Genomic DNA, 57671 nt, shown 5'->3' with positions numbered 1-57671 from the left:
CCGAATGAAAAATTATGAAGAAACTAAAAATGATTCTTCTATAAAAATGAATTTTCCAACACCAGCTCAATATAAGGAAGAATTTCCGTTTTTGAAGGAAGTAGATAGCCTGGCTCTAGCGAATGCACAACTTAATTTAGATAAGGCATATAAGAATTTTTTTAGAGATAAATCCGTTGGGTTTCCTCGATTCAAAAGTAAGAAGAATCCTGTACAAAGCTATACTACTAACAACCAAAAAGGAACAGTAGCTTTGATTGATAATAAATTCATCAAAGTTCCTAAGTTGAAGTCTTTAGTCAAGATTAAACTCCATAGACAACCTAAAGGAATTATCAAATCTGCCACAATCTCACGTCATCCAAGTGGTAATTACCATATTTCTTTGTTGTGTAAAGAAGAAATAGTTGAACTTCCTAAAAACGATTCTTCTATTGGAATTGATCTTGGTATAACTGATTTTGCCATTCTTTCTGACGGTCAAAAGATTGATAATAATAAGTTCACGTCAAAAATGGAAAAGAAACTAAAACGTGAACAACGTAAGTTGTCAAGACGTGCATTATTAGCTAAAAAGAAAGGTGTCAATCTCTTTGAAGCCAAAAACTATCAAAAACAAAAACGAAAAGTAGCGCGGCTACATGAAAAAGTAATGAATCAGCGCAACGACTTTCTAAACAAGTTAAGTACAGAGATTATCAAAAATCACGATACTATCTGTATTGAAGACTTAAATGCAAAAGGTATGTTACGCAATCATAAATTAGCTAAAAGTATTTCTGATGTATCGTGGTCTAGTTTTGTAACTAAACTACAATACAAAGCTGACTGGTATGGATGTGAAATCATCAAAGTAGATAAATGGTTCCCATCTAGTCAACTCTGTTCGGATTGTGGTCATCAAGATGGCAAGAAAACGCTCGAAATACGAGAATGGACTTGTCCGGTTTGTCATGCTCATCATGACCGTGATATAAACGCAAGCATCAATATTCTGATCGAAGGTCTCCGAATAAAACAATTAGCTTAGATAAAATCAAGAACCGTAGGAACTACGGGGATAGCTTGGCAAATAAGAGACACCGCTGTTAGTAAAGAAATACACTATCAAGTATGCTCTATTCCCAAGAAGCTCCCACTTCAAGCGTTAAAAACCGGTAGGTTTAGCTAAGTGGTGAGTAGTTCACAATGAGATCTAACCAAATTCTAGTACTCCTACCGTTCCCTTCACGAAAAGGATGAGCGATGTTCATCTCTACATATTTTTTGATGATTTCTTCAAAAGTAGACTGTGGCATTTGGTCAATATGCTTTAGAGAATACTCCAAATACATGACCGGCGCAAACCGAAAATTTACCTTTGCACTATTTACTGAGCGAATTTCCCCAGCAAAACCATCGATTTCAGAAAACAAATAGTCATGGATTTCACTTAACCCTTTGAACGTTCCAATTTCTAATTCATCTATTCTTCCAGAATCATATAATTTTTTTGCTTTTTGCTTACTGATTTTTTCTTCCGCTTTTGCCAACTCGACTTGACTGGTCAAGCCTAACTTATTTTCTGAAATCATTGAATCCCCTCTTAACTTTTTGTCATAGTTTTTAGAAACACAGATAAATCTATTATAACAAATTTATAGGCATGGCAAAAACAAGAAAAAGCGAGGGAAATAAGCAACAAGGATACTAGTTGTCTTGTACCTACTAAATTCGCACAAAAGGTCGTTCGAAGATCTCCACTTCAAAAAAAGCGAGAAACCCAAAAATATAAAAAAATTTTCGAGTTTGCTCGCTTATTTATCGGTGCTTAACACTTCTATTACAACCATTGGACAAGATATTCAAGTAAATACCTTGTCCACAGGTTTTATATTTTTTTATAAAAAATACTTACGCTTCGATTTCTGTTACCATTCCTGAACCGACAGTTCGACCACCTTCACGAATAGAGAAAGTCGTTCCTTGTTCGATTGCCACTGGATGGATCAACTCTACCTCGATGGTTACGTTGTCTCCAGGCATGACCATTTCTGTTCCTTCTGGCAACACGATCGTACCTGTTACATCTGTTGTGCGGAAATAAAATTGTGGGCGGTAGTTATTGAAGAATGGTGTATGACGTCCGCCTTCTTCTTTCGTCAATACATAAACTTCCGCTTTGAATTTTGTATGTGGTGTGATTGAACCAGGTTTCGCAATTACTTGTCCACGTTCAATATCTTCTCTTTGGATACCACGTAACAAGATTCCTACGTTATCTCCAGCTTCGCCATAATCTAACGTTTTACGGAACATCTCTACCCCTGTCACAACCGCTTTTTTCGTTTCAGGTTTGATTCCGATGATCTCGATTTCATCACCGACACGAACAGCTCCACGGTCGATACGACCAGATGCTACCGTTCCGCGACCAGTGATTGAGAAAACATCTTCAACTGGTAAAAGCAATGGTTTGTCGGTATCACGTTCTGGTGTTGGGATATAGTCATCCACTGTTTCCATCAATTCATTGATCGCAGCTTCTGCTTCTGGGTCACCTTGCAATGCTTTCAATGCAGAGCCTTTGATGACAGGTGTGTCATCACCTGGGAAACCATATTCATTCAGTAATTCACGAACTTCCATTTCTACAAGATCGATCAATTCTTCATCATCGACCAAATCAACTTTATTCAAAAATACAATCAAATATTTTACACCAACTTGACGTGATAAAAGGATATGCTCGCGAGTTTGAGGCATTGGTCCATCTGTCGCAGAAACAACTAAGATCGCACCATCCATTTGAGCGGCGCCTGTGATCATGTTCTTCACATAATCCGCATGTCCTGGTGCATCGATATGTGCATAGTGACGTTTATCAGTTTCATATTCTACGTGTGCCGTGTTGATGGTGATCCCACGTTCACGTTCTTCTGGAGCTGCATCAATGCTTGCATAATCTTGAGGATTTGCTAAGCCTTTTTTCCCTAATACTGTCGTGATTGCAGCAGTCAATGTGGTCTTCCCATGGTCAACGTGCCCAATGGTTCCGATGTTTACGTGTGGTTTACTTCTATCAAAATGTTCTTTTGCCATAATTAACAAACCTCCTAAATAGTCTTATGCACTGAATGATTTCAGCTCATCGTCCATAACAGTTTTTTTAGTATAAACTCAAAAAAACAACTACACTTACTTTTTGTAAGTTATGAACAAACCCTATTATACGTCAAAATTGGTCAAAGTCAATTAAAGTGTTTCGATATACTATTTCAATAAAAAGTGTGTAGGATATTAGTCTTCACGCATATTCTAAAAGGGAATATACAGCGGGGACAGAAGTAAACTCTTCGGAAATAAGACGGCAGCCACAAAAATTTGAAGAACATTTTACGTGGCTGCCGTCTTATTTATCGAGGCTAAATACTTCTGTGCCGACCTCTGTCATATCGCTATTGTTATTATTGTCAGTGTTCATTTTCTATTAGTAATGGTCATACTCTCAACTTTGTAAAGTATCGGTTTCCATATCGAATTCTAATTGTTTTGCTGCATTCAACTGATCACTGTAGTAACTTGCAAGTTCTTCTGCAGAAGCTTGTGTCAAATTGTTAAATGAGAAAGTCGCATATCTCCCATGATTTTCTTTACATATCGAATTGATTCGAAGTCCAGTTTTCTCATCCATAAATAAATAAGCTTTCCCAGGTGTAAAAGTAGGAGTAACTAATTTTTTGGAACGAAGTCTAAATCCGTTATAACTCATTTGATACATCTCAAATGATTGGGATAGATAACTTAGTTGTTTCTTTGTTACAATGCTCAATGCTTCACTGTCGCTTTCAATTGTTCGATTTTTACCAATCAAAATCGCATAGAATAATCCATAGAGGTTATACACTGACCATAGAAGTGTCACAATATAGCCTGTTTCATATCCTTCTCCTCGATAAAGTCGGTACAATGCAACGATAGAGGCGAAAGCGATCCAACCAAATAGTAACATGTGAGGAAAAACTGTTCGCCAATCAAATGATTGACTGTCAACAAGTTCCTTTTTTGTCACTTTGAATTTTTTTTCCGAATGAAAGAACTCTTTGATCAATGCTCTAGTATGGATCGGCGCGACAAAACAATCATAGATATGCGAAGTAGTAAGATTCCTGATTTTAGGAACATACAACCGAAACGAAAGAGAAATCATGACAAACGGTGGTAAAAAGAACAATAATAACTGATTGTTGTTACTTCGAACAATAAATATATCAAAGACCATAAAAAGAGTTGGTGCTAATAAAAAAATGATTTTTTGAAATGAAGTAAACCAGTACAAATAAGAATTATAGTAACACAATTTTTGCATACGAGATAACCCTTTAAATTTACGTGGTTTAAAATGGTCAAATATTTGCTTTGTACCTTGGGCCCAACGTGTCCGTTGAGAGGACAGCTCTCGAGCTGTATAAGGCGTGATTCCCAAAGCATAAGCTTTATTTATGAAAATCGTTTCATAACCAGCATTTTGCAATAACATCCCTGTTGCCATATCTTCAGTAATGCTTTTTGTTGGGACGCCACCTATCTCCTCTAAAGCACTGCGTCGAATGATAGCGTTGGTCCCGATATGGATCAACGCATTTTCACGTGAAAGAGCTGGTTCTAAAAAACGCATAAATAATTCCTGTTCATTGTAAAATGATTTTCTCAATAATTGGAAGGGATCTTTATTATAAAAAGTTTGAGGATATTGAATTAACGCAACCTTTGGATTTCTAAAATAATCGATAGCCTCGTAAATAATATTTTTCTTAACGATGAAATCAGCATCTAAAAGCAAAATCAAGTCGCTACTTGTTTGTGAAAGTGCATAGTTGATATTTCCTGCCTTTGCGTTCTCGTTACCTTCTCTTGTCAGATAACCAATATGGTATTTTTCTGCAAGTTCTTTCAATTCCTCACGATGACCATCATCACAAATATATATTTTCTTATTTGGATAACGTAACGCTTTGACAGCCAAAGCAGTCGCGATCACTAATTTATTATCCTCATTATACGTACATATAAACGCTGCTACACTTGGTTGAAATGGCTCCTCATCGTAATGAACTCTCACGGACTCTTTCGACAACTTATTAGAAAACAAGTAAATAAAAAAAACATACACAAATAAACCAATAAATTCTGCCACATATAAAATAAGACCGAAAGTTAATGATATCACGCCATCATTTGGGATCGTGTAGAAAAGACGCCAGATCAAGTATACAACCAAAAATGCTAAAGTTAATTTGGAAAAGAATGGTTTTATCTTATTGTTTCTTTTTGCTAACACATAAAGTCCAAAAATTATACCAAACAAACCAACTAAATAATACAGTTCCATTTTAATACCACCTTTCATAACATTATTATATAATTTGTGTTTTTTTAAGCAAAGCAACTAGCTCTCCTAAAATTCGATTATCGTAAGCTCAACTTTGAAAAATGTTCTCACAGAAAAATTAAGTATTTTATACATAAAACGGCGAATATGCCATTATTATATATAAATACGATAAATTTTGGACTTTCGATAGACGAATAATAGATTTTGTTGAATAATAGTATCCGAGGTGAAAAAAATGATAAAAAAATTGATAGCATTATTGATTGTATTGGGAATTTTCCTAGGAGGAAGCTTTATCGCTTATGATTATTTCTATGGCGGTGAAACTTATTATACAAAAATCACCACTAACGGAGAAAAAGAAGTTGACTCAGCAGACAATGACATGGACGTTTCTATTTATGTATACGACCAAAATGCTTACAACGCACAAGGAGAAGAAAAAGCAGTCACTTTACGTGAAGCGAGAGAACGCCCTTTAAAAATGAATGCTTATTTAAAACTAAAAGTCAATTCACGTAAAGGCGTCATCAGTTGGGAAGAAGTAACAGCTTCTCAAGTGCCGGACAAAGCGTTAGATCAATTAGATTAATGAACTAGTTTACAAAAAACAACACAAAAAAGGCAGTCAACACCCACAAGACTTGAAAAACGATCTCCGTGGATATTGACTGCTTTTTTACTATTCACTTTTATTTCGTTTCTTTGATTCATCTAAAAGAAACTATAGACGATTCAATACTTCATCCACATTTTTGATCATGACAGAGATCGTGCCATCAGGATTATTGACAAATTCAATCAGATCCGGGTTACGATAAACGTCTACTGGTACAATCAATTCAATGCCATTTGATAAACGGAATTTTTGCTTTCCGAATTTTTTCTCTGAAATTTCTTGTACTTCTTTCACTGGTGGTGCTTCTGGAATAAAGCCTTGTTCTTTGACTTCTTCTTGGAATGCTAACTTGGCAGTGATATTTTCTTTGAATACTTTCTCCGCGATCATTTCATGATCCAATCTACCTTTTTCTTCGATCGTATCATACACAGCTTCTTTTAAGTCCGCCATGATATCGAACTCTTCTGCTTCAAACTTCTTGCCTAGCTGTTTCGCCACTTTTTTTATCACTTTGACGTTGTCTTCCAAAGAAGGTGCCGGGACGCTCTCAATCACTTTTCCCGAAAAGTACCATTCTTTTTTACCAGAGAACTCATAGCGTTTTTCAATCAACTCATACGTCAGATCTGTCAGATTGACTGCTAATGCTTCATCTGCTTTTTGAGATTTTGAGCCAAGAATCGCTCGGTTCAAAACCAAACGGTTGTCAATACCGGCTTCATCTGCTTCCACATAGTGGGTATAAGCATCACGATAATTCACTTTCAATAAAGCTAAATACATCACAGTGTCTACTTCATACAAGACAACGAAAACATCTGCACTAGGTGCTTCCTCACTTTCTGCATAGATGTCAAACCACCGTTGGACTAAACGCTCACTTTCTTCGACAAAATTTTCTTGACACTGTTTCAAGTTTTGAGAAAATAGGCTTTCTTCAGTGAGTTGCCCTGTTTTAGTTTGTGCAGAAGAGATTTTTTGGATCTTCTTTTGTAGAAAGTCCCTGATAAAATCTTTCGTAAGATCTAGTTCTTGTTGTGAAAATACAGGAGATCCTGTTTCTCGATCAATAATATGCAAAATTGCTTTTTTTAAATAGATATCCATCGTTTCATTCCTTTCTGCTCTAGTTTACGGAAAATCAAACAAAAATACCAGCGACAAAATGGGACGAACAAAAAAATATTTTATAACAAACAAAATACATTTCTTTTTTTAGAAAATAAGCTACACTTAAAGTGTACTAAAATCAAAGGAGCTGAAAGTATGAATTCACTAACATCTACTTATCGTTTATCAAATGGCTATGAAATCCCTGTTGTCGGTTTCGGTACTTGGCAAACCCCTGACGGAGACGTTGCTGTTTCCTCAGTTAAAGAAGCATTAGCTGCCGGTTATCGTCATATTGATACCGCTCAAGGGTACAAAAACGAAGAAAGTGTCGGACAAGCAATCAAAGAAAGTGGTGTTCCAAGAGAAGAGATTTTCTTAACGACTAAACTTTGGAACGAAAACCATAGCTACGATCTAGCAATGTCCTCTTTCGAAGAGTCTTTAAAAAAATTACAAACAGACTATGTGGATCTTTTCTTGATCCATTGGCCTAATCCAGTTTCTTTCCGCGAAAATTGGCAAGAAGCGAATGCCGAAACATGGCGTGCGTTTGAAGAGTTATACGAAGCTGGCAAAATCAAAGCCATTGGTGTCAGCAACTTCTTACCACATCACTTAGATGAACTTGCAAAAACAGCAAAAATCATGCCAATGGTCAATCAAGTATTTCTTGCTCCTGGCGAATTGCAACCACCTGTAGTTGAGTACGCGAAAAAACATGATATGGTCCTTGAAGCATATAGCCCTCTTGGCACTGGTAAAATCTTCGACGTCACAGAAATGCAAGAGATTGCCGAAACACACAACAAGAGCGTTGCCCAAGTAGCGCTACGTTGGTCATTACAACATGGTTTCTTACCATTACCAAAATCTGTTACACCAAGCAGAATCAAGGAGAATACTGAATTATTTGATTTTGAGCTATCAGAAGAAGAAATGAAGACGATCGACCAATTAGATGGTGTCGTTGGCAAAGCAAAAGATCCAGATACTACACAATTTTAAAGGTAAAGGATAGTGATATTCTATGAACCCCGTGGACCGCTTAAATCGTTTATCTGAAAAAGTGACGCAGACATTTGATCCAGATTTCATCTTTTTGATCCGCCCAGAAAAAATCCAGCATTTTCCTGCTCGAAATTGGTCAAGAGATGAAAAAATTGCGGAAATAAAAAAACGCTTGGATCATTCATTGATGACGATGCAATGGCAAGGACATGAGGTCATCTATTCACCTGAACTAGTCACCTTTGCCTTATTGCCAAAAAAATAACTAGATTAGGGGAGCATTAGTCAATGGACTTTTGCTCCCCTTTTTGAGAGGTCGGGACAGAAGTATCTAGCCTTATTTCCGAGGAGGTGACTTCTATTCCCGCCGTTTATTCGGTTTTAGAATATGTAAAAAGTCGAATATCCCACTTAATTTTTTGTTTTTCCATCGAAGTAATAAAAGTTTTTTCTTGATAAACCTTTTCATTTGCTCGTTTTTTTCTTATAATCGAAAGGGTATGAATGAAGGAGAGTATTTATGAAGAAAAAACAAAAACAAAAATTATTAAAACAATTCCGTCCTTCTTTAGATGGAATTCGCACGCAATTATTCCGTTCATTGGAAGAAGAAAGTTTACGCCGTTATGGTCTACCATTGCAAGTCATGCTTGATCCTAAAAACCGTCAAGTCTTAATCATTGGCTTAGCAGGACAAGCAAATGAAGATACACGCATCAATGTACCAATCGACGATAACTTTACTGCTGTCTTGAAACGTATTCGTTCTGGTGAAGCAACGATTTTTGAACGTTTCCGTGACAACCTATTGATTGAGATCGTTTCTTACTGGAATGATCAACGCATGAAAAAAGATCAACCAACGGCTCAACCTGTGGCGACACCAGTCACTAATGACGCGTCCGTAAAAGAAACACCAACAAAAGAAATTGAAAAAGTTGAGACAACTTCTCAATCAGTCAATGAAGACGCAACAACTGACAAGAAAACAAGTGCTGAAAAAGCAGCGACAGATTCTTTGAGTTTCGATGCTTTTGCAAAACAAGTAGCAGAATATCCGAAGTTCACTGCTGAAAAATTAGCAGATGCTGTAGTGATCAATGAAACAGTCAAAGACGACACACGAAAATTAGCAGAGATCTCTATGTCTGCTATCAATGAATTTACGATCGAAAAAGCTTTAGAACGTAAATACAAAGTGAAATTGACATTAGTGCCATTGATCGAACAATTTGCCGCTACACCGATCAACGAAAGATAAACGCAAGCAAATAGATTGCGTGATGATTTTTACCTAAAAAAGCAGCTGAAATGACGATCATCGTTCATTTCAACTGCTTTTTTTATCATTTATAAATGTAAAAAAGAGAAGATCGATTGTTCCTATTGTTGCGCTGCGTTCTTCCCTGTTGTTTCTAATTGCTCTTGCACCAACTGCATCACTCTCATCCGTTCCTCATCTGGTATCTTCTCATAGTAGATACCTGCTTCTCCCAAGATGCCATCACCAATATATTGTTCACCTTTCAACTGATGATTCGTGATATTGGATAATGCCGAATGGTATTCATTCATCATTCCGAGCATTTCATCTAAAGACATGTCCGTTGTCCCATTTTCACCGACTACCTCTAAAAGCTGGCGATAATTGAATAAACTTTTCACAGATAAGAACTCATTGACTAAAATATTGACGACTTCCCTTTGCCTTTTCTGTCGCCCATAGTCATCCTCAGGATCTTCTGCTCGCATGCGCGCATACTGTAATCCTTCCCAACCATTTAATTCTAGCGTTCCTTCTGGATAATGGATATCTTCTGCTGTAAATTCAAACGCATTGTTTACAGTGATTCCTCCCACAGCATCGATCAACGCTTCTAATCCATCCATATTCAACGATACATAGTGATGAATCGGTATATCAAGATATTGTTCAACCGTATCCACCATCATGTCGATACCACCGTAAGAATGAGCATGGTTGATTTTATCAACCAGTCCATCCATATTGGCAATTTCTACGAAAGAATCTCGAGGAATACTTGTGATCGTCGTTGTTTTCTTTTGATTATTCAATGTCACCAACATGATCGTATTTGCACGATAGTCCGTTTTTCTAATTGAATTATTGGCGATACCTAAAACTAAAATGCTGACTGGCGTATCCTTTTCCCGCTGAACGGTTTCTCTTTGTAGCGGTTGTTGCATCGAAGTCACGGTCTGTCTGGCATCGTAGTAAAAGCGAACACCATATGCAACTGCAGAACCTACTAATAGGAAAAGAAATGCCATAATAGACAATAAAACTTTTTGTTTTCTAGTGAATATTCGTTTTTGTTGGTGCTTTTTTCTTACTGTTTTTTCAGTGATAAAAGAGAAAAACAGACTATAACATAAGAAAACAACTGAAAAACTCAGTAAAAAACCTGCTAAGATATCGCTAGGATAATGTACTCTCAAATAAATTCTAGAACTAGCAATCAATAATGGATAAAGAGCCCCCACCCATACTAGTTTATTTACCCTTTTCTCACGATAAATAATGTACATGGTGATCAAAAATACTAAGAATAGCGTCATAGACAAAATCGAATGACCACTTGGAAAAGAGTAAGAAGATCTAGGAATCAATTGCTCCACATCAGGTCGTGTCCGCTGGATAGCTTGTTTCATCACGTAGCCAATCAAACTAACTGTCAAAACCATTAAGACTTGCCAAATGGCTAATTTATGGTACTGTTTCCGCCAACTAAAAATTGCCAGCAACCCTGTGAAAAATAAAGTAGGAATAATCGTTGCTAGTTTTGCAAAATAACTAAAAAATGTTGTTAATACTGGGAATTCGATTAATCGCTCCTGTTGATAAATGGCTAAATCGAGTTGGTTGAATAAGGTGTTTTCTGTCATAACTAGTGTGGTCAAAGTCGTCAATAAGACGAATGATACGAATGCTACCACCAATGTTCCTTTTGGCATCTGTTTCATAATAACTTCCCTTCTACTTCTCATTCATACTTTTTAAATCCTAAAATAATGCCTAAACCACAGCCAATAACCAAGAGGGAAGTTCCTCCTTGACTTAAAAATGGTAAAGGAATCCCTGTTAATGGGAGTAGACCGATCGCAGCTCCAATATTTTCAAACACTTGAAATAACAAACCAAATACGAAGACAATCGCAAAATATACATTCCCTTTATTATTTGTTTCGATTGCACTATAAATGATTTGGTAAAAAAGATAAAAATATAAAAAGAGCACAGAAACACTTCCTAAAAAGCCAAATGTTTCAGCAATCACCGTAAATACCATATCCGATTCGCGAACAGGAACGTAAATTGGATTGATTGCTTCAGATCTTCCACTAAACCCACCTACCCCGATGGAAAGCAAACTTTGTGATTGTTGATACCCAATCGATTGGCTATAAGCAAATGGATCAACCCATGCGCGTACTCGATCTAACTGATAAGTCTTAAAATTCAGACGATATAAAATCTGGTGTCCGTATTCAGTAAAAACTAAAGCAATCAAAATGGCCCCGAGAATAACTAGAATCGCAGTCATTGTCGTCATGATCTTCCAATGGACCCCAGCGATCATGAATAATGCCCCCAAGCATATGACAAAAACCAAACTTGTTCCAAAATCTTTTTGCATGTACATCAATAAAAAGGTCGGCACGCTAACGAGTAGAATCTTACCCACATAAAGTAAATCCGATTTGACAGTCCGTTGCTTTACATTTTGTTCATAGATCAATGTCAGATAAACGATGACTAAAATAAAGGTCAATTTTACTAGTTCAGATGGTTGGAAAGAAAAACCACCGATCCTAAGCCAACGTTTTGTTCCTGTGATTTGAAACATCGCAGGATCATAAAAACGATGTAGTAATGCCATCACTACTAGAGAAAACCCATAAAAATAAGGGGAGTATTTCAAAAAAACAACTGTTTTCACACGTTGGGTGACTAACAACAGCCCTAAGGACATCAGACAAAAGACGATTTGTTTGAAAACGACACCTCTGACTGGGATTTGGTCATATACCGCTGCCCCATATTGCACAGCGACACTTAATAGATAAAATAGAAAAATCGGTAAAAACAATGCGTAGTTGAATTCGTTAAATTTAAATTTCATTTTGCTTACCTCGTGAGGACAGTTTCAGGCAAACGCCCAAAAGCATGGATAAAATCAAATAGCTTGATCCTCCATAACTAATAAAAGGAAGCGGAATACCTGTCATTGGGATCATGCCACTGATACTTGCAATATTGATGCTTGTCTGTAGCAATAACAGCATCCCTGTTCCCAAATAAATCAACCCGATTTGTTGGTTTGGCTCATTCGCACTCAAGACAAATAAGCGCAAAATAATCGAAAACAACATTGCTAGAATCAGCAATCCTACGATCAGCCCTAACTCTTCTAAAATAATCGAAAAAATAAAATCAGTCTCAGCTACTGGTAAATAGCCCTTTTTGGTAATACTATTTCCCAGACCTAATCCAAAAAGCCCACCGTTGTACATTGCATAATAAGATTGGCTCATCTGAAATCCTTTTCCATAAGGATCTAAAAAAGGATTAAAGGCAATACTCAAGCGATCATAAGTATGGGCAAAAATACTTGGTAATAGATCATTTTGCCCTAGTAAATAAATGATGCCTCCAAGGAGCAAAAGGAGACTGAACAGTCCTGCAAAAAACAATAAAATATAGCGAACTGGTAATTGAACAGTCGTGATCATGATTGCAGCTAAGATGATCAACAAGATCGCACCAGCTACTTTTGGTTGGAATAAAATCAGCAGAGAACATAAAGCGATGATAAAAAAGGGCTTTTTTAATTCATTCAATGATTGCTTGGGTTTTCTAAAATAATAAGCTAAATAAAAAATCATCCCGACATTGACAATTTCAGCAGGTTGAAATTGAAAACCTGCAATGGAGATCCATCGTTGCGCGCCACTGATATTGACACCAATCCCAGGTACCTTAGTCAAGATCAGCCCCACAATACCGATCCCCATCATTATTTTTACAATTCGATGGTTGAGTATGAATGCAGGTTTCACTCGGTAAATGAAAAAAATCATTGCCCAACTAAGCACTACAAATACCATTTGTCGAACTAAAAGTTGATTCGTACTTTGATCGAATGACATCAAACGAAACGTACTCGCACTATAGATCATCAATAATCCTATTACACTGATTAACAGATATGGTACGAGCAAATACAAATCTATTTTTCTTATGTCTTTTACACCCATCCTATATTTCTCCTTTGTGTTACAGCGGAGATACGTCACTTACCCATCTTGAATAAAAAAAGCCAAACGAAAAAAACGATTGGCTTTTCAGTCTCATCGTGTGAGTTTTGACACTAAACAACGTAAAGATTTCTCTTAGCTATCTTATGAAGAGCCTTAATCCGACAATTCCTGTTTTACACATTGGCGTCTTTCGACGTTTCTGCGCAATAGCCTATGTTTGTTTAGGAGTCTCGCCTAACAAGTTATTCTATTTGAGGAAAAGTATACCTGTTAGATTATTTATTCACAAGAGAACCTCAAATAAGCTTAAAAAACTTTAGCTTTTTTTAATGTTATATAAATTATTTTTAAAATTTAATAATATACGTTCTATAATTTTTAGTTCAGAGTATGTAAAAAAACGTAACAGAAAACCTTTAATCTACAAGGTCTGTTACGTTTTATTTAATATTATACAACTTCACAAAAAAATGAAAATAGCCAAAAAGACGTGATAACCATTTATGAAAAAAATAAATTTTAGATTATAGGTCCTTCATACTTAGCATAGGTATTTTTTTATGTGTTTCGAGAGAAACGTTATAATAATGAAAATTATTTGTCACCTTTCCTCAGCTACTACGACTATTTCGCAAATTATTCCTAGTTTTTGCTCTCCTGGATAGCTGCTAAGGCAGCTAGTGCGCTTTGTTGGTTGATCGTTCCTGATTCCCTAAGCTTTGCGGCAACTCTCTCGATTTCGTCCCCTTTGGCACCAACTGTGATTGCCAATGCTCTCGCTTGTAAGGACATATGTCCTTTTTGAATACCGTCACTAACAAGTGCACGCAGTGCCGCAAGGTTTTGTGCTAAACCAACAGCTGCAATCACTTGTGCCAATTCTTGTGCAGAATCAATTGCTAACATATCTAAAGAAGCTTTCGCTTTCGGTAAGACGCGGGAAGCGCCCCCTACTGTCGCAACAGCTAAAGGAACCGTCAATTTCCCTACCAAATGATTTTCCTTGATTTGCCAGTCAGTCAACCCTTGGTAACTACCATTTCGAGCAGCATAGGCATGAATAGCCGCTGCGGCTGCTCGTGTATCATTTCCTGTAGCTAAGATGACCGCTTCGATACCATTCATGATTCCTTTGTTGTGGGTCGTTGCCCGATAAGGATCCAACTTTGCGTATTCACTCGCTTGACGAATCTTTTCAGCAATCAGCTGACCCGTTTCTTTGTCCTTTGCCAATCGCTCAAAAGGAATCATACAAGTCGCGATCGCTAAAGATTCCGTCGCCAGATTACTTAAGATACTGAACAAGATTTCTTCTTCAGGGAACCATTCTTTGATACGAACCGCAACTCCCTCCAAAATCGAGTTGATGATATTCGCACCCATCGCATCTTTGACATCCACTAAAAAATCAAGTGAAAGATAGGCATGCTCGCTCCCCATAAATTCTCGAGTAGAAATTTCTCGAACGCCTCCACCACGCTTGACGATCGAAGGATAACTTTCGTTTGCACAAGTGACCAATTCTGGTTTTCTTGCTTCAATGACTTCTTTGATTTTTCGATAATCACAACGACCGGTCAAGACGATTTGCCCACGCATCAATCGTTGTGGTATCTGAACGCTGATATCGCCACATATTTTTGCGCCATTGCTCGCTGCAGCAATTACTGAAGGTTCTTCCGTTGCCATAGGAATCCATTTTTTTTGACCGTTCACTTGAAAATTCAATGCGACACCTAATGGGATCTCTACTTGGCTGATTTGATTTTCAATCAAATGGTTGGCGATATCTTCTGTTAAAACAGATTCTTTAAAACCTGTTGCTTCTGCTTGAGAAACCACTTTTTCTTGAACTAATCGCTGTCTACGTTGTTCTGGCGTTAGTTCATAAAACTTTTTTTTTTCGTTATCACCAGTTCCTTGCAAATTTGCTTCCAAAAGAACAGCTAATCCGAGGCCGCCACCAATACATAATGAAGCTACGCCGTATCGTTGGTGCTGCCTTCTTAACGCATAGCCTAAAGTAGTCAAGATACGAGCGCCACTAGCACCAATCGGATGGCCTAACGCAATCGCACCACCATAAATATTGACTTTCTCTGATGGGAGATTCAATTCACGATTCACAACGATCGATGACGCAGCAAACGCTTCGTTGATTTCAAATAAATCGATGTCATCCAAGGAAAGCCCAGTTTTCTCCATCAATGTATGAATTGCTTTGATTGGAGCTACCCCCATGATACTTGGATCGATCCCAACTTCAGAGACTCCTTTGATCGTAGCTAAATACGGTAAGTCATGAGCAATCGCATAGTCTTTAGACGCTAAGATCAGTACAGAGGCACCATCGTTCAAAGGTGAAGCATTTCCAGCAGTAACTGTGCCGTCCTCCGCAAAAACCGTCCGTAAGGTGCTTAATTTTTCTAATGTACTATTTCCTCGCACGGCTTCATCTGTTGCAAAAACTTCTTCATTACGTGAAATTGGAATGATTTCTTCCTTGAAGATCCCTGACTCGCTGGCTTTTGCTGCTTTTTCTTGTGAAGCCAATGCATATTGATCTTGCTCTGCCCTCGTCACAGCAAATTGTTTTGCCACATTTTCTGCTGTCAGTCCCATATGAGTGTTGGAAAATGCATCGGTTAATCCATCATTGACCATACTTGAGATTTCTTCGATTTTCTCGTTTTCTGGATCGCTCACTTGGATCATCGGCGCTCTAGTCATACTTTCCACACCACCGGCTATGATCAGATCCGCTTCGCCTAGTTGGATTTGTTGACGCGCAAGGATCACTGATTTCATCCCAGATCCACAGACTTCATTGATTGTCATTGCCGGAACACTAACGGGGATTCCGCTATTGATCGCAATCTGCCGTGCAACATTTTGCCCATTCCCTGCTTGAAGCACATTTCCAAAAATGACTTGATTGATTGCTTCTTTGTTTATCCCTGTTCGTTCAAGGATTTCTGTTGTAATGAATGTTCCCAACTCAACAGCAGAATAACTGCTTAAGCTACCACGATACTTTCCAATCGGTGTTCGTGCAGCATCTATAATAACGACTTCCTTCAAGTTAAGCCACCCGTTGCCAAAGTCTATAAATTTACTCATCCACGTATTATAAAAAACGCGACGGATTTATAGATGTTACAATCTTTTGCGCAAACGGATTCCCTCCTTATTTCTCTTGTATTTGCGAAAAACATCACGCTGTAACCGACGAGACATTCTTCAAAACGTTTGTCTATATCAAATGGATAGAACAATCTGAATGGTTTCGTAAAAATTAAAATACACTTCTTATTAAATTGTATAAAAGATGGACAGTTGATTATTTTCTAACTGTCAAGTATCTCCTACAAAAATATACCATTCTTTACCGGAAATACAAATATAACATACACCTTTTAAAAAAAGCGCTATATTTTTTTACAAATCCTTAAAAATTAGCTTTTTTGTATTTCTTTTAGCGATTTTGTGATACTTTAATAAAGTAAGTTTTTTATCATGAGTAAAGAGGTGTTGAAATGAAAATAGGGATTGATCGTCTTTCCTTTTTTATTCCTAATTTATTTTTAGATATGACTGAATTAGCAAACAGACGTGGAGATGATCCTGCCAAATACCATATCGGGATCGGTCAAGATCAGATGGCTGTCAATCAAGTTTATGAAGACATCGTCACGCTAGGGGCAAATGCAGCGAGTAAAATCGTCACAGAAGAAGATCGTGAGAAAATCGATATGGTCATTGTAGGTACCGAATCAGGCATCGACCAATCAAAGGCAAGTGCTGTGATCATCCATCATTTGTTAAAAGTTCAACCTTTTGCTCGTTCATTCGAAGTAAAAGAAGCTTGTTACGGGGGAACAGCAGCTTTGCATATGGCAAAAGAATATGTCAAAAATCATCCAGATCGTAAAGTCTTAGTGATTGCGAGCGATATCGCCCGCTATGGTTTAGCAAGTGGTGGTGAAGTGACGCAAGGTGTAGGTGCGGTCGCTATGATGATCACACAAAACCCTCGGATTCTGTCTCTTGAAGACCACAGTGTCTTTTTAACAGAAGATATTTATGATTTTTGGCGTCCAAGCTATAGCCAATATCCTGTAGTAGATGGACCATTGTCCAACTCTACCTATATTGAGTCTTTCCAAAAAGTCTGGAATAGATATAAAGAAACAACAGGTCGAACACTTGCAGATTATGACGCACTTACCTTCCATATCCCTTACACAAAAATGGGAAAAAAAGCGTTGCAAAGTGTGATCGAAGAAACAGATGAAGCAACGCAAGAACGTTTGATGGCACGTTATGAAGAAGGCATCACCTATAGTCGACGAATTGGAAATCTATACACTGGTTCACTTTATTTAGGGTTGATTTCTCTGTTAGAAAACTCTCAAGCATTGAAATCGGGTGACCGTATCGGATTATTCAGCTATGGTTCTGGTGCTGTGAGTGAGTTTTTCACTGGGTATTTAGAAGAAGACTATCAAAATTTCTTGTTCAAAGAAGAGAATCAAGCGATGTTAGATAACCGTGAAGCATTGACGGTTGATCAATATGAAGAAATCTTCAATGAAACATTACCTGGACATGGTGAAACAGCTGAATATCATTCAGATCTACCTTATTCGATCTATAAAGTTGAAAATGATATTCGTTTTTACAAAGAAAAATAATCAATGCAAAAAACTGACCTCGATCGTTGACTAATAAATAGTCAATAATCGATAGGTCAGTTTATTTGTACTCCGAATTGTCTCACTGTTTTTAAATAATTCTTGGAGAGCTGACTGGAAACGTGGATCATCTTGCATTTCTTCATAGTAAGCCTGCAAAAATGAAGCCGTGACTTCTTCCTGTGAATCATAAGTGAATTCCTGTCTCTTATAAGGAAGATGTTCCTTTGACAAATACTTCTCAAATTGGTCCATTATAACCGGCGATGTGTGAGGATCAGATACCTCGATTCCTAAACGCCTTTCAAGAGGTACGAAGACATTATCTTCTGAGGCGACTACTCTTAGAATCAAACATGCTTTCGTCGCTTTGCTACGCAATTTTTCCAGTTGTTCACAAGTAACCAAGGCAGGATTTGCCGCTGAAAAAACAAGGTCATAAGTCTTCTCTTCATGTAAAAAATTAGTAAAATCTTGCAAAATGAATTTGCAGTTAATTAGCCCCAGTACTTGTGCTTCATGTTCAGCATACACAAGCATTTCTTCTGAAAAATCAATCAACTCGTATTGTTCTATTTCTTTTGCTAACGGCAGATAACGCCCTGCGCCACCGGCAACATCTGCGAATGATCCAGCTGGTAATAAATCCTCGCTTCTTAGATAAGCAACGACATCCTCTACGATCGTCGTACTGGATTCTTTTTGTGATTCGTAATAGTCTTTCGCAAAGGTATTCCATTCTTCTTTGTCCATTTGGATAATTTTCCTTTCGTTTTCACTTTTCGGAATAAATTTTTTATGAGAGAAACGATGAGCTTTATTTCTTAGTATAAATCAAAATCCACGAAAATCGAAGAAACGATTCTCGTGGATTTCTTTTTGATTCGAAAGGCTTAAAACTATCACATTTTATTGTTATTCGTAAGTGATAGATGAACTATTTTGTCTTTAATGATTATTTGTTTCCTTGTACACGTACCAAAATCATTTTAGTGATTTCCATCAATACAACCGTTACAAGCGCGATTCCAATACAAGTGAAGACTTCAGTCAACCCAAACGCTGCTGGGATCGAGAAGACTTCTTTTAGTCCTGGGATCATCGCAATACAGTAAAGCGCACTACATACAGCAACTGCTAATAGGACACTGCGGTTTGAGAAGAAACCAGCTTGGATCGCTGTTTGGGTATTTGAACGAGCTGGGAATGTTTGCAATGTACGACACCAAATCAACGTTGTGAAGGACATCGCCACGCCAAATTCAGCTGAATGTTGCATTCCTAACCATTGAGCAAAAATAACCGCAATACCGATCAATACGCCACGATATGTTACAGAGATCAATGTTTTGTCCGTAAAGATACCTGAATTTGGATCTCTTGGTGGACGTTTCATTGTCGCTGGCTCTGCTTTTTCAGTTCCTAACGCGATTGCTGGTAATGAGTCGTTAACTAAGTTGATGAACAATAATTGTAAGGCTGTAAATGGATTTGACCAATCTGCAACCAAGGCAAAGATGATCGCGATGATCGCGCCTAAGTTTCCTGAGAACAAGTAAGAGATGGCTTTTTTGATATTATCAAAGACATTACGTCCTACTTCCACTGCGCTAACGATCGATGCGAAATTATCATCTGTCAGAACCATTGCTGCAGCATCTTTGGCTACGTCAGTACCTGTACCCATTGCAATACCAATATCTGCTTGTTTCAAGGCTGGAGCATCATTTACTCCGTCACCCGTCATCGCAGAGATATGACCTTTTGTTTGCCAAGCACGCACGATACGGATTTTATTTTCCGGAGATACACGCGCATAAACCGTTACTTTTTCCAATACTTCATTCAATTGATCTTCTGATAGCTCATCTAATTCTGTACCAGTCAAGGCTTGATCACCTTCAGCAAAAATACCGATTTCTTTTGCAATAGCAACCGCAGTTGTTTTGTGGTCACCAGTGATCATGATCGTTTTGATCCCAGCACTTTTTGCTTCTTTGACTGCTTGAGTTACTTCATCTCTTGGCGGATCGATCATTGCCATGATCCCAACCAAGATTAAATCATCTTCATCATCAAATGATAATTCTAGGCTATTGATTGGACGATAAGCAAAGGCTAATACACGCAATGCGCGTTTTGAGAATGCTTCGTTTTGTTCTTGGAATTTTTTTCTTAACTCATCTGTCATTGGCACGACTTCACCATTTACCAATGCTTTTGTACTGCGACCAAACACGATATCTGGTCCACCTTTGACAAATAAGAATTGTTGATTGTCGATTTCATGTGCTGTTGACATCAATTTTCGATCCGAGTCAAACGGTAATTCTGCTTGTCTTGGATACGTTTGGCGGATCTCGCGATAAGGTTGGTTCATTTTTTCACTGAAGTCAACAAACGCTACTTCTGTTGGATCACCTAGTTTGGAACCATCTTCACTGATTGACGCATCATTTGCCAAGACACTGATCTCAATTAAACGACGCTCATCGACAGACCAGTTTTTTGGATCATTTGAAAAATCACCAGTTGCCCCATTAGCTAAATAATAGTCAACAACAGTCATTTTGTTTTGTGTCAATGTACCAGTTTTATCCGTACAAATGATACTCGTTGAGCCTAACGTTTCTACGGCTGGTAGTTTACGGATGATTGCATGTCGTTTGGCCATTTTATTGGTTCCAAGTGACAAGACGATCGTCACGATCGACTGCAATGCTTCAGGGATCGCTGCTACGGCAACCGCAACTGCAAACATGATGGCACTAACGATATCTGCCGTCATATCTCCTGTTCCGCCACCCATATAGATACGGAATAATTGGATTCCTAAAATCACCAATGATAAGCCTAAAATGGCTAAACTTAACTTCTTACTGAATTTATCTAATCCACGTTGTAATGGTGTCACTTGTTCTGTTGTTGATTCTAATAAACCAGCAACTTCACCGATTTCTGTATTGTTTCCTGTAGCAGTTACTAAGAATTTCCCACGACCGTAAGTAATGATCGTACCACTAAAGACCATGTTCAAGCGATCACCGATCGGCACAGTCTGAGTAATTTCTACTACTTCTTTTTCTGCTGATGTCGACTCACCTGTTAACATTCCTTCGTCAACTTTTAATGAACCAGCTTCTAACAAACGTCCATCTGCCGGTACATAGTCACCTGCATCAAGTAAAACAATATCCCCAACCACTAATTCATTTGCCGGAATCGTCATTTCTTTTCCGTCACGAATCACTTTTGCATCTGGTGCAGAAAGGTTTTTCAATGCTTCAAGTGAACCTTCTGCTTTTTTCGTTTGGATCACACTGATCACTGAGTTCAACATCAACACGGCAAAGATAACGAAAAATTCGATATAGTCACCCATCACCATTTGAATCAATGCAACAACTAATAACACAATTACCATAGCGTCTTTAAAAGTTTCGAGAAACAGTTTCCAAGTTGGCTTCTTCGGTGCTTCCTTCAGTTGGTTCAAGCCGTCTCTTTCTAATTTTTCTTTTGCTTGCGTACTACTCAACCCATCAGGTGAGCTTTGCGTTTGTTGCATCAACGTGTCGATCGATTCTTTGTAGACCGTTGATTGTGCGTGTTCCTTGTTTTCCAAATTTCATCCCCCATTTTAGTTATTGTTTCCGTTATCGCCTGAAAAAAAAGAGACCTAAGACAAATACGGATTTGTCTTAGGTCTCACCATTTCATACAATACCAGAAAACCAATTGGTTAACTTACTGTTGATATTATCACAACAAATGTTGTCGGTTACTCCCCTAAGGAGATATTCAACTGTACTTTTATCCTACATGATTTATTTTTAAATTGCAACAACTTTCGCTTATCCTCTTGATATTTTCAAAAAATTTCCACCTTTGTTTTCTTGTGAATATGCTTCTCTCCTTTCTCATGCTATACTAGTGTTATTATATAAAGGAGGATTCACTCGTGGTAGGAAGTATTATTACTTTTTTATATGTACTGAACGCACTTATTGCTCTTGTAACTATCTTGATCAAACCTCGTGACGTCGCAGCAATCTGGGCATGGTTACTTGTTTTATTTGCTTTACCTGGTTTTGGTTTTATTCTCTACCTTTTCTTTGGTCGTGGCTTGACCGACAAGAAAAAATTCTATCTGCGTCAGAGTGATTTAACCGAACTGGAAAATTTCCAGGATTTCAAGGGAGATACCTTAGAACATTATGATCCCATCATCCAGAATGAAGATCATCAGCATTTCGTTGATTTCTTTTCATCCTTGAATCAAATGCCACTCACGCGAAAAAATGCCGTCACTTTACTAACAGACGGTCAAGAAAAATTAACAGCCGTCCTGAAAGATATCGAAGCAGCTGAGCATTCGATCCATATCGAATATTATGCCTTCGTTACTGACAATATCGGCCAACAAATCTTGAAAGTATTGGAAAAAAAAGCAGCGGAAGGTGTCGAAGTCCGTTTACTCTATGATGCCTTTGGCTCCCACGGCACAAAAACAAAAGATTTTAAAAAGTTAGTCGAAAATGGCGGTCATGTCCACACGTTCATCACTTCGCAACGGGCACTTCTACGCTTTCGTCTAAATTATCATGATCATCGGAAAATCATCGTTGTTGATGGCAAGATCGGATACACAGGTGGTTTCAACATCGCCGATCAATATGTCAACCACACCAAAAAATTTGGCTATTGGCGAGATACGCATATTCGAATTTATGGGGCTGCTGCCTCTTTATTACAGCTTCGCTTTTTGATGGATTGGAATGTCTCTGTTCCAGATCAAAAAAAAGTCGGCTATCATTTAGATTATTTCTTTAAAGCAGAGAAAGAAGATCAGGATCAACTATACCAAACATCGATTCAACTTGTGTCTAGCGGACCGAACAATGAACGGGAACAGATAAAGTTATCCTTTATCAAGCTGATCAGTTCAGCAAAAAAACGTGTATGGATCCAAACACCTTATTTAGTGCCTGATGAAAGTGTGATTGCCGCGTTAAAAATCGCTGCCGCTTCTGGCGTAGAGGTGAAAATCATGATCCCTAACAAACCAGATCATCCTTTCATCTACCGAGCAACTCAGTACTACGCTCGCCAATTGATCAAAGAAAATGTACAGATCTTAGTTTATGAAAATGGCTTTTTACATGCGAAAACATTGATCATGGACGACGAAATCTGCATAGTCGGATCAGCTAACCAAGATATTCGTAGCTATCGTTTGAATTTTGAAAGTAGTGCAATCATTTATGATCCAGCTTTCTTGCAACAACTAGCCGACCAATTTGTACTCGATGAACAAGCAAGCAAACCGATGACTACTGAAACAGTCAAAGAAATGTCTAATTGGTTGCTGTTCAAACAACAAATCTCCAGACTATTCTCACCGATTTTGTAACCTATTTTTCCTTCAATAATCAACAGTTGTAATGACAACCTTATTTCATTGATAGGATATTTCAAGAAAGAAACTCCCTTAGCAGATTTCTCAAAGTCTGCTAAGGGAGTTTCTTTTGTTGAGCTGTCTTTACAGTATTAAGAAAAAAAGAGACCCTTCAAAATTTCCATTGAATTGGAACGATTATAGCTGGATAGCTACACCCTTATAGACTCCTTTATCGTAACTAGCATGATAATTCGCTTGATCAAATCGAAGTAAAGCTTGAGTTGTTAACACAAATTGAAAGGATTCTTCTACTTTTTCTGCATCGACCGTGTAGACATATGTAAGCGTCGTTTGCTGTTGAGGATCTAGTACCTGTTGCGGAAAGTCAACATCACCTGTATTGTAATAGTTGTACCCACTAAATAACCGACTTTCTTTCAAAATTGCCAAATCCTGGGCATCCGGCGATATATTTTTAACGTTTACTGTAACTGTCACAGGCATAAACTCATATTGGTCCATCGGGTTCCCACCATCATAATGATAGGACTTTTCTTTAGAATAGTTTAAAACAGTGAGTTCTAAATCATTTAAAGAGACTACGTCGTTCAAATGGTAAGTGGTAATTGCAAATGATTTGGGTACTCCACGATTGATTTCGATAATACGAGCAACTGCGACTGCTAAGATTATTGAACCGCCCAGACAAAAAAAGAAAATTTTACTTTTTCTCATCATTCGATACCTCAATTCTTGAAAAACTTCCACGATCAACTTGATAAAATTTGGTGCAAACTCTTTGCAAATCTTCGTTTCGATGACTAGTCAGCAAGACTAGCTTATTTCTTAACTTCAATTCTTCAATAATCTCGATCAACAATTCAATTCCTTGATTATCCAACCCATTAAAAGGCTCATCTAAAATGATCATCGTCGGATCACCCATCAACGCTTGCGCAATTCCTAAACGCTGTTTCATCCCTAAAGAATAGTTGGTAACCTTAACTTTCTGTTTATCCAATAAACCTACGAGTGTTAATAGTTCAACAATCTCATCTTTTTTGACATTATCGGTCAATAACGACAAGCTATATAAATTGTCAAAACCTGTCATCGAACCAATAAATCCAGGATTTTCAATCAACATTCCTGTATGAGAAGGAAAGTCTACTTCTTTGCCGATTGTTTCTTCCCCTACCTTGATCTTTCCTTTTGAAAGACGAATAAAGCCACAAATTGCTTTAAAAAGCATTGTTTTACCCGAACCATTTTGACCGATGAAACCTACAACGTCACCAAGCTCAGCTGAAATCGTTGCCTCATTAAGGATTCGTTGTTTTTTTCTTTCAACGGTTACTTCTTTTATTTCTAAAAATGCCATGGAAACCCTCCTAAAATATGTGCCTACGAATGAAAAATAAAATACCAACCAAATAACCTAACAATAATCCCAACTGTATTCCTAAAACCACGAATAATGTAGGATGAGTCAAATAGAAATGAATATCATTAGTTAGAATCAATGAATATTTATAAGGCATAAACTTAAAATTGACTAGACTTGCAACAACCAGCATGCCCATGCAGAGCAATAACGAGAAGATACCGTTTGAATAAATAAAATAAATGAATACGGCTAAAAAATTAAGCAAGATTAGCGTCGAAAATAAAAGAAAGCTATAGTGTATAACAGCCAACGACCAAAAATCAGCGGAATAAAAAATTAAAAAAAGTACGCTGAAAAAAATGAGAAGATAGGCAAAACAATCCACTATGATCGTAAGAAAAATTGAAATTGCCAATTTACGTCTACTTTTGATCCGGATCAATAAAAAAATACTTTGTGTTTCCAATAATTCAATGATCGGGAAAAAAATAAATAGCAATGAGAACAGATGAAACAAAAGCCAAAGATAGGGAAGTAAATAGTCTGTATAGTTATGAATAGGATAAGGACCTTGAAACAAGAAAGTAAGGATACTTTCTCCATCAAAAATGATCCTAGGATACATATACTTAATCGCTAAAAGGTAACCTATCAAAAACACCCCAGTAGAGATCCACCATTTTTTCCCATAGGTAAAGGTAAAACTGATCATCCGTCTAGTGACTATCATGATCGAGGTAAGCACCATTGGTTGGACCTCCTTAGTAGAGTGACTGTATATTTTGCTGCAAAAAGCAAAAGGTTCAGAGAAATCAACAAACCAAGCCAAGCGATAAATGTACCTTGAGCCATTATTTGTTGTCTATTAACGATAAACACGAGATTAAAAGCTGGAAATGAGTCAACTAAGTTTATAATAAATACTGTCATAACCATTAATACAACGACTAAATAATTTCTAATTACTCTATTTAATAAGAGAAAAAGATGTCCTATAAATAGAAATTGTAAGTACTTGATGGCTGCGATCTTACCAACATTCAATAAAGTTAGCTCTGCCTCCACCAATTCTCCCTTAACGAGAGCGTACATGATGAGGTAGGCGAAAATAAATCCCAGGAAAACGAAAATTATGTAGAGGATCAGACTCAAAACCATGATTAGATCCTTACTCACCAATAGTTTCAACTTTGTTTTAACATGTAATAAGTAAAAATTTTCTTCTGTTTTTTTATCTAAGCTATGGATAAAAACAGCCATATCATCAAATAAATAGAACTGATAAATCCATTTATTCCTCCATTTAAAATACCGTATGGTCCATAAAGCAGTAAATCTAACTCGTCGTATTGTTGTCCCATCTGATTATACTGATAAACTAAATTACCCAAACTGAAGATCATCCCTATGAAAAAACATCCCCAGATTTTCTTATGTGAAGCAAGCGACAAATAATAGCAAATGGTTTGCTTAAATCTCATTCTTCTTCACCCCATAGATCACCGTCATGACTGCAAATAGCAGTATAGTTACAACAAACAAAACACCTGTCAACTGAAGATTTTCTGTACCAATAAATTGATCACTCAAACTATATTTTGCAGCACGCAACACACTGATCAACATATCGCTGACTAACACAAAAAACATTGGAATCAAGATAGCAAGGTAACGATTATGTGTTAAATAAGCGCAAATACTAGCAAATAAAGAGAGACAGCCACCATACAAAAAGAGAAAGGCACTTCGCACTAACAAATAGATGCCTGGATGGTCATAATACAAATGGGGCATGAATTCATCAGAAGGGACCAAAAACATACTATAAAATCGATGCAAAGGCGTCACAGGAATAAAAAACAGGAGGCTAATAAAATTAACAAGGACAGGAATAACCACTAAGCACCCACCAATGAGAAAAGCCAACAAAAAATGATTGATCAAATACTTTTTTAACGTGATGTGAGACACCATCGATTTCATATAACCACTCTGGCGATCTTCCGCTAAAATATCCCCGATCGGAATCGTTGCAAGCAATGAAAAAGAAAACTTAAACGTTATTAAAGTTACTGCCGGAATAACAAGCATATGTAATGAATAAAGACTGGTCGGTTCGTCATACCCTCCCTTCCATGGGTATTGCCCAATGATACCATATGTAAACAAGCAAGATAAACCTAGAACTACCATAAAAGCTAACATATAAATAAATTGACGTCTTCTTAGTACACGATATAGAATTGCTCTCATAAACCTTCTCCTACTAAAAATTATTTTTTGTTTGCGCTCTCTAAAAACCAAGACTTACTAACCACGTAGCATATAATAACACAAAAAAATTAACAAAGGATGTAATAAAGATGAAAAACGGGTTATTTTATGAGGCTATTTTGTTAGAGGTGAGTTAGTTAGAGTCCAGACAGTGTTTAACTATTTTTCAAAAAACAGCTACTTATTTTTCTAAAGTTATCTACTTAATCAACAAACTCCCCTGAGAACTACCAGAATCCATTAGGATGCACTAGTAGCTATCAGGGGAGTGCTGTTTAAAATCATTTTTGCTATCAGTTAGTCGATCGTACTTGCCGCCCAATGATTGATTGGGCCATATTTATGTCCAATAAAAAGTTCTTCTTTGATTGCTTGATTGACATATTGTTTCGCAATACGGATGGCTGCTTCCACCGTTTCTCCTTTTGCTAATTCAGCAGCAATACACGCAGATAAAGAATCACCTGTTCCATTGATGCGATCTGTTGCATAAAATGGTGCTTCTAACCAAAATGTTTTTCCTGAAGCTAAACGAACATAATCCCTCACTGTTTGTTGATTGGAATCACTAGTATGATGTCCTTTGATCAAAACATTTTTGGGTCCCAGCTCTTGGAGGATCTTAGCCGCTTTTTCATAGTCTTCTTCTGCTCTCAATTTGAGACCAGTTAGTTTTTCGGCTTCATAAAAATTAGGGGTCACTACTTCTGCCAATGGCAGTAATGCTGTTTTTAATGTAGTCAATGCTTCTTCTTCCAATAATTGATTGCCATGTTTCGTCATGATCACTGGATCAACGACCAAGGGACCGAAATCATACCTTTGAATATTTTTGACCACGGTATTGATCAATGTCGCATCTGCTAGCATCCCAGTCTTTGCTGCTTTGACTTGGTAATCATCTGCAAGCAGTTCAAATTCTTTATCGATAAAATCCGTAGGTAAAGGAACACTTGCACCGATTCCATAAGAATTTCCAGCGACACAAGCAGTCAAAACAGATACCCCATAGACCTTTCTTGTAAAAAACGTATGCAAGTCTGCTTGCATCCCTGCACTTCCATCGCTATCTGATCCAGCGATCGTCATTACTTGGACATATTGTTGTTCCATTTCATCCATCTCCTATTTGAAATACGTTTGTCTTGTTTATCCTACCGCATTTTCTGCTGAAAAACAAAAAAGGATGCGCAATGAATCATGCAGCATCCTTAAAAACGGATAAATCACATGTTAAAAATAAATAGTTCGAACACCATCTTCTATTTTACTACTAACACATTGCATTTCGCGTGATTTACCACATAAGAAGTCGTTGAACCAACCAATGCACGTTCAACGGCGTTTAACCCAGTTGACCCCATAACGATCAAGTCAATTGGCTCTTCTGACTCGTTGAAGTTTGCGATCAATGTTTTGGGATAACCGTATAACACATATGTTTTAATATCCGTCAAACCTTTTTCGATCGCTAGATTTTGATGTTCCTTCATTTGTTTGTCTGCCACTTCATCTAACTCTTCTTGTAAACTTGTTGTGACAAAAGCAAAGTCACCAAAATAATTTCCTGACACCTCATTTACATACAAGATGTGTAACTTTGCTTGATTTCTTTTTGCTGTTGCGATTGCTTCAATAAATGCTTTTTCTGATTTTTCTGAACCGTCGATTGCTACTAAAATATTTTTATACGTATCTACCATTGAAACCGCCTCCTTCTTTTCTTTTAGTGTAGCACGATTAGAAACGAAGAACAATTCTTATGGATATGATTCAAAAGCCCATGGTTCCAACAGAAAAAACAAGGCAGAAAATCTAATTTTTAGATTCACCGCCTTATTTCAAAATAATTTATCCCATTCATTTAGTTATAAAACACTCGTTTTTTAAGCTGTTAGTTAAGCATCAAAACCATTATTTGTTGCTACTTCTTTAAACCAGTGACCTGATTTTTTGATCGTCCGTTTCCCATCTTGGTCTAGATCGACTGCGATAAAGCCATAACGGTTTTTATACGCATTTGTCCATGACCAGTTATCCATACATGTCCACATATGATACCCTAAACAATTTGTTCCTTCTTGAATGGCTTGATGCACATATTTCAAATGATCTGTCACAAACTCGATACGATAATCATCTTCGATCATGCCTTGTTCATTCACGTAGCGCTCTTCCCCTTCGACACCCATGCCATTTTCAGAGATAAAGCATTTGATATTGCCATAATTTTCTCTCGTATTCGTCAAGATATCATAGATACCTTTCTCATAAATTTCCCAACCACGATAAGGATTCATTTTTTTATTCGGCATATCGTAGTTATCGAAATAATCATCTGGTAACGGCGCACGATCTTTGTCGATCGGTGTTTCTTTCGCTTTGATCCGTCGGGGTTGATAGTAATTGATTCCTAATAGATCCACTTTATTTTCTTGGATGATCGTCAAATCGCCTTCTTCCATTACAGGCATGATATCCAATTCTTTGACGATATCGATCAACTCTTGTGGAAATTCACCTTTTACTGCTGGATCAAGGAATGAGCGATTGAAAAAGGCGTCCGCAATCGCCGCAGCTTTCACATCCTCCGCATTATTTTCGTCACGTGGGTAACTTGGAGTCAAATTCAGGATAATACCGATCTCCCCATCTTGTCCTGTTTCATGGTAGATCTGAATCGCCTTCGCACTTGCTAAGTTTTCGTGGAAACCCACTTGAACTGCTTCTTTGAAGTTCACATGATTTGGATAGTGGAACTGATAAAGATAGCCACCTTCTACAGGGACGATTGGCTCATTGTGCGTAAACCATTTCTTCACAAGATCGCCGAATAACTCAAAACATGTTTTGGCATACTCAGCATAAGCATCAACAGTCTCTCTCGCTAACCAGCCACCTTTTTCTTGTAAAGGCATCGGCATATCAAAATGGAAGAGATTGACGAAGGGTTCAATACCATTTTCAATCAGTTCTTCAAAATACGTACGATAGAAAGTGACTGCTTGCTCATTTACTTTCCCTGTACCATTAGGAAGCAAACGACTCCACTGGATCGATGTTCGGAACGTATTATGTCCAGTAGCTTTCATCAATGCGACATCCTCTTTATACTTCGTGTAGACTTGAGAAGTCTTGCTTGGTCCTACTTGATTGAAAAACTTCTCAGGCTCCAAGTCGTACCAATGATCCCAAATATTTTCTCCTTTTCCATCTCCTGCTACACGTCCTTCTGTTTGTGGTCCACTAGCAGCTGAACCCCACCAAAAATTTTCTGGAAATACATAATTTGTCATGTTTAGTCCCTCGCTTATTTTTCTTTTGATAACGTAATCATACCAAACCTTAAAAATAAATCAATACTTTTTAAATAAATGACTAGACATTTATCTAAATTGAAGTTATACTCATTTTGTAATCGATTGCAAATTATAATAGAGGTGAATAAAATGAACGGTTTTATGGATAAACTTGCTCAGAAAATCATGCCTTTAGCGAACCTACTAGGGCAAAATCGTTACTTGACAGTGTTACGGGATGCATTTATGTTGTCGTTTCCTTTAACAATGTTCGGATCGATTGTTGTCGTTTTCAATAACTTACCTTTCTTTAGTGATGCGACTAAAGGAACGTTGTCTAGCTTATTTGGAAATGGACAAAATGCAACAATGAGTATCATGTCTGTCTTTGTTACATTTGGTATTGGCTATTATTTATCTAAATCATATGATGTAGAAGGTATTTTTGGAGGTGCTGTCTCATTTGCCAGCTTCTTGATCTTAACACCTTTCGTCATGACAACTGTCGGTGGCGAAGAAGTATCAGGTGTGTTGACTCTTGATCGCTTAGGTGCAAAAGGAATGTTCATCGGGATGATCGCAGCTTTCATCGCAGGTGAAATCTACTGCCGAATCACTAAACGTGGTTGGCAGATCAAAATGCCTGCAAGCGTGCCACCCGCTGTGACAAAATCATTTGCGGCGTTGATCCCAGCAGTTGTTACTTTGACCGTTTTCTTGATCATCAATGCTGTAATGACTGGTGTCTTCCACGCAAACTTGCATGATGTGGTTTACGAAGTTATCCAAAAACCATTGACTGGTTTAGGAAGTAGTTTACCTGCAACTTTAATTGCCTTGTTCTTTGTACAATTCTTATGGTTCTTTGGTCTTCATGGTCAAATCATTGTCAATTCTGTGATGGACCCGATTTGGAACACCTTAATGCTTGATAACTTAGAAGCTTACCAAAATGGTCAAGAATTGCCACACATCATCACAAAACCATTTATGGAAACATTCACTGTCGGAATCGGTGGATCAGGTATGACTTTAGCAGTTGTACTATTGATGGCCTTTGTTTTGAAGAAAAAACAATATCGTGATGTCGGTCGTTTAGCTCTTGCACCAGGAATCTTCAACGTGAATGAGCCAGCAATTTTTGGTTTACCGATCGTATTGAACGCAACCATTTTGATTCCTTGGGTTGTCGCACCATTAGTCGTAACAACGTTCAACTACCTTGTAATGGCAGCAGGTATCGTACCAGCGCCAACTGGTGTCTCCGTTCCATGGACAGTGCCAATCATCGCGAGTGGTGTCTTAGCCACAAACTCATGGTTAGGTGGCTTACTCCAAGTGATCGATTTTGTGATCGTTGCAGTTATCTGGTATCCGTTCTTGATGATCTTGGATAAACAACCTGATATGGATGTTGTTTGATCCTATACTAAAGGAATGTAGTATTTGAAGTTGAAATAAACATATTCACGAACAATAATCAAAGAAGCATCCACGAAAATTTGCTCGTTGCATTTTCATGGGTGCTTCTTTAAGTTTTGAAACATACATAAATTGGTATTTTATTGATCGCAATGAGCAACTGTCCTCTATAAAACATCAGTCAGCTATTTCCCGTACCAAAATTAAAAAGTAAATTCTCTGATAAAGCTATCCGCGCTTCTCATGCTTTTATTGGTTGTCGGCGCTATGATCTTTCGTTATACTCAAAGTGAGGTGAAAAACGTGCCAAAATATGAAGAAATCGCAAATGTCCTAAGAGATCGAATTCGTTCAAAAAAATATCCACCAAATAGTTTTTTACCAAATCAGGTGGATCTAGTCGAAGAATTCAACGCTAGTCGAATGACGATCAAAAAAGCCATCAACATCTTAGCCATGGAAGGACTCGTTTATTCTCAAAGAGGGTCTGGAACTAAGATTTTAAGCCATCCTTATTTAAACAAAGATACTTCTCCAGCTAATGAATACGAAGGATTAAGTTTACAAATGAAACGCCGACAACGCTCGCTGACAAGTCAGATCATTCAATTCGATGTTGAGTTTCCTAATGCTTTTATTCAAGAACGCTTGATGATCGATGCGGAACAGCCTGTGTATAATATTCATCGCCTACGTATCTTAGATGATGAACCGTATATTCTAGAACATACTTTTATGCCAGTTCAACTTGTTCCAGGTTTAAAGAAAGAGCATCTCCTATCATCGATCTATGATTATTTGCACAAAGAACTCAATGTCCATTTTGCCGGAGCCTATCGCGCGATCTCAGCAGATAAAAGCTCTGCATTTGATCAACAATATTTGAATTGTGCAGAGACCGATCCAGTTCTTGAAGTCCAGCAAGTAGTCTATCTAAAAGATGGTCAACCCATCGAGTATTCCTCAAGCCGCAATCGCTTTGATGTCCGTAACTATTCACTGTTGGATGTCCGTGGAAATCAATAAGCATTCTGACTTTTCCTATCGTCATTCCATCTAAGCAACGTCTACGATCTTACTATCGTGAGCGTTGCTTTTTTATATCGTCTTAGCTGACTACACCTCTTCCTCTCATTAAATCGAGCGAACAATATTCCAGAAGCAACCTCTCTTTCAACTAGCAAGACATATTTATTGCAAAATTTTTGGTGACGCCCTATACTAACTTTAACAACATTTACTTACTTTTTGTAAGTTAAAAGAAAAGAGGATAAATTATGGATACAACAATCAGAGGCGTCCACCATGTGACAGCAATGACATCTAGCGCAGCAAAAATCTATCGCTTCTTTACAGACATTTTAGGCATGCGTTTGATCAAAAAGACAGTGAATCAAGATGATATTGAAACTTACCACTTATATTTCACCGACGAACATGGCTCTGCCGGTACAGATATGACTTTTTTTGATTTTCCTAATCAGCCAAAAGGAACGAAAGGAACGGATACGATCGCTCGCACCTCTTTTCGTGTTCCTTCCGATACAGCATTAGACTATTGGTTGGCTCGCTTTGAAAAATACCAAATCACTCATTCTGAGATCAAAGAACGTTTTGGTAAGAAATATCTTGAATTTGAAGATTTCGATGAACAAGCGTATCAATTGATTTCGGATGAAAAAAATAGCGGCGTTCCTGCGGGTATTCCATGGAAAAACAGTAGTATCCCTACAGACATGGCAATCACTGGACTTGGTCCGGTCATCGTACGTGTGAGTGATCTTGAGCCGATCCGAACAGTATTGCTGGCCTTACTCGGTTTCAAAGAAATCGAACAAGTGGATGATTTTTATTTATTTGAAGTCGGTGCTGGTGGAAACGGCGCTAGTATCATCGTGGAACATCGTGCCGATCTACCCAAAGCCATCGAAGGTTACGGGAATGTTCATCATCTTGCTTTACGTGTAGCTGATCATGAAGCACTACAGTTTTGGATCAACAAAATCAACCAAACGTCCCTGCCTAGCTCTGGATTTGTTGATCGCTTTTACTTTGAATCTGAGTACTTCTTAGCTTCTACTCATGTCTTATTTGAATTAGCCACTGATGGTCCTGGATTCTTTGGAGATGAACCCGCTGAAACAGCTGGAGAGATCCTGGCTTTGCCTCCATTATTGGAAGGAAAAAGAAAAGAAATCGAAGCGTATGTTCGACCATTTGACACTCGCGATGCGAACCAAAAACGGGTAGATTAACGACGACAGGAGTGAGTCATTTGAAGTATCTTTATAGACAAGGAAAAGCAACACAAAAAAAATTGATTTTACTTCATGGAACTGGTGGCGATGAGCACTCACTTTTGGAAATTGCAGAGTTTCTTGCACCTGAAAGTACGCTTTTATCCTTTAGAGGGAATATCAATGAACAAGGCTTGAATCGTTTTTTCAAAAGAAATGGCTTGAACCAATTCGATTATGAAAGTTTAGCTGAAGAATCCACAAATCTGTATAATGAAATCAAGGATATCAGTCGCTCACAGGATATCCCATTAACTGATTGGATCGTTGTCGGATTTTCAAATGGGGCAAATATTGCCGCTCATATCATGTTGGATCAACAGACAGAACTAAAAAAAGGACTATTTTTTCACCCGATGTCCTTAAATGAGTACCAAGAAAAATCAGAACTTCCTGACACTTCTGTCTGGTTATCTTTTGGCGAAGGAGATCCAATCGTTTCTAATACTTCATTTAGCCAATTAGTTCGCGCATTTGATTTACGAGGCGCCAAAGTAACAACACAAGTCACCAATCAAGGACATCAATTGACAATGGATGAGTTGACCCATGCCAAGCAATGGCTTGATACTTTAGACTAATGCATAGCGTGTTTTTTGAAACGAAATCCATCATCCAACATCGAAAAAGAACTTGGGAAAACAAATCGTTTTTCTCAAGTTCTTTTTTACATTTTAACTTCACTTGTTGGACAAGGTAGCTTGCAGTTCGGATAAACCAATTATAAAAATAAACACAGAGTGAACAGCCCGCCAAACTAACACTTATTATTCTCATGATAACACTGACTTATTCAAACACTTTCAATTCTTTTTCTTGTTCATCGAATACTTCTATTACCTTTTTGGCAAATCCTCCTTTTAAAGAATTTTCTAACTGATCACGACTACTAGAAAATGAATTTTCCGCTTCCTTTACCGCATCCTTATGGGTTTTATCCGTCGTTTTCTTTTCTGCCGCTAATTTTCCCTGCATAGCAATTCCCACAGTTTGAACATTCCATCGCTCTAAAGTTTTTCTTAATTCATTTAACAAATCTTCTAATTCATCCATAACTTCCCGTTGCCAAAACTCTATAATTAGTTCCTCAAGATAAAGTTACCTAGCATCTAATTTATAGAGATTATATATTTTGACAAACTAGTTTCCTCCTTATCTACCTCTTATTTTTGAGAGATTTTTCGCTATAACCAACGAAAGCGCTCCTCAATCATTCTTAAATTCCTCTTCTGATTGATACATTTTTATAGACTAATCTATATGAGAAAATTGCCAAATATAGAAAATTCGAATTTCAAAACTCCACTTTCATTGAGTAAAGCAGAATTAACTTTTAGCTGTTTATTGTACTCGTAAAAAGGTATGATTTCCCCTCAATCAGAAGATACGTGCGATTGTTCCGATTCAACGACATGTTGGTATGTTTTTATGTAATGATTGCTCTTTTATCACTGACTTAACTTTCGATAAGCCGCTTGATACTCTCGTTCTAAATCATCGAATCGTTGATGTAACTGACGTCGTTCTGAATTTAATGCTGTCTTATATTTCTCTTCTGCAATTTGATATTGTTTCCTTGCTCTCATCAATGGTTCGTTATCAAGGGCTAACCCATTTAGACTTCGCCTTAACAGTTGTTCAGATTGTTCAACTAATTCTTCTCCTTTTCGGTTGAAATAACGCAACAAGTCTTCCTCTTCTTCTAGTTTGATTCGTTTTCTCTGATAGTCTGCTTGCAACTCTTCAATCGTCATTTTCTTCCCTCATCCCTTTAGTTGATTGGCTAATTCTTGATCTCGTGCGACTAAATCATCGATTTTATTTTTGATTTCTTTCGCCAATTCGTCATAGCGTTCGCCTTTTCGTCTGGCTTTTTGGATTCGTTGTTGACATTTTTCCTTTGGCGTCATTACGTGTGTTTCCCATGTCACGCCAACAGATGCCAATGTTTCTTTTACTTCCCAAGCAGTCAAAGAAGGGGCAGCATGTTCCGCTCTTCGTACTTCTTCTGCCCAATTCATTTCGATTCGTTCAATACTACTCTGATTGATTCGAATGACTTCTTCCATTGCACTTTTAGTCTTTCGTCCCATTGTTTCTACAACTACCTTTGTTTGACTATGATTCAAATAAATTCGCTCATTCGCTGACAAATGTCCTCCACTCGCAGTAAACTTCTCACGCCATTTTTTCAACGTACCCAAATCACTTGAGAAATCACTCATTGCTTTATGTTTTTCCTGTTGTATACTTGCTTTCGTATTATAGTCGTTCTCTGGAATGATCAGATTTCCGTATTTATCAAACCTCCAAATATCTAAACCATGATAATCAAACGGATTCATTAACCCCATTTCCATGCTTATTTTTATTTCTGCGCCTGTTCCATCTCCCATGAGATTGCCAAGCAATTCATCCCCACGATTACGATAATTCGTCAACATCCCCGGATTTTCCTTTATCCATTTTTTTGCTTCTGGAGATAATAGTTCGTAAGGATCTGGCCCATTGAACCCAACATTTTTCCATTGGTTTTCAGCTGCGATATACAAGGCTAGATACTGTCCTAATGAATGTCCAGTTGTAGAAATTTCGGCATCTTTATACTCATTCTTTACCTCTTTCGCAAACTCAGTTGCTGACGTCAATTGCCCTGAAACACGTGCTTGACTAGGTGTCATAGAAAAACCCGGACTAACTGTTTTATCAAAAAAACCACCGATCGTTCGTATATCTGTTTCTATATCCTTAAAATCTGATGTATTTGTTCCTGCATAAGAAATCACTACTTGGGAAGTATCAACATTCCCTTTTTCATCCAGCGGAGCGACTGCCATAGCTTGCATGCCATCTGTTTTCGAGTTTTCACGGAGTTTTAGTATTTTGAATTCATTCTTTCCGTCAGTAATCATAGCGTTTTCTCTCATATCGGGATTATACTGTTTATTGTTTGGATCCAACCAATAAACTTTTTCGCTAAATTTATTGTACTGCTCGTCAGTAAATTTCATATTTTATCCTCCATATTATTTGAAAATATCACATAAATTGGATTTTTCGTAATTCCTTTTTTTTGAATATTTCTATCATTAATAATATATGAGTAAATTTCATTATGTTTTTTTGAGAAAGTAAAAGAAAATGACACTTGCTTTTTTTCTTTATTTTTCATTGTCACAAACATCCCATATGTTCCTGTCATGTCATTCTTACCAGAACGTTCAAACTTTATCTCTGTAATATCTGCAAATGTATTTTTTAAAACTTGCGCCGCTTGCTTCTCCACTGCTAACAATTCTTGGGCTTTTCTTTCTTCTCTCTTATCCATATATACTTTCCCTCCAATTACGATTATTACCAAGCTGAATATTACTGTGATACCTATTAACATTTGTTTATTCATTCGTTTTTTCATCGTCCATCTCTCTTTTTAACTATTGTCAATACACAAGAACGACTGTTTTATCGAAAAAACCACCAATCGTTCGTAAATCTGTTTCTATATTCTTAATATCTGATTTATTTGTTCCTGCATAAGAAATCACTACTTGGGAAGTATCAACGTTCCCTTTTTCATCCAACGGAGCAACTGCCATAGCTTGCATGCCATCTGTTTTAGAGTTTTCACGGAGTTTTAGTATTTTGAATTCAGCCCCACCGAAATTGCGAAATGATCCTTCTTTTAAATCAGAATTATATTCAGGGTGGTTAAGATCTATTCGATAAACCTTATTACTTATACTATTATAATTTTCATCCGTAATTGTCATACATAATCCTCCTCACCATTTGAATAAATCACTTTTATTTTGTTTTTCGTAATTCCTTTCGTTTGTATACTTCTATCCTCTATTCCGTAATCAAGAATTTCACGGCTATGTTTTCCAAAACCGTATGAAAAATACACTGATTGTTGTTTGGTATTTGTCATAGTAACAAACATGTCATAAGAACCTGTCATGCTGAAGTACCCTGAATGCTCAATTTTCACCTCTAAAATATTCGCAAATATATTTTTTAAAGCTTGGACAGATTCTTTTTCTGCTATTAATAATTCTTGTGCTTTTCTTTCTTCTCTCTTATCTATATATGCTTTCCCTCCAATTATGATTATTACCAAACTAATTATTACTGTGATGCCTATTAACATTTGTCTTTTCATTCGTTTATTCATTTTCTATATCCTTAATATCTTATATATTTGTTCCTGCATAACAAATCACTACTCGGGAAGTATCAACGTTCCCTTTTTCATCCAACGGAGCGACTACCATAGCTTGCATGTCATCTGTTTTCGAGTTTTCTTTGAGTTTTAGCATTTTGAATTCAACCCCACCGAAATTTTGAATAATCCATTCCTTTAAATCAATATTATATCTAGGATGTTTAGGATCTAGCCAGTATACCTGCTCACTTATTTGATTATAGTTTTTATCTGTAATTATCATACATAATCCACCTTACCATTGGAATGAATCACTTTTACTTTATTTTTCGTAATTCCTTTTACTTGTACTGTTCTATCTATAACTCCATAGCTACCAATTTCACGACTATGGTTTCCAAAACTATAGGAAAAACAAACAGACTGGCCTTTAGTATTTGTTAGAGTAACGCGCATGCCATGAGCCCCCGTCATGGAAACTTTGTCATATCCTGCATCTTCCATCTTCACTTCTAAAATATCCGCAAATATATTCTTCAAAGCTTGGACCGATTCTTTTTCTGCGATTAATAATTCTTGGGCTTTTCTTTCTTCTCTCTTATCTATATATGCTTTCCCTCCAATTACGATTATTACCAAACTGATTATTACTGTGATACCTATTAACAGTTGTTTATTCATTCGTTTTTTCATTTTCTATATCCTTAATATCCTATATATTTGTTCCTGCATAAGAAATCACTACTTGGGAAGTATCAACGTTCCCTTTTTCATCCAACGGAGCGACTGCCATAGCTTAGGTGCCATCTGTTTTAGAGTTTTCTTTGAGTTTTAGTATTTTGAATTTTTTCCCGCAAATAAATTTTATAGAACCTTCTCTAAAACTTGTATTATGTTTTAAGTGCTTAGGGTCTAACCAATATACTCTATCGCTAAGCCACTGATACTGCTCATCTGTAAATGTCATATTTCATCCTCCTGACCATTACTATAAGTTACTTTTATTTTTCTTGTGGTTATTCCTTCTTTTTGTATATCTATATCTTCTATTCCATAAGCGCCTAATTTATTTGTTTGTGATATAAAGCCATAATCAAAATAGACTGACTCTCCTTTAGTATTTGTCATTGTGACCATTGCTCCATAAAATCCAGTCATATCATTTCTATCAAAATGTTCAATTTCCACTTCTGCAATATACGCAAATGTATTTTTCAAAACTTGCACTGATTGTTTCTCTACTGCTAACAATTCTTGCGCTTTTCTTTCTTCTCTCTTATCCATGTATAATTTCCCTCCAATTACGATTATTACCAAACTGAGCATGACTATTATACCTATTAACAGTTTTTTATTCATTCGTTTTTTCATAATCCCTCTCGCTTCTTATCGATATCGTTAATACACCAATCTGCCTATTTCACTAGATTCAAACATCTTCCTCCTCCCCGTTGGAATAAGTTACTTTTACTTTGGTATTAGTTACCCCTTCAATTTGTATATGGCTATCTATAATTCCATAATCACCAATTTCTTGACTATGTTTTCCAAATCCATACGAAAAATAAACTGATTGGTCTTTAATATTCTTCATAGTAAGAAACATTCTATATGAACCTGTCATATTGTTATAAGCTGTATCCTCAATTTTCACTTCTACAATATCCGCAAATGTATTTTTCAAAGCTTGGACCGATTCTTTTTCTGCCATTAATAATTCTTGTGCTTTTCTTTCTTCTCTCTTATCGATGTATACTTTCCCGCCGATTCCAATCATTACCAAACTAATTATTACTGTGATGCCTATTAACATTTGTCTTTTCATTCGTTTATTCATTTTCTATATCCTTAATATCTTATATATTTGTTCGTGCATAACAAATCACTACTCGGGAAGTATCAACGTTCCCTTTTTCATCCAACGGAGCGACTGCCATAGCTTGCATGCCATCTGAACCAAAGTTCTCTTGAATCTTTAAAATTTTATATTTTTTATCTATTTTAAAAATAGTTCCCTCTGTCATATCTGAATCATATTTCTTATCATCATTTTGATCTAACCGATATACTTTATCACTAAATTCTTGATATTCTTTATCACTAAATGTCATAGTTTACCCTCCATATTATTTGAGAATACGATATGGATCGGTTCTTTTGTGATCCCTTCTTTTTGAACATTTACATTATTGATAATATATGAACCAATTTCATTTCTCTCTTTCCAAAAAGAAAAAGAAAATGAGTCACGTTCCCCTTTTTTATTTTTGATTGTTACAAATAGGGTGTATGAACCTGTCATTTCATTTTTAGCAGAACGTTCAAATTTAACTTCTGCAATATCCGCAAATGTATTTTTTAATACTTGGACCGATTGCTTCTCGACTGCTAACAATTCTTGCGCTTTTCTTTCTTCCCTGTTATCCATGTATACTTTCCCGCCGATTCCAATCATTACCAAACTGATCAGCACTACTATACCCATTAAAAGTTGTTTGTTCGTTTTCTCATCTCTCCCTCTTTTCCTTTCAAAAATAAAGTTTCGCTTCTCTATTTAATAGATACGTCAAAGACAATCAAAAAACGAAAAACTGAGAAACATCCTCTAAACAATTTATCAGCTACTTCTCCATCAAAATAAATCGTTATTTAATAGTTGCTCATTTTTGGAAAATCCAAAATCAATGCGGTTGATTCATCTTTATATTTAAGGATTCAATTTCACTACTATCTCTTAGATCAATTTATTACGCAACTCATCCTATCATTTTTACATTGTTATTTATTACATTCCTAATAAAAGATCTTTTTAGTATCATAATCGTTTGCATGAGTACTTCCCTCCTATTTGTTCTTTACAAATTTTTTTAGATATGATAAATTCGTGACAGCAATTAGGACACATTCTCCGAAAAACCCTTTTGGGCATATAAATTGTTAAGCACATGATTTATATCAAAAGGGAGAGAATACAAATGTCAAAAATTATTTATGATGAAAAGAATTGGAAAACGAACATAGCATACTTACTAACATCGCAAGCCATCTCAATGATCGGAACGATGTTGGTACAGTATGCTATTATTTGGCATGTCACATTATCAACCCAATCAGGAACGATGGTTGGTTTGATGAACGCTATTGGCATCTTACCAATGGTGCTGGTCATGCCTTTTGCAGGAGCACTTGCTGATCATTACGACCGAAAAAAAATCGCTATTTTATCTGATAGCTGCGTTGCACTTGCTTCTTTGTTCATGGCGATTTTATTGATGATAAACAAAGAAATGGAGCATAATCTTTTCTTATTATTGGGACTGATATTCATTCGCTCTGTAGGTCAAGGATTTCAAACGCCTGCTGTCTCTTCGCTCATTCCACAAATTGCCAAAGAAAAGCACTTAGTACGGATCAACGGCATTGATCAAACGATCCAAGCTGTGATGATGCTTGCAAGTCCTGCATTAGCAGCAACATTACTGACAGTTTTACCTTTAGAGATGATATTGATGATCGACTTTGTGACAGCGGTTATCGGTGTGACTATGCTGTTTTTTCGAGTAACAGTTTCCCCAATGAAATCTCAAGAAACAAATAAAATAAACGTGTTATCCGAAATAAACTCAGGTATCAAATACCTCCGTACTCATAAAATCCTGCTCGCACTGATCCTTGTTGGTTTTATGGGCAGTATATTTTCTACACCTGCTGCAAATTTAGCGCCTTTACAAATCACTCGTAATTTTCATGACGGACTATGGCAGCTATCAGCCATTGAGATTGGTTTTGCTGCTGGGATGTTAGTTGGAGGATCTGTGATGAGTACTTGGGGAGGTTTCAAAAATAAAATCAAAACGATTGCTTTAGGCTATTCATTATTGATTCTTCCTTTTATTTTGTTAGGTCTGACATCAAATTTCTGGCTGTATTTCGCCATGATGGTAGCAATTGGTTTTGTTGTGCCCATCTCACGAACTGCTATGGTTTCATTCTTCCAAGCAAAAACCGATCATGCCCATATGGGGCGTGTCATGAGTTTAGTAACAATGGCAATCAGTATTGCTTCACCGGCTACGATGTTGATTTTAGGTCCATTAGCAGATGTCATCTCAATTGATTGGATCATGACTGCAAGCGGGCTGTTCCTGATACCACTTGTCCTATGGCTATTGGTTGGAAAAAGCTTTCGATTCTAGTATCTATTGAACTTTCCCCTATATCTTCGTGGCACTGATCAATGAATATTATTCAAAATGAATATTATTCAAAATGATTAGCCCCCAAAAGTTAGATTTTTGGTCTCACTTTTGGGGGCTGGTTGTTTTTCAAATTTTTTATTCTTTAGCGTCTACTGATTTTGACTTAAATGTCGATAGGTCTGCTTACAGTTCAAATAAATCAAGCCTAGAAATAAACAGGGAGTGAGTAAGAAACCAAATTGGGGCTTAACGACCATCACGATCAGCAAAAGAAACACCAAAATAGTATTCAATAAACTAATGTACCACTTTTTCAATACATAATAGAAAGAGACGTGGTAGATTTTTCGTATGGAGATTTCTGGATTTCTTACTTGGAGATAAAAGTTATTCGCGATCAGACTAATAGCTAAGATGATCAATAAGAAAAAGAAAGGAATGAGCCATTTTCCGATTGGTTGGTGCATGAAAAACAGGATATCGACAAAAGAGATCACGATTACAAGATATCCTGGACCACCTAAGTACATACTTTTTTTCCATGCCCGGCGATACAATTGAAAAAAAGTTTTGACTGGAACTTCGTTTTCTTGGATTCCCTCAACAAACCAGGCAAAAATTGTCATGGCGGCAGGTAAGAAAAAAAACAGACTTCCTAAGAAAATGAGGCTATTCCTGATATCGATCGCAGTAGTTACTACGACTAAAAAAAATGGGAGATTCACCAGTAATAAGCATAGATTGCCCGCCAGAAAACTATATGCTAAACGAAACAGCTTCATGTAAACATTCGTTTCAAATGTTTGCTTTTTAAACATAGTCTTTCCTTTCTATCCTTTGACCCCAGAAGAAGCAATACCTTCAACAAAATATTTTTGCATGGCTAAAAAGACAATCGCAACTGGTAAAACAGACAACACAGACGCTGCCATGATCAAGGCATATTCCGTATCGTACAAGCCAACGAACATTTTCAATCCTAATTGGATCGTTTTGTTTTCTGTAGATGACAGATAAATGAATGGTCCCATGTAGTCATTCCATGTATTGACAAAAGTGATGATCGTCAAACTAGCCAAAGCTGGTTTAGTCAATGGTAAGATGATCCTGCGATAGATGCCCCATTCGGATAATCCATCAATTCTTGCACTTTCACAAAGTGAATCGGGAATACTACTATAGTATTGTTTCAATAAAAATACGCCAAATGCACTAAATGCTTGTAACAAAATCAAAGAAAGTAACGTATCAGATAATCCTAATTGCCGCATCATGATAAATTGTGGGATCATATAGGATTGCCATGGAACAGCGATCGTACCAATATATGCAAGAAAAAGGAGGTTTCTTCCTTTAAAATGCATTTTAGAGAAACCATAAGCAGCAAAACTTGATGTAAATAACTGGATCAACGTGATCACGATACTTAAAATGGCTGTATTTTTGAAAAAGGTCAATAATGGAATGCGTGTCCAAATGACCGAATAGTTTTCTGGATGCCAGGTTTTAGGTATCCATTGGATCGGAACCGAAAAGACATCATTGTTCGCTTTGAATGACGCAGAGATCATCCAGATAAAAGGGATCAAAGTGAGCAGTGAAAAAATTAGAAGTAACGTAAATACTAAAATTTTATGAAATGATTTTTTTTCTGATCGATTATTCATCCGTTCTCCTCCTTTACACTTTCTCTCGGATCTGATTCCATTTAAACTGGATGACTGTAATCACAAGGACGATGACAAACAAGACCATAGCAATCGCGGAAGCATAGCCGAAATTGAATTTTACGAACGCTTCACTATAAACTTGATAAACTAACACATTGGTCGCACGCCCCGGTCCTCCATCAGTCATCACTTGAACAAGGTCAAAAATCTTGAAGCAATTGATAACCAACATGATCGTCACAAAAAAGGTTGTTGGGCGCAATGCAGGCACGGTGATGTGGATGAATTGTTTCCATTTATTCGCACCATCCATTGCAGCTGCTTCGTACAATTCTTTCGAGATCCCTTGTAAGCCAGCTAAGTATAAAATCATGTAGTATCCCATTCCTCGCCAGACACTAACGATAATGATCGCTGTCAATGCCCAATCTGAACTAGACAACCAACCAGGGGGATTTTCGATAACCACACGTAAAAACTGGTTGATCGGTCCCATAGTAGGATGGAACAACATACTCCACACCACTGCGATTGCTACTAATGATGTGACATACGGAAAGAAAAAAGCTGTCCGAAAAAATTTGACTCCTTTGATTTTCTGATTCAATAAAATGGCCAAGCCCAATGAACATATCAATGTCAACGGAACCACACCGATCGTATACAAAAAGGTGTTTTTAAGAGAGATCCAAAATGTATCATCCGATAACATGCGAGTGAAATTTTGCAGACCAACAAATTCGGGTGTACTAAAGGAATCCCATTTCATAAAGGCTAAAATCAATGAAAAAACAACAGGTACTAAAGTAAAAATCAAAAATCCAATAAAATTTGGCGCAATAAATGACCAAGCAATCAACGTATTTTTACGTTTTAGTTTACGTGAAGCTGACTTCGTTACTTCCATAGCTTGATGTCAAAAAAACCAATTGGTTCTTTTAACGCTCCCCCTTTCATTAAAGGCAATAACAGGTATTCCTGTTAGCTATACACTGAAGGCGCAGAGAAAGCTACTTCAGCATATAGTTGACAAGATAGCGGAGGAAAATCATTTATCCCCCTTATTTATTTGATATGAAAATGAAAGAAATCTTACACCTTCAAGACAAAATTGCCACACACCTTTTTATTCACTTTCTTGTTTTACTCGTTTTTCCATATTACCAATTGCTTCTTTTGGTGTTTCGTCTCCTACTAAAATCAGTTCATGTTCTTCTTGTAAAATCTTATCGATAGCTGGTCCGTTTTCATCCACTGGAAACTCAATAGCGATCTTCTCCGGATTGAAAGCTGTTTGTGAGACTTCGTCATTTGGCATTCCCTTACGGCTAAAGTACAACTCATTGATCGCATCTGTGCGATAAGAAGGTACTACACCTACTTCTGCTAATACTTTTGCTCCCGCTTCACCCGAACAAAAATCAAGGAATTTTTGCGCTAGTTCTTGTTCTTTCGAGTTCTTATTGATCGCAAAGGCTGTTGGTGACCCAAATGTTTGGATTTCCTTTCCTTTTTCATTTTGTGGCATTTGAGAAATCCCCCACTCCACATCTGTTGTTCCAGCATCGATATTAGTCAACAAAGCGCCCATGTACCAAGAGCCCATATACATCATGGCTGCCTTGGAGTTTTCAAATTGAGATTGATAGGTCACATTCGTCGACTTGGCCGTACCAAAATCCATCTGTGCTTGGTCTTCTTGCATCCGCAATACACGGTCATAGTACTCACCTAAAAATCCATAATCTGGCTCCACCAGATTTTTATTATTTTGCGCAGCAGCAATCGCTTGAACAGTCGAACGCCACGTATGTTGGTATGCACCGTATACTTGCTCTTCTGGTTTTGAAAGTTCTTTCGCTAATTCTTCGTATTCTTCCCAAGTCAGATTATCTGGATAAGGCAATCCTGCCTCATCAAATAACTTTTTATTATAATAAAGCACCCAAAAGTCTGTACGATACGGTTGCGCATAGGTTTTTCCATCAATATCATACATCTCGTAGCTTTCCATGGCAGGGTCTGTGTCTAAATCTTTGATGTGCGAAGATAGATCGACTAATTGATCTCTTAATGCATAGTTTGAATAAGACAAGAGATTTTTCATCGTCAACACATCTGTCGAATCTCCGCTGGCTAACATCGTGGTCAATTTCGTATCATAATCATCTGAAGCAATATCGACTGGTTTCACCGTTACCCCTGGATTTTCCTTTTCAAATGCCCGAAAAAGTTTGTCAAATTCTGGCGTAGTATCATAATTCCACGTACTGACCGTCAACACCATTCCATCCGTTTGATCTTGTGCTTGGTTTTCATTTCCGCAGGCCCCCAACCATAGCCCTCCACTAACAAGTAATCCAGCAACTAAACTTTTTTTCCAAAACTTCATATTCCAATTCCCTCCATTTCTTTCATCTTAGTTTTTTACCAGTAACTGTACCAAACTTTTTTCAGTCTTATCAGGGCTTCTACATAGTAGTAATCCCCCCAGATCATGCACTCCTTCACTCCTTTATTTGATTTTTTGTCATAAACACCTTCAAGCAATAAGCCATTTGATTGTGGCGAATCCACACTTGTATAACGCTTTAATAACGTTTTCATAATTGTAATAGCAACAGTTTGATAATATTCTTTTTTCGGATCGCTTAATGGCAGTTGCTTCGCCAGTTCCAATAAACCACACACCGCGATTGCCGCAGCGGACGTGTCTCTTTCTTCTCCACTGCCATCATGAAATACTAAATCCCAATAACAGATAGTGTCTTCTGGTAAGCAGTCGATGAAATAGTCAGCTAGTTTTTTGGCTGTTTCTAAAAACGTGTAATCACCTGTATGATTATAACTCAGTGTAAAACCATAGATTCCCCATGCTTGCCCACGCGCCCAACAAGAATCATCTGAAAACCCTTGTTGTGTCTTACCACCGATTGCTTTGCCAGTTTTCGGATCAAAATAATACGTATGGTATGTCGTAAAATTATCACGAACGATGTAACGTTGTGTTTGTTTGGCATGGGCATAGGCAGCTTCTTTATAACTACTCTCTCCCGTCATATTAGATGCAAAATACAGAAGTGGTAAGTTCATCAAACAATCGATGATCATACGCCCACGTTGGTGCTCATCCTCTAAATCTCCCCAAGCTTGAATGATCTGTGTATTATCGTCATAACGCTTCATCAGCCGATCCGCTGCTTGAATTGCTAATTCTTTTGAAGATTCCCGCCGGTTCACTTGATAATCAGCTACTGCTGAGAGTGTGTACAAAAAACCGATATCATGTGTTTCAAGCGCAATGTCATTTTCAAGGCGTTGGCGAAAAGATGCCAATTGTTTTTCGATCGTTGCATCAACCGCTTGGTCATTCGTCAGTTCTTTTACTAGGAAGAGCATCCCTATCCAAAAACTAGCTGTCCAATCCGTGTTTTCCTCTGGAACGTAGACAAGGTCTACGCTCGCAGCAGGTGGTACGGTATCTTGAAAAAGTGTCAGATTTTTTTTGACTTTATTAGTTACAAAATCAATTTCATGTGTCAACCAATCAAATTGTGTCATTCCTACCTCCATTATCTAATCGTTAGTTCGATCGTTTGATTCTTTTGTTGGATCAGTAATTTTTGTCCTTTTTGCTCAATAACTGGCTGGATCACTGTTTCATCAGGTAAAGTCCCTGAAACAAGGGACACAAGCAAGTGTTTGCCTGAGGAGATCTCAGCTGAGACAAAAGGTAACATCGTACGTGGGTAAAAGAGATTCGTATTTGGTTCCGTTCGCACAACATCCGCTTTTTCATACCCGATGATGCCCTCGATCTTTGAAATTCCGATACTTGTTTTTGCTTCGATACTTAACGCCTCTGCTTTTGGCAAAGTCTGTTCGAGAGGGACACTAAAACCTCCGTCATACGCATGTATAGCATCTGTTGTTTCAATTTCATGGACTCTGACGTGACAGTTTTCCAGTGGAACGATCGTGGAATGGATTTTGACGTCTTCCCACGGAGACCATTCATGGATGATACGATCAGGTAGAACAGAAAAATCTAGGTCTAACCCTTTCGGACGGAAATAATGACCATCTTTTGCCAAAGCTAACGTACTGTCGTAGGCACCTTCGTAATACCAATAATCAGATTTTGGGACACTGAAACCGAAGCGTGTCGAATAGACGAATTTACTATATTTGGCATGTGGGAAGCTTTGCTGATTGACAAACTGCCCAGCTGGGAAAGCTTGAAGATGCGTTAATGACTGATTATATTGGTAAAAATTTTTACTTTCCGGCATTGCTAGTGTCTTTTCTTCAATTTGTAGTGGACATATTTCTGCTTGCCAATACGGATGATCATCAGGTACAGCTAATAAGAGAAAACTCTTCATTGCCCAATAGGGAGAACCCGGTCCGTTATACCCTTCCCCAAACACTAGATTTTGATAATGATATCCAACAGTTAGAAGCCCATCTGTCGAGAAAATCTCTTTATCCATCCAGTTTTCTAAATGACGACTAAGCAATCCTTTGATTTCACCCCAAGGGAGTGCTTCCACATCCGCGAACACCAAGGCACTGAAAAAGCTCGCTTGGGCAAAGCGGTATGTCAAGCTACGTCCAAAAGGTAATGCTTCGCCATTCGCATCAAACCAATATTTAAATGTTTGAGCAAAAAGAACGGCCCGCTCTTTGATCCGTTTTGTGCGGACTGGATCTTCCTCTGCCATAAAATGGGCATATACTAAGCTGTAATAGTGGATTGCAAATGAGACGTAGTAATCATATTGCGTATCTGCCCCATCAAAATACCAACCATTGTCATTGTAAAAATGCTCGATCACTTCAAAATCTTGATCGATTTGTTGCTGTGAGTAGGATTTGCCACATTTTTTCAATGCGATATTCACCAATATACGGAAAAAATACCAATTATTTTTAGGGATTTTACACGAATTCACTGTGAATAACCACTCTGCCAGGTTCGTCTGTTCCCTCGAAGTTAAACGTCCCCAGATTTTTTCAGGATTCAAAAGGAGCGTCGTACTTATTGAAGCCATCTCGACAATCAACTGATCATAGTCTGTTACTGTCCCCCAATACTCATCACTCTGTGGATCAGTCCCTGCAATGATTCCTTTCAGATAATCAGATGCTAATTCAGCATCATCTTCGTCGACCAGATAAGGACCAACTCCCCAGAGTGGACGTAAAAATGCTTCAACTTCTCTTGTTGCCTCTGAATAGACGGTCCCATGTGTTCCTAGTTTTAATTTACCCGGTTGGTTTTTGTAATAAGGACGTAACGGTGCCATTAACTGGCGAAAATTTTCTTGCCATTGTTTTTTTGTACGAAATTGTTGCATGTATATTCTTCCTTTCAATTAAAAATCCTTTGATAAACCCATAATATTCTCCGTAAACGATCACTTCATCGCCCACATTGATTGTTGTTGCTTGTTCATTGAATACTTGGTAATCACTTGAACCACTTCTCAGAATAAAGCGATCGCCTTTTTCTATTTGTTCTTGAGCATCTGATCGTATAATTTTTCCTTCGATTTTTACCCACTGATGCAACGGGACCTCTGCTGACTGATATTCTTTTTCAGTAAAAACATGCGCCTTTTGCTGGATTTCTTCTTTGATTTGATTCTCAAAAGCCTTCTCTTGTTGTCGGCTATTTGTTTGACATCCTGTACAAAAACTAACGATAAAAATAAATTGTAATCCGAAGAGAAATCGTTTGATTTGTCTCCCCTCCTAATGAAATCGTTTTCTTTTACTAAATTTTACCTAAAATTAGTAAAAAGTCAACATTTTTTTGGTAAAAAAATAAATATTTTTACTTGCCTTTTTACTGAAATTACCTATACTATAATTAATAAAGTCTATTATCCGGAGGTAGCTTATGGCGACGATCACCGACATCGCAAAGGAAGCAGGCGTATCGATTTCTACTGTTTCACGCGTATTAAATTATGATGATACACTCTCAGCAACAGAAGAAACAAAACGTAAAGTTTTCGAAATTGCAGAAAAGCTGAACTACACTAAATATAAAAAGAAGGCAAAAAAAAATGGCAATTCCCACTCAGCTAATGAACTGTTGAAAAAAAAAGGTGTCCTTGGTTTGATTACTTGGCGCACGAGTGACGAAGAACTAGAAGATATTTATTACATGTCCATTCGTTTAGCTGCCGAAAAACGTGCGGTGGAACTTGGCTATCACGTCATTAACTTTTCCCAAAACGAACAACATCAAATCCAAGCAGTCGATGGCATCTTAGCAATCGGTAAATTCACGCAAGAAAAAATTGATGAATTAAATACTACTGCGCCAAATCTATGCGTCGTCGGATCAAATTTTCCTTTTCACGATTATGACTGTGTCAATACTGATTTTGGTCAAGCCACTGAAGTCGCACTTACTCATCTCTTAGATTTAGGACATAAAAAAATTGCCTATATCGGTGCAGAAGAAAGTGCCAATCTCTACGGTTATCGAACCTACAAAACACCAACGACTAATACGTATATCGATATGATGAAACATCATCAGCTATTCGACGAAAATTATTTTTTCGTAAAAGAAAATAGTTCTCTTGACGTCAAAACGAGTGAATCACTGACAGAAAAAGCCTTAGCACAATGGCAAGACGATCTACCGACTGCCATTTTAGCCGCAAATGATGCTTTTGCTATCGGTATCATCCATACATTGAATGCTCATCAGATCCAAGTACCTAAACACATTAGCGTGATGGGTATCAATGATTTATCGATTTCTCGCTACATCACGCCACCCCTTTCAACGGTCAGAGCTTATACAGAGGAAATGGGCGAAACAGGCATCAATCTTTTACACGAACGTATCCACTCCCCGGGTATTGCGAAACGAATCCTATTAGATACAGAATTAATCGTCCGTGGCTCAACTACCCCACCAAATAAAAAGAACTCATGATAGATAGATGAACTTCCGATAAATAAGCTAGAAAACCCGATTTTTTAAAACTTTTGGGTTTTCTAGCTTATTTACGAAGGAATTGCTTCTGAAACACCATTTATTCGGTTGCGAGGATGTGTGTGTCACTACCTTATTCCATTAAACAAGTCGCACGCTTATCGCTGATAATCACGTGTCCTCATTTACTTTTGATCGCAATCTCGATCTGGATTGTTTCTTCTTTCAGCAACTGATAAGTCGCTTGGATCAGCGTAGCTTCATTTTTTTGGCCATAGTGATCGAAATAACTTTCTCTGATCAACTGCACAGGTTTTGAAAAATACATCTCACACTTTTCTTTTTCTCCTGTGATACATACCGTTTTTCCTATAACTTCCACTGGATTTGTCGTTATAAAATTTTCAATAACTAACTGATTTTCTTTTTCGAATGTAAATGCATCACTCAAAACAAGTTGTCGTTTCGAACGATCCACTTCTATTGTCCGATCCATCTGGCGTAGTCCTATCTGCGAAGGATACGTGGAAGCCAATTCGGTCTTGAAGACTCCACCAGTTCTCGTTGATTGAAAACTCGTATCTTCCGCTGAAACAGCTCCAGGTAATTGGTAACTGTTCGCAACGATAGGTATGCTATGCCCAAGCGCGCTGTTCACTAAGAAAAGATAACGTGTTTTTTCATCAAAGTAATCTTTTGTATATTCTCCCGCCCCAAGATCGGTAAGAAATAAGTCTTCTCTCGTACCAAATACGAAATGACCAATATCTATATGATTATGGCTTTCATCATTTCGTCCTCCCTTTGCTGCAAACACCAGATTTTCTTTCGGAGATCTAAGAACGCCCCATGCCACATCCTCAAAATAATGAATGATTTCGTTTTGATCATTCAAAATATGCTGGTTTGACCAGAGTAAATTACGTAATAAAGGGGCAAAACGATAACAATGATCAAAATCTAAATCATTGATTCTCTCAACTTCGGGAATGGCGACATGAAACCTTTCCTGACAGAAACTCAATAATCCACTTGGTAAATCCGCTGGGTGGTAGTCGGAAAACGGTATAGCCTCTGTTTCAGCGAGCATCACATAATTAGGGAAAGCCGCGATTTTTTTCACTTTATCACCCAACAGATAGCGGTCATCATCATAAACTTGTTGGTACTTTTCTGCAAAATAAATATAATAACCAAATCCGTATGCCCAATAGCTGACGCCTTCCTCACATGCGCCATCCATACCAAAACTTCGTAAATAAGAGGCCATACAACGATCTACCTTCCTCAATATCTCCGCTTGTAATTCATCGCCTTTTTCTTGTATATCCAAGGCAGCCATACCAATCGAACCACCTACAACCGCACTCCAATTGTTTTCAAATGATTCAAACGGCCATGTGTTTGTTACAAAAGGAACGAAGAGTCGTCGATCGATTTCCGACCGGATTCGAAACGTCAAGAGCTCAGATAATTCTTTCTCAAACAGCTTGACTATCTCTGCTAACATTTGTCCTGTCTCAGCTGCAAATAAATCGATCCATGTCGGTGCATCCACACGAAAGTGATTCGCTTCAATTGGTAAATGAGCTGGTAAACTCCAACTATACTCATTGCAGATCTCCCATAAAACTTGTTCTAACCCTTCAACTACTTTGGCTTCTTTTTTTTGCAATAAGGACAACGCCAAGACAGTAGCATGTTTACGTCTTGCAAAGTAAGCCTTCTCAAAAACCAATCGCTCTCCAGTCATCAAAAACTCTCTATACCCTGAGACTGGCAACTCAGGAACTACTTTATTCATAAGATACTCTTTTTTGGCTTCTGACAGTTGCTTCAAAAAGTATTTTTTCATTGCTTATCCTTTCATCGGCTGATCATTCATGCCCCACAATTCAATTTGCGTCAATGCAGGAAACGGCGATGGGTCATTCGCTTGAATAAGATCACAAAAGCGAATAGCTTTGGTCTTTCTTGCACTAAATGAAAAATATTGTGGTTGAGCTGTTTTTTTAGTCGCAAACGTTTCACTAGTTCCATCGTCAAACTGAATCGTCACATTCGTCCAGTAACTATCATGGGGAAAGTCTGCTCGCCATGTAAAACCAACTTTATCCAATTGGACCTCTCGACCAAAATCAATCGTCAAAGCTGCATCAGCTTGCTGATTGATGCCCCAAGATTGAAATGGGTATGAACCATGAGAATGATTCGCGTATACGCCATCAATCGCATTACACGCAAAGAAAGTGGCATCATTTCTCGTTTCCACATTTGCACTCGCATGTGGATACGCACCAGTTTTTTCTTTTTGATCATGCGGATTCAACGCTAAATTACGATACATCTTCACTTCCTCTTCAGAAGCACAACGAACACTTAGATAATGTCGTCCCCCAGAAAAACGAGTCTCCGGTCTGGCTTTGATACGATTGGAATGAAATGATACTTCATAGGTCCATTTATTTCCCGGTAGATAGATCAGTGAACTTTCTAAAGTTTCATCTAGTTTGACCCATAGGTACCTCCCAGATTCATCCATTTCGACAACAATTTGATCTCCTTCTTGGTACTCAAATTTTCTCATAGACAAATGCACAAAATTTTCTGCTGTCACAACCAAATCTTTTTCTATTTCTTCTTCTCCTTGAAAACTTTTTCTTGGAACTCCTTCTTTATCATAAACCGCTAATGTTAACTTCGCCATTTCACTACCCCCTAGTGATCATTTTTATCTATTATAACGTGACTGGTAAGAAAAGAAAACGATTTATTTTACTAAATATTTAGTAATTTAATTTTCGTTATTTAGTTAGAAATACTATTTCCATTTCTAATAAATTCAGAATGAAACTTGCTACTACTACTAAAACTCAGTCTTAACAACTGAATATCTCACTACATATTTGCATTCATAAAATAATATTTTATTTAGAATAAGATTAGATTAAACAAATAAATAACTTCTTATCACTAACTAAAATTACATAAAATCGATTACATTCATTATTAAATTTAATTAAAATGAGATTCAACATAACGCTTTATCTATTTAAAATAATATTTCATCTAATTCATAAATGAGTTTCATCGCTCAGAAATAAGAATTATCAAAGATAATATATAATAGAGCCAACTAAATCATCGCTCATCGACAACAGTTAAATAAAAATGTGAAAATAATGATAAAATGATTGATTAAATTTTAAATAACTAATACACTATTAGTAATAACTATATTTTCATCTTCTAAAGTGTACTTATTTTCAAATTCTATATTTGTCTTAAAGAAAGGTTCCTCTCATGAATAATTTACCTATGACATTACAATTAGATAATCAATTCAAACGACAGTATAACTTACTACAGTTTATACGTACGCACCAAAGTAAAAATTTAACCCTTAGTGATCTATCACAAAAGTTAGGAACATCAAAACCAACTTTACGAAAAGATATCGATATTATCAATCATTCCTTACCTACGATTGACTTTCAGATTACTTACAATGAACAAGGATTCTTACAAATAGATCCTCAAGAAATCTCTGTCGATTCAGTCATTACTATACTAGCTAAAGATACAACCATTTATCGGATGATGGACCTATTGCTTCATAACAAAACGTATAGTACAGAACAATTATCAGACCACTTGATGATCTCTCGTAGTTCAATTTTCAATATCATTCGTCATATGAATGAAGTACTGAAAGAGTATCGCATATCGATAGCAACCGGACCGCTCACTTTTATTGGCAAAGAAGAAGATATTCGTTTTTTACTCTTTTCTTTTTATTCAAGCTTTGGTGATAGTCAAATCATCGATTCTGATAGCAATCAACACGCGCAATCAATTATCGCTCATGGTCGAAAAAGTGGGATAACTTTCCTGCATTTTAGCCATTTTCGTTTTTCGCTTTGGTTATCGATTGCTAAAGTTAGAGGGCAGTCTAAAAACTTTTGTCACTTTAACACTAGCACCATTGATTTAGTCAAAAAAAATCGAGGCTACCAACTGATTGAACCTCTGATTGCCTCCTATTATTCTTCACTCTTCAAGCTAACGATTCCTGAATCAGAATCACTATGGCTGTATCTCGTTTTTTTACATTGTGTTTCTTATTCAAATGGGCAAGGATTAGATGAAGAACGAACCTACGCCTTCCGTTGTCAAGAAGATGCAGTGGTGGTCGATGCAGTCCAACGTTTTTTATTACAGGTTTTTCCAAAACAGATGCTGGATAATGGTGCTTTAGACAAAATCGAAGCCTTCTTGATCAATACAAGATTACTCTCAAAGATGAGCCCGTCATATGAAATGACTTCTGTAGCTTTGATTGATTTAATGAAAGAAAAATACCCAGAGCTTTTTCACCTTTGGCTTCAGCATTTAGAGCGATTAAAAGTCCATCCGATGTTTGAGTTCACACATCTTGATCACTTAGCAGCTAGCCTAACCACGTTCCATGCAACGATTTTAAGGATCAAGTCACAACAACCTCTGAGGGTCATCGTAGCACTACAAAGTTGCCCCTCGATGGACGATTATATTATTCAAGAAGCAGAATTACTCTTCTTGCGACAAATCTCAGTCAAATTTTTGATTGAACAACCAGTGACAAAAAAAGAAATCAATGATCATCAAGCCAACCTGATCATCTGCAACTATGATCTACATGTGAACGAAGATTTCCCATGTCCGATTCACCGTTTGCCTAATATTCCTACACAAGAGGATTGGACACTTCTAATGGATAGAATCACCCATTTAAATTCAGCCACTTCCACAACAAACTATACAGGCTATTTTTAATCACTTGGATATTTATTTATAAAAAATACCCATTGAATTATTTTGAGATTTCAAATAATTCAATGGGTATTTTTCCTGGCGTATATTATCCGTTCGTATATATGCCTCAATGCCGATAACGTCTAACAAAGAAAAAAGCACCAACGTATAGACTACGTTAGTGCCAAAATACCGGCGGCCGGGGTCGAACCGGCACGATCGTGAGATCACTGGATTTTGAGTCCAGCGCGTCTGCCAATTCCGCCACGCCGGCAAATAAATAGATAAAAACTGGGGTAGCTGGATTCGAACCAACGCATGAGGGAGTCAAAGTCCCTTGCCTTACCGCTTGGCTATACCCCAATAATAAAGGGCGAATGATGGGAATCGAACCCACGAGTGTCGGAGCCACAATCCGATGCGTTAACCACTTCGCCACATCCGCCATAATAAAATAATTTGTTATTTAATTTCCGAATAAAAAACTAAGATGTGGTCATCTTAGTTAATACCGGCGGCCGGGGTCGAACCGGCACGCCCTCAACGGGCACTGGATTTTGAGTCCAGCGCGTCTGCCAATTCCGCCACGCCGGCAATGTAATTAGTACTAAGGCGGTAACCGGATTTGAACCGGTGATGAAGGTTTTGCAGACCTCTGCCTTACCACTTGGCTATACCGCCATTATACTATTTTAAGCTATAAATTAATATTTATAGGACTGGGGTAGCTGGATTCGAACCAACGCATGAGGGAGTCAAAGTCCCTTGCCTTACCGCTTGGCTATACCCCAATGAAAAAAAGGCGAATGATGGGAATCGAACCCACGAATGTCGGAGCCACAATCCGATGCGTTAACCACTTCGCCACATCCGCCATGGCAGGGGCAGCAGGAATTGAACCCACACTAACGGTTTTGGAGACCGCTGTTCTACCTTTAAACTATGCCCCTATAAAATGGAGGAGAGTGGATTCGAACCACTGAACCCTAAGGAACGGATTTACAGTCCGTCGCGTTTAGCCACTTCGCTACTCCTCCATGGTGGCGCGGGACAGAATCGAACTGCCGACACACGGAGCTTCAATCCGTTGCTCTACCAACTGAGCTACCGCGCCATAAAGAATATATTATTTAATTTTTTAATTGAATAGAAATGACGGTCCCGACGGGAATCGAACCCGCGATCTCCTGCGTGACAGGCAGGCATGTTAACCCCTACACCACGGAACCAAATCATTATGGAGGTTAACGGGATCGAACCGCTGACCCTCTGCTTGTAAGGCAGATGCTCTCCCAGCTGAGCTAAACCTCCAATGTATCCAATTAAATGACCCGTACGGGATTCGAACCCGTGTTACCGCCGTGAAAGGGCGGTGTCTTAACCGCTTGACCAACGGGCCAGTAAAACATCAATTACGGAGAGTAAGGGATTCGAACCCTTGAGACAGTTTGCACCATCTACATGATTTCCAATCATGCTCCTTCGGCCTCTCGGACAACTCTCCAGAGTGAAAGAAGCTCATTACTCTTCTCATAAATGAGAACTCCGGCAGTAGGACTCGAACCTACGACATCATGATTAACAGTCATGCGCTACTACCAACTGAGCTATGCCGGAATAATAATACCAGCGTGGCGGCGTCCTACTCTCACAAGGGGCAACCCCTCACTACAATCGGCGCTAAGAAGCTTAACTTCTGTGTTCGGCATGG

Annotated in this window: 50 protein-coding genes, 15 tRNA genes, 1 rRNA gene, 3 pseudogenes and 1 riboswitch (2 of these 70 cut by a window edge); of the genes and pseudogenes, 14 read left to right on the top strand and 55 right to left on the bottom strand. The window is 37.6% G+C overall.

What is annotated here, in order from left to right:
* Positions 1 to 1030, top strand: partial view of an IS200/IS605 family element RNA-guided endonuclease TnpB gene (tnpB, locus tag EM4838_RS04855; protein WP_071866344.1) — the 3' portion only. 113 nt of this gene lie to the left of the window's left edge; 1030 of the gene's 1143 nt are visible here — the last part of the coding sequence; its start codon lies beyond the left edge, outside the window; the stop codon is at positions 1028 to 1030.
* Between the two features lie 154 nt (positions 1031 to 1184).
* On the opposite strand, the pseudogene EM4838_RS04850 reads toward tnpB, so the two are convergent.
* From EM4838_RS04850 to EM4838_RS04840, 3 genes and pseudogenes are all read right to left on the bottom strand, one after another.
* A pseudogene (locus tag EM4838_RS04850) lies at positions 1185 to 1574 on the bottom strand (Fic/DOC family protein); the annotation flags it as partial.
* A 319-nt stretch (positions 1575 to 1893) separates the two neighbouring features.
* Positions 1894 to 3081, bottom strand: a complete 1188-nt coding sequence (gene tuf / locus EM4838_RS04845) for an elongation factor Tu (RefSeq protein WP_019723509.1) — start codon at positions 3079 to 3081, stop codon at positions 1894 to 1896.
* Positions 3082 to 3487: 406 nt separating this feature from the next.
* On the bottom strand, positions 3488 to 5371 hold the full coding sequence (locus EM4838_RS04840) for a glycosyltransferase family 2 protein (protein WP_071866343.1): 1884 nt from the start codon (positions 5369 to 5371) through the stop codon (positions 3488 to 3490).
* Positions 5372 to 5612: 241 nt separating this feature from the next.
* Between EM4838_RS04840 and EM4838_RS04835 the strand changes: the two genes are divergently transcribed.
* Positions 5613 to 5966 (top strand): YxeA family protein, encoded by a 354-nt coding sequence (locus EM4838_RS04835; protein WP_179948059.1) that lies wholly within the window; start codon positions 5613 to 5615, stop codon positions 5964 to 5966.
* 132 nt (positions 5967 to 6098) lie between these two features.
* Here EM4838_RS04835 and EM4838_RS04830 read toward each other — a convergent pair whose 3' ends face one another.
* Positions 6099 to 7103: a nucleoid-associated protein gene (locus EM4838_RS04830; protein ID WP_071866341.1), complete on the bottom strand. Its 1005-nt coding sequence runs from the start codon at positions 7101 to 7103 to the stop codon at positions 6099 to 6101.
* 159 nt (positions 7104 to 7262) lie between these two features.
* Here EM4838_RS04830 and EM4838_RS04825 point away from each other — a divergent pair, with 159 nt between their 5' ends.
* The 3 genes from EM4838_RS04825 to EM4838_RS04815 all read left to right on the top strand — a co-directional run bounded on the left by EM4838_RS04825 (position 7263) and on the right by EM4838_RS04815 (position 9378).
* On the top strand, positions 7263 to 8114 hold the full coding sequence (locus EM4838_RS04825) for an aldo/keto reductase (protein ID WP_071866340.1): 852 nt from the start codon (positions 7263 to 7265) through the stop codon (positions 8112 to 8114).
* A gap of 22 nt (positions 8115 to 8136) precedes the next feature.
* Positions 8137 to 8382 (top strand): hypothetical protein, encoded by a 246-nt coding sequence (locus EM4838_RS04820; RefSeq protein ID WP_071866339.1) that lies wholly within the window; start codon positions 8137 to 8139, stop codon positions 8380 to 8382.
* Between the two features lie 255 nt (positions 8383 to 8637).
* Complete coding sequence (locus EM4838_RS04815) at positions 8638 to 9378, top strand: hypothetical protein (protein ID WP_071866338.1); 741 nt, start codon at positions 8638 to 8640, stop codon at positions 9376 to 9378.
* 122 nt (positions 9379 to 9500) lie between these two features.
* Here the strand turns inward: EM4838_RS04815 and EM4838_RS04810 are convergent, their stop codons facing one another.
* From EM4838_RS04810 to EM4838_RS04795, 4 genes are all read right to left on the bottom strand, one after another.
* On the bottom strand, positions 9501 to 11102 hold the full coding sequence (locus EM4838_RS04810) for a phosphatase PAP2/LCP family protein (protein ID WP_019724284.1): 1602 nt from the start codon (positions 11100 to 11102) through the stop codon (positions 9501 to 9503).
* Between the two features lie 20 nt (positions 11103 to 11122).
* Complete coding sequence (locus tag EM4838_RS04805) at positions 11123 to 12262, bottom strand: FtsW/RodA/SpoVE family cell cycle protein (RefSeq protein ID WP_071866337.1); 1140 nt, start codon at positions 12260 to 12262, stop codon at positions 11123 to 11125.
* Entirely contained in the window at positions 12252 to 13397 is a 1146-nt protein-coding gene (locus tag EM4838_RS04800) for an FtsW/RodA/SpoVE family cell cycle protein (RefSeq protein ID WP_071866336.1), read from the bottom strand. Before EM4838_RS04800 ends, EM4838_RS04805 begins: the two co-directional genes overlap by 11 nt.
* An 84-nt stretch (positions 13398 to 13481) precedes the next feature.
* Positions 13482 to 13649, bottom strand: a riboswitch (M-box (ykoK) riboswitch).
* Positions 13650 to 14042: 393 nt separating this feature from the next.
* Positions 14043 to 16481, bottom strand: coding sequence for a hydroxymethylglutaryl-CoA reductase, degradative (locus tag EM4838_RS04795; RefSeq protein WP_071866335.1), 2439 nt, complete (start codon positions 16479 to 16481; stop codon positions 14043 to 14045).
* A gap of 455 nt (positions 16482 to 16936) precedes the next feature.
* Between EM4838_RS04795 and EM4838_RS04790 the strand changes: the two genes are divergently transcribed.
* Entirely contained in the window at positions 16937 to 18094 is a 1158-nt protein-coding gene (locus EM4838_RS04790; protein ID WP_071866334.1) for a hydroxymethylglutaryl-CoA synthase, read from the top strand.
* A 30-nt stretch (positions 18095 to 18124) separates the two neighbouring features.
* On the opposite strand, the gene EM4838_RS04785 is transcribed toward EM4838_RS04790, so the two are convergent.
* Both EM4838_RS04785 and EM4838_RS04780 read right to left on the bottom strand, forming a co-directional pair.
* On the bottom strand, positions 18125 to 18847 hold the full coding sequence (locus EM4838_RS04785) for a class I SAM-dependent methyltransferase (protein ID WP_071866333.1): 723 nt from the start codon (positions 18845 to 18847) through the stop codon (positions 18125 to 18127).
* A gap of 202 nt (positions 18848 to 19049) precedes the next feature.
* Positions 19050 to 21716, bottom strand: a complete 2667-nt coding sequence (locus tag EM4838_RS04780) for a cation-translocating P-type ATPase (protein ID WP_071866332.1) — start codon at positions 21714 to 21716, stop codon at positions 19050 to 19052.
* A 336-nt stretch (positions 21717 to 22052) separates the two neighbouring features.
* Between EM4838_RS04780 and cls the strand changes: the two genes are divergently transcribed.
* Positions 22053 to 23504 (top strand): cardiolipin synthase, encoded by a 1452-nt coding sequence (gene cls / locus EM4838_RS04775; protein ID WP_071866331.1) that lies wholly within the window; start codon positions 22053 to 22055, stop codon positions 23502 to 23504.
* 183 nt (positions 23505 to 23687) lie between these two features.
* Here cls and EM4838_RS04770 read toward each other — a convergent pair whose 3' ends face one another.
* From EM4838_RS04770 to EM4838_RS04730, 7 genes are all read right to left on the bottom strand, one after another.
* Positions 23688 to 24227, bottom strand: coding sequence for a DUF4352 domain-containing protein (locus EM4838_RS04770; protein WP_130029122.1), 540 nt, complete (start codon positions 24225 to 24227; stop codon positions 23688 to 23690).
* Positions 24214 to 24873 (bottom strand): ATP-binding cassette domain-containing protein, encoded by a 660-nt coding sequence (locus EM4838_RS04765; protein ID WP_071866329.1) that lies wholly within the window; start codon positions 24871 to 24873, stop codon positions 24214 to 24216. The genes EM4838_RS04770 and EM4838_RS04765 overlap by 14 nt, the downstream gene beginning before the upstream one ends.
* A gap of 1241 nt (positions 24874 to 26114) precedes the next feature.
* On the bottom strand, positions 26115 to 26360 hold the full coding sequence (locus EM4838_RS16570; protein WP_071866326.1) for a hypothetical protein: 246 nt from the start codon (positions 26358 to 26360) through the stop codon (positions 26115 to 26117).
* Positions 26350 to 27132: a hypothetical protein gene (locus EM4838_RS04745; RefSeq protein WP_071866325.1), complete on the bottom strand. Its 783-nt coding sequence runs from the start codon at positions 27130 to 27132 to the stop codon at positions 26350 to 26352. The genes EM4838_RS16570 and EM4838_RS04745 overlap by 11 nt, the downstream gene beginning before the upstream one ends.
* 318 nt (positions 27133 to 27450) lie before the next feature.
* Positions 27451 to 28266: a bifunctional hydroxymethylpyrimidine kinase/phosphomethylpyrimidine kinase gene (thiD, locus tag EM4838_RS04740; RefSeq protein ID WP_071866324.1), complete on the bottom strand. Its 816-nt coding sequence runs from the start codon at positions 28264 to 28266 to the stop codon at positions 27451 to 27453.
* 149 nt (positions 28267 to 28415) lie between these two features.
* Positions 28416 to 28856, bottom strand: a complete 441-nt coding sequence (locus EM4838_RS04735) for a universal stress protein (protein ID WP_071866323.1) — start codon at positions 28854 to 28856, stop codon at positions 28416 to 28418.
* 195 nt (positions 28857 to 29051) lie between these two features.
* Complete coding sequence (locus EM4838_RS04730) at positions 29052 to 30449, bottom strand: glycoside hydrolase family 1 protein (RefSeq protein WP_071866322.1); 1398 nt, start codon at positions 30447 to 30449, stop codon at positions 29052 to 29054.
* Positions 30450 to 30602: 153 nt separating this feature from the next.
* Between EM4838_RS04730 and celB the strand changes: the two genes are divergently transcribed.
* From celB to EM4838_RS04710, 4 genes are all read left to right on the top strand, one after another.
* The gene (celB, locus tag EM4838_RS04725) at positions 30603 to 31874 is read left to right on the top strand and encodes a PTS cellobiose transporter subunit IIC (RefSeq protein ID WP_019723475.1); all 1272 of its coding nucleotides are present in this window, start codon (positions 30603 to 30605) and stop codon (positions 31872 to 31874) included.
* Between the two features lie 303 nt (positions 31875 to 32177).
* Positions 32178 to 32900, top strand: a complete 723-nt coding sequence (locus EM4838_RS04720) for a GntR family transcriptional regulator (RefSeq protein ID WP_023519447.1) — start codon at positions 32178 to 32180, stop codon at positions 32898 to 32900.
* A 251-nt stretch (positions 32901 to 33151) separates the two neighbouring features.
* On the top strand, positions 33152 to 34129 hold the full coding sequence (locus EM4838_RS04715; protein ID WP_071866321.1) for a ring-cleaving dioxygenase: 978 nt from the start codon (positions 33152 to 33154) through the stop codon (positions 34127 to 34129).
* A 20-nt stretch (positions 34130 to 34149) separates the two neighbouring features.
* Positions 34150 to 34752: an alpha/beta hydrolase gene (locus tag EM4838_RS04710; protein ID WP_071866320.1), complete on the top strand. Its 603-nt coding sequence runs from the start codon at positions 34150 to 34152 to the stop codon at positions 34750 to 34752.
* Between the two features lie 208 nt (positions 34753 to 34960).
* Here EM4838_RS04710 and EM4838_RS04705 read toward each other — a convergent pair whose 3' ends face one another.
* From EM4838_RS04705 to EM4838_RS04650, 13 genes and pseudogenes are all read right to left on the bottom strand, one after another.
* A complete protein-coding gene (locus tag EM4838_RS04705; RefSeq protein WP_071866319.1) occupies positions 34961 to 35224 on the bottom strand; it encodes a hypothetical protein in 264 nt (87 codons plus the stop codon).
* Positions 35225 to 35619: 395 nt separating this feature from the next.
* A complete protein-coding gene (locus EM4838_RS04700; protein ID WP_071866318.1) occupies positions 35620 to 35925 on the bottom strand; it encodes a hypothetical protein in 306 nt (101 codons plus the stop codon).
* A 9-nt stretch (positions 35926 to 35934) separates the two neighbouring features.
* Positions 35935 to 37182, bottom strand: a complete 1248-nt coding sequence (locus EM4838_RS04695) for an alpha/beta hydrolase family protein (RefSeq protein ID WP_071866317.1) — start codon at positions 37180 to 37182, stop codon at positions 35935 to 35937.
* Entirely contained in the window at positions 37179 to 37586 is a 408-nt protein-coding gene (locus EM4838_RS04690; RefSeq protein ID WP_071866316.1) for a hypothetical protein, read from the bottom strand. Before EM4838_RS04690 ends, EM4838_RS04695 begins: the two co-directional genes overlap by 4 nt.
* 25 nt (positions 37587 to 37611) lie before the next feature.
* Entirely contained in the window at positions 37612 to 37941 is a 330-nt protein-coding gene (locus EM4838_RS16680) for a hypothetical protein (protein WP_179948052.1), read from the bottom strand.
* Positions 37938 to 38345, bottom strand: a complete 408-nt coding sequence (locus EM4838_RS04680; protein ID WP_071868091.1) for a hypothetical protein — start codon at positions 38343 to 38345, stop codon at positions 37938 to 37940. The genes EM4838_RS16680 and EM4838_RS04680 overlap by 4 nt, the downstream gene beginning before the upstream one ends.
* 25 nt (positions 38346 to 38370) lie before the next feature.
* A pseudogene (locus EM4838_RS04675) lies at positions 38371 to 38619 on the bottom strand (lipase); the annotation flags it as partial.
* Positions 38616 to 39029 carry a hypothetical protein gene (locus EM4838_RS04670; RefSeq protein WP_081367483.1) on the bottom strand — a complete coding sequence of 138 codons (414 nt, stop codon included), beginning with the start codon at positions 39027 to 39029 and terminating at the stop codon, positions 38616 to 38618. The gene EM4838_RS04670 and the pseudogene EM4838_RS04675, both read right to left, overlap by 4 nt.
* Before the next feature lie 25 nt (positions 39030 to 39054).
* Positions 39055 to 39303: pseudogene (locus EM4838_RS16565) on the bottom strand (lipase); the annotation flags it as partial.
* Complete coding sequence (locus tag EM4838_RS04665; protein WP_169925662.1) at positions 39300 to 39695, bottom strand: hypothetical protein; 396 nt, start codon at positions 39693 to 39695, stop codon at positions 39300 to 39302. The gene EM4838_RS04665 and the pseudogene EM4838_RS16565, both read right to left, overlap by 4 nt.
* Positions 39696 to 39765: 70 nt before the next feature.
* Entirely contained in the window at positions 39766 to 40173 is a 408-nt protein-coding gene (locus EM4838_RS04660; protein ID WP_100917242.1) for a hypothetical protein, read from the bottom strand.
* Between the two features lie 19 nt (positions 40174 to 40192).
* On the bottom strand, positions 40193 to 40447 hold the full coding sequence (locus tag EM4838_RS04655; protein WP_100917241.1) for a hypothetical protein: 255 nt from the start codon (positions 40445 to 40447) through the stop codon (positions 40193 to 40195).
* Entirely contained in the window at positions 40444 to 40764 is a 321-nt protein-coding gene (locus tag EM4838_RS04650; RefSeq protein ID WP_307725283.1) for a hypothetical protein, read from the bottom strand. Before EM4838_RS04650 ends, EM4838_RS04655 begins: the two co-directional genes overlap by 4 nt.
* 547 nt (positions 40765 to 41311) lie before the next feature.
* On the opposite strand from EM4838_RS04650, the gene EM4838_RS04645 reads away from it, so the two are divergent.
* Positions 41312 to 42532 (top strand): MFS transporter, encoded by a 1221-nt coding sequence (locus EM4838_RS04645; RefSeq protein WP_071868030.1) that lies wholly within the window; start codon positions 41312 to 41314, stop codon positions 42530 to 42532.
* A gap of 152 nt (positions 42533 to 42684) precedes the next feature.
* On the opposite strand, the gene EM4838_RS04640 is transcribed toward EM4838_RS04645, so the two are convergent.
* The 7 genes from EM4838_RS04640 to EM4838_RS16675 all read right to left on the bottom strand — a co-directional run bounded on the left by EM4838_RS04640 (position 42685) and on the right by EM4838_RS16675 (position 49779).
* Positions 42685 to 43353, bottom strand: a complete 669-nt coding sequence (locus tag EM4838_RS04640) for a DUF624 domain-containing protein (RefSeq protein WP_071868031.1) — start codon at positions 43351 to 43353, stop codon at positions 42685 to 42687.
* A gap of 12 nt (positions 43354 to 43365) precedes the next feature.
* Positions 43366 to 44202, bottom strand: a complete 837-nt coding sequence (locus tag EM4838_RS04635; protein WP_019724157.1) for a carbohydrate ABC transporter permease — start codon at positions 44200 to 44202, stop codon at positions 43366 to 43368.
* A 13-nt stretch (positions 44203 to 44215) separates the two neighbouring features.
* Positions 44216 to 45112 carry a carbohydrate ABC transporter permease gene (locus tag EM4838_RS04630; RefSeq protein ID WP_065095643.1) on the bottom strand — a complete coding sequence of 299 codons (897 nt, stop codon included), beginning with the start codon at positions 45110 to 45112 and terminating at the stop codon, positions 44216 to 44218.
* 219 nt (positions 45113 to 45331) lie between these two features.
* Complete coding sequence (locus EM4838_RS04625) at positions 45332 to 46597, bottom strand: ABC transporter substrate-binding protein (protein ID WP_071868032.1); 1266 nt, start codon at positions 46595 to 46597, stop codon at positions 45332 to 45334.
* Positions 46598 to 46632: 35 nt separating this feature from the next.
* Complete coding sequence (locus EM4838_RS04620; RefSeq protein WP_100917240.1) at positions 46633 to 47766, bottom strand: glycoside hydrolase family 88 protein; 1134 nt, start codon at positions 47764 to 47766, stop codon at positions 46633 to 46635.
* Between the two features lie 11 nt (positions 47767 to 47777).
* Positions 47778 to 49565, bottom strand: a complete 1788-nt coding sequence (locus tag EM4838_RS04615) for a DUF2264 domain-containing protein (protein WP_071868034.1) — start codon at positions 49563 to 49565, stop codon at positions 47778 to 47780.
* The gene (locus EM4838_RS16675; RefSeq protein WP_179948050.1) at positions 49474 to 49779 is read right to left on the bottom strand and encodes a hypothetical protein; all 306 of its coding nucleotides are present in this window, start codon (positions 49777 to 49779) and stop codon (positions 49474 to 49476) included. Before EM4838_RS16675 ends, EM4838_RS04615 begins: the two co-directional genes overlap by 92 nt.
* 331 nt (positions 49780 to 50110) lie before the next feature.
* Here EM4838_RS16675 and EM4838_RS04605 point away from each other — a divergent pair, with 331 nt between their 5' ends.
* Positions 50111 to 51166 carry a LacI family DNA-binding transcriptional regulator gene (locus EM4838_RS04605; RefSeq protein WP_071868035.1) on the top strand — a complete coding sequence of 352 codons (1056 nt, stop codon included), beginning with the start codon at positions 50111 to 50113 and terminating at the stop codon, positions 51164 to 51166.
* A 181-nt stretch (positions 51167 to 51347) separates the two neighbouring features.
* Here the strand turns inward: EM4838_RS04605 and EM4838_RS04600 are convergent, their stop codons facing one another.
* Positions 51348 to 53021, bottom strand: coding sequence for a hypothetical protein (locus tag EM4838_RS04600; RefSeq protein WP_071868036.1), 1674 nt, complete (start codon positions 53019 to 53021; stop codon positions 51348 to 51350).
* Positions 53022 to 53024: 3 nt separating this feature from the next.
* On the bottom strand, positions 53025 to 53873 hold the full coding sequence (locus EM4838_RS04595; protein WP_071868037.1) for a discoidin domain-containing protein: 849 nt from the start codon (positions 53871 to 53873) through the stop codon (positions 53025 to 53027).
* A gap of 596 nt (positions 53874 to 54469) precedes the next feature.
* Between EM4838_RS04595 and EM4838_RS04590 the strand changes: the two genes are divergently transcribed.
* The gene (locus EM4838_RS04590; protein ID WP_071868038.1) at positions 54470 to 55981 is read left to right on the top strand and encodes a helix-turn-helix domain-containing protein; all 1512 of its coding nucleotides are present in this window, start codon (positions 54470 to 54472) and stop codon (positions 55979 to 55981) included.
* A gap of 169 nt (positions 55982 to 56150) precedes the next feature.
* Here the strand turns inward: EM4838_RS04590 and EM4838_RS04585 are convergent.
* The 16 genes from EM4838_RS04585 to rrf all read right to left on the bottom strand — a co-directional run.
* Positions 56151 to 56234: transfer RNA gene (locus tag EM4838_RS04585), tRNA-Leu, on the bottom strand.
* A 17-nt stretch (positions 56235 to 56251) separates the two neighbouring features.
* Positions 56252 to 56323, bottom strand: a tRNA-Gln gene (locus EM4838_RS04580).
* Positions 56324 to 56332: 9 nt separating this feature from the next.
* Positions 56333 to 56405: transfer RNA gene (locus EM4838_RS04575), tRNA-His, on the bottom strand.
* A gap of 64 nt (positions 56406 to 56469) precedes the next feature.
* Positions 56470 to 56554: transfer RNA gene (locus EM4838_RS04570), tRNA-Leu, on the bottom strand.
* A 16-nt stretch (positions 56555 to 56570) separates the two neighbouring features.
* Positions 56571 to 56641, bottom strand: a tRNA-Cys gene (locus tag EM4838_RS04565).
* Positions 56642 to 56679: 38 nt separating this feature from the next.
* Positions 56680 to 56751, bottom strand: a tRNA-Gln gene (locus EM4838_RS04560).
* A gap of 10 nt (positions 56752 to 56761) precedes the next feature.
* Positions 56762 to 56834, bottom strand: a tRNA-His gene (locus EM4838_RS04555).
* A 2-nt stretch (positions 56835 to 56836) separates the two neighbouring features.
* A tRNA-Trp gene (locus EM4838_RS04550) sits at positions 56837 to 56910 on the bottom strand.
* A gap of 6 nt (positions 56911 to 56916) precedes the next feature.
* A tRNA-Tyr gene (locus EM4838_RS04545) sits at positions 56917 to 56997 on the bottom strand.
* A gap of 1 nt (position 56998) precedes the next feature.
* A tRNA-Phe gene (locus tag EM4838_RS04540) sits at positions 56999 to 57074 on the bottom strand.
* Between the two features lie 42 nt (positions 57075 to 57116).
* A tRNA-Asp gene (locus tag EM4838_RS04535) sits at positions 57117 to 57189 on the bottom strand.
* Between the two features lie 9 nt (positions 57190 to 57198).
* Positions 57199 to 57271, bottom strand: a tRNA-Val gene (locus EM4838_RS04530).
* A gap of 16 nt (positions 57272 to 57287) precedes the next feature.
* A tRNA-Glu gene (locus tag EM4838_RS04525) sits at positions 57288 to 57359 on the bottom strand.
* A gap of 16 nt (positions 57360 to 57375) precedes the next feature.
* Positions 57376 to 57464 (bottom strand) — tRNA-Ser (locus EM4838_RS04520).
* Between the two features lie 39 nt (positions 57465 to 57503).
* A tRNA-Asn gene (locus tag EM4838_RS04515) sits at positions 57504 to 57577 on the bottom strand.
* 12 nt (positions 57578 to 57589) lie between these two features.
* A 5S ribosomal RNA gene (gene rrf, locus EM4838_RS04510) occupies positions 57590 to 57671 on the bottom strand; it runs 34 nt beyond the window's last position.

The organism is Enterococcus mundtii, assembly GCF_002813755.1.
GTDB lineage: Bacteria > Bacillota > Bacilli > Lactobacillales > Enterococcaceae > Enterococcus_B > Enterococcus_B mundtii.
The sequence above is the reverse complement of the archived record's forward strand: the minus strand, read 5'-3'. Positions and strand labels throughout refer to the sequence as shown.

Bases quoted from the DNA above. Each gene is read 5' to 3' on its own strand.
- EM4838_RS04790 (WP_071866334.1), top strand. From the start codon at position 16,937: ATGAAAATAGGGATTGATCGTCTTTCCTTTTTTATTCCTAATTTATTT.
- EM4838_RS16680 (WP_179948052.1), bottom strand. From the start codon at position 37,941: ATGACAATTACGGATGAAAATTATAATAGTATAAGTAATAAGGTTTAT.
- EM4838_RS04645 (WP_071868030.1), top strand. From the start codon at position 41,312: ATGTCAAAAATTATTTATGATGAAAAGAATTGGAAAACGAACATAGCA.
- EM4838_RS04650 (WP_307725283.1), bottom strand. From the start codon at position 40,764: ATGGATAACAGGGAAGAAAGAAAAGCGCAAGAATTGTTAGCAGTCGAG.
- EM4838_RS04640 (WP_071868031.1), bottom strand. From the start codon at position 43,353: ATGTTTAAAAAGCAAACATTTGAAACGAATGTTTACATGAAGCTGTTT.
- EM4838_RS04590 (WP_071868038.1), top strand. From the start codon at position 54,470: ATGAATAATTTACCTATGACATTACAATTAGATAATCAATTCAAACGA.
- EM4838_RS04700 (WP_071866318.1), bottom strand. From the start codon at position 35,925: ATGACGATTGAAGAGTTGCAAGCAGACTATCAGAGAAAACGAATCAAA.
- EM4838_RS04840 (WP_071866343.1), bottom strand. From the start codon at position 5,371: ATGGAACTGTATTATTTAGTTGGTTTGTTTGGTATAATTTTTGGACTT.
- EM4838_RS04730 (WP_071866322.1), bottom strand. From the start codon at position 30,449: ATGACAAATTATGTATTTCCAGAAAATTTTTGGTGGGGTTCAGCTGCT.
- celB (WP_019723475.1), top strand. From the start codon at position 30,603: ATGAACGGTTTTATGGATAAACTTGCTCAGAAAATCATGCCTTTAGCG.
- EM4838_RS04805 (WP_071866337.1), bottom strand. From the start codon at position 12,262: ATGAAATTTAAATTTAACGAATTCAACTACGCATTGTTTTTACCGATT.
- EM4838_RS04785 (WP_071866333.1), bottom strand. From the start codon at position 18,847: ATGGACAAAGAAGAATGGAATACCTTTGCGAAAGACTATTACGAATCA.
- EM4838_RS04800 (WP_071866336.1), bottom strand. From the start codon at position 13,397: ATGGGTGTAAAAGACATAAGAAAAATAGATTTGTATTTGCTCGTACCA.
- EM4838_RS04815 (WP_071866338.1), top strand. From the start codon at position 8,638: ATGAAGAAAAAACAAAAACAAAAATTATTAAAACAATTCCGTCCTTCT.
- EM4838_RS04655 (WP_100917241.1), bottom strand. From the start codon at position 40,447: ATGACATTTAGTGATAAAGAATATCAAGAATTTAGTGATAAAGTATAT.
- EM4838_RS04690 (WP_071866316.1), bottom strand. From the start codon at position 37,586: ATGAAAAAACGAATGAATAAACAAATGTTAATAGGTATCACAGTAATA.
- EM4838_RS04715 (WP_071866321.1), top strand. From the start codon at position 33,152: ATGGATACAACAATCAGAGGCGTCCACCATGTGACAGCAATGACATCT.
- EM4838_RS04615 (WP_071868034.1), bottom strand. From the start codon at position 49,565: ATGCAACAATTTCGTACAAAAAAACAATGGCAAGAAAATTTTCGCCAG.
- EM4838_RS04635 (WP_019724157.1), bottom strand. From the start codon at position 44,202: ATGAATAATCGATCAGAAAAAAAATCATTTCATAAAATTTTAGTATTT.
- EM4838_RS16570 (WP_071866326.1), bottom strand. From the start codon at position 26,360: ATGAGATTTAAGCAAACCATTTGCTATTATTTGTCGCTTGCTTCACAT.
- EM4838_RS04600 (WP_071868036.1), bottom strand. From the start codon at position 53,021: ATGAAAAAATACTTTTTGAAGCAACTGTCAGAAGCCAAAAAAGAGTAT.
- EM4838_RS04660 (WP_100917242.1), bottom strand. From the start codon at position 40,173: ATGAATAAACGAATGAAAAGACAAATGTTAATAGGCATCACAGTAATA.
- EM4838_RS04735 (WP_071866323.1), bottom strand. From the start codon at position 28,856: ATGGTAGATACGTATAAAAATATTTTAGTAGCAATCGACGGTTCAGAA.
- EM4838_RS04830 (WP_071866341.1), bottom strand. From the start codon at position 7,103: ATGGATATCTATTTAAAAAAAGCAATTTTGCATATTATTGATCGAGAA.
- EM4838_RS04825 (WP_071866340.1), top strand. From the start codon at position 7,263: ATGAATTCACTAACATCTACTTATCGTTTATCAAATGGCTATGAAATC.
- EM4838_RS04620 (WP_100917240.1), bottom strand. From the start codon at position 47,766: ATGACACAATTTGATTGGTTGACACATGAAATTGATTTTGTAACTAAT.
- EM4838_RS04745 (WP_071866325.1), bottom strand. From the start codon at position 27,132: ATGAGAGCAATTCTATATCGTGTACTAAGAAGACGTCAATTTATTTAT.
- EM4838_RS04630 (WP_065095643.1), bottom strand. From the start codon at position 45,112: ATGGAAGTAACGAAGTCAGCTTCACGTAAACTAAAACGTAAAAATACG.
- thiD (WP_071866324.1), bottom strand. From the start codon at position 28,266: ATGGAACAACAATATGTCCAAGTAATGACGATCGCTGGATCAGATAGC.
- EM4838_RS04810 (WP_019724284.1), bottom strand. From the start codon at position 11,102: ATGAAACAGATGCCAAAAGGAACATTGGTGGTAGCATTCGTATCATTC.
- EM4838_RS04695 (WP_071866317.1), bottom strand. From the start codon at position 37,182: ATGAAATTTACTGACGAGCAGTACAATAAATTTAGCGAAAAAGTTTAT.
- EM4838_RS04605 (WP_071868035.1), top strand. From the start codon at position 50,111: ATGGCGACGATCACCGACATCGCAAAGGAAGCAGGCGTATCGATTTCT.
- EM4838_RS04670 (WP_081367483.1), bottom strand. From the start codon at position 39,029: ATGAAAAAACGAATGAATAAACAACTGTTAATAGGTATCACAGTAATA.
- EM4838_RS04765 (WP_071866329.1), bottom strand. From the start codon at position 24,873: ATGGCATTTTTAGAAATAAAAGAAGTAACCGTTGAAAGAAAAAAACAA.
- EM4838_RS04770 (WP_130029122.1), bottom strand. From the start codon at position 24,227: ATGAGAAAAAGTAAAATTTTCTTTTTTTGTCTGGGCGGTTCAATAATC.
- EM4838_RS04595 (WP_071868037.1), bottom strand. From the start codon at position 53,873: ATGGCGAAGTTAACATTAGCGGTTTATGATAAAGAAGGAGTTCCAAGA.
- EM4838_RS04820 (WP_071866339.1), top strand. From the start codon at position 8,137: ATGAACCCCGTGGACCGCTTAAATCGTTTATCTGAAAAAGTGACGCAG.
- EM4838_RS04680 (WP_071868091.1), bottom strand. From the start codon at position 38,345: ATGAATAAACGAATGAAAAGACAAATGTTAATAGGCATCACAGTAATA.
- tuf (WP_019723509.1), bottom strand. From the start codon at position 3,081: ATGGCAAAAGAACATTTTGATAGAAGTAAACCACACGTAAACATCGGA.
- EM4838_RS04705 (WP_071866319.1), bottom strand. From the start codon at position 35,224: ATGGATGAATTAGAAGATTTGTTAAATGAATTAAGAAAAACTTTAGAG.
- EM4838_RS04625 (WP_071868032.1), bottom strand. From the start codon at position 46,597: ATGAAGTTTTGGAAAAAAAGTTTAGTTGCTGGATTACTTGTTAGTGGA.
- EM4838_RS04665 (WP_169925662.1), bottom strand. From the start codon at position 39,695: ATGAATAAAAAACTGTTAATAGGTATAATAGTCATGCTCAGTTTGGTA.